The organism is Roseivirga echinicomitans, from assembly GCF_001592935.1.
In the GTDB taxonomy this organism is placed as follows: domain Bacteria; phylum Bacteroidota; class Bacteroidia; order Cytophagales; family Cyclobacteriaceae; genus Roseivirga; species Roseivirga echinicomitans.
Window position 1 is genome coordinate 346,030 of sequence record NZ_LRDB01000012.1, and the last position, 46,132, is coordinate 392,161.

Annotated in this window: 41 protein-coding genes (1 of these 41 cut by a window edge); 19 read left to right on the forward strand and 22 right to left on the reverse strand. The window is 40.0% G+C overall.

Annotated elements, in window-relative coordinates:
- Nucleotides 1-410, reverse strand: the 5' end (the start) of a protein-coding gene (gene ald / locus AWN68_RS10470) for an alanine dehydrogenase (RefSeq protein ID WP_068415081.1). The gene continues 706 nt to the left of window position 1, outside the view; only the first 410 of its 1,116 coding nucleotides appear in the window; it begins with the start codon at nt 408-410; the stop codon falls past the left edge of the window.
- Nucleotides 411-745: 335 nt separating this feature from the next.
- On the opposite strand from ald, the gene AWN68_RS10475 reads away from it, so the two are divergent.
- Nucleotides 746-3,151: an alpha-ketoacid dehydrogenase subunit alpha/beta gene (locus AWN68_RS10475; protein ID WP_068415082.1), complete on the forward strand. Its 2,406-nt coding sequence runs from the start codon at nt 746-748 to the stop codon at nt 3,149-3,151.
- A gap of 101 nt (nt 3,152-3,252) precedes the next feature.
- On the opposite strand, the gene AWN68_RS10480 is transcribed toward AWN68_RS10475, so the two are convergent.
- From AWN68_RS10480 to mtaB, 3 genes are all read right to left on the reverse strand, one after another.
- Nucleotides 3,253-3,732, reverse strand: a complete 480-nt coding sequence (locus AWN68_RS10480) for a heme-binding domain-containing protein (RefSeq protein WP_068415085.1) — start codon at nt 3,730-3,732, stop codon at nt 3,253-3,255.
- 129 nt (nt 3,733-3,861) lie between these two features.
- Complete coding sequence (locus tag AWN68_RS10485; protein WP_068415087.1) at nt 3,862-4,158, reverse strand: hypothetical protein; 297 nt, start codon at nt 4,156-4,158, stop codon at nt 3,862-3,864.
- A 181-nt stretch (nt 4,159-4,339) separates the two neighbouring features.
- Nucleotides 4,340-5,659: a tRNA (N(6)-L-threonylcarbamoyladenosine(37)-C(2))-methylthiotransferase MtaB gene (gene mtaB / locus AWN68_RS10490; RefSeq protein ID WP_068415089.1), complete on the reverse strand. Its 1,320-nt coding sequence runs from the start codon at nt 5,657-5,659 to the stop codon at nt 4,340-4,342.
- Between the two features lie 233 nt (nt 5,660-5,892).
- Here mtaB and AWN68_RS10495 point away from each other — a divergent pair, with 233 nt between their 5' ends.
- From AWN68_RS10495 to AWN68_RS10505, 3 genes are all read left to right on the forward strand, one after another.
- Nucleotides 5,893-8,055: a glutamine synthetase III family protein gene (locus AWN68_RS10495; RefSeq protein ID WP_068415090.1), complete on the forward strand. Its 2,163-nt coding sequence runs from the start codon at nt 5,893-5,895 to the stop codon at nt 8,053-8,055.
- Between the two features lie 73 nt (nt 8,056-8,128).
- Nucleotides 8,129-9,019, forward strand: coding sequence for an alpha/beta fold hydrolase (locus tag AWN68_RS10500; protein ID WP_157716162.1), 891 nt, complete (start codon nt 8,129-8,131; stop codon nt 9,017-9,019).
- 273 nt (nt 9,020-9,292) lie between these two features.
- Nucleotides 9,293-9,961, forward strand: coding sequence for an outer membrane beta-barrel protein (locus AWN68_RS10505; protein ID WP_068415095.1), 669 nt, complete (start codon nt 9,293-9,295; stop codon nt 9,959-9,961).
- Nucleotides 9,962-10,084: 123 nt separating this feature from the next.
- Here AWN68_RS10505 and leuS read toward each other — a convergent pair whose 3' ends face one another.
- The gene (leuS, locus tag AWN68_RS10510) at nt 10,085-12,871 is read right to left on the reverse strand and encodes a leucine--tRNA ligase (protein WP_068415097.1); all 2,787 of its coding nucleotides are present in this window, start codon (nt 12,869-12,871) and stop codon (nt 10,085-10,087) included.
- 129 nt (nt 12,872-13,000) lie between these two features.
- Here leuS and AWN68_RS10515 point away from each other — a divergent pair, with 129 nt between their 5' ends.
- Nucleotides 13,001-13,246, forward strand: a complete 246-nt coding sequence (locus AWN68_RS10515) for a hypothetical protein (protein ID WP_068415103.1) — start codon at nt 13,001-13,003, stop codon at nt 13,244-13,246.
- Between the two features lie 188 nt (nt 13,247-13,434).
- On the opposite strand, the gene AWN68_RS10520 is transcribed toward AWN68_RS10515, so the two are convergent.
- Nucleotides 13,435-14,049, reverse strand: coding sequence for a hypothetical protein (locus AWN68_RS10520; RefSeq protein WP_157716163.1), 615 nt, complete (start codon nt 14,047-14,049; stop codon nt 13,435-13,437).
- A 449-nt stretch (nt 14,050-14,498) separates the two neighbouring features.
- On the opposite strand from AWN68_RS10520, the gene AWN68_RS10525 reads away from it, so the two are divergent.
- A complete protein-coding gene (locus AWN68_RS10525; protein WP_068415107.1) occupies nt 14,499-16,892 on the forward strand; it encodes an ABC transporter permease in 2,394 nt (797 codons plus the stop codon).
- 148 nt (nt 16,893-17,040) lie between these two features.
- Here the strand turns inward: AWN68_RS10525 and AWN68_RS10530 are convergent, their stop codons facing one another.
- Complete coding sequence (locus tag AWN68_RS10530; RefSeq protein ID WP_068415110.1) at nt 17,041-19,164, reverse strand: hypothetical protein; 2,124 nt, start codon at nt 19,162-19,164, stop codon at nt 17,041-17,043.
- 293 nt (nt 19,165-19,457) lie between these two features.
- Here AWN68_RS10530 and rapA point away from each other — a divergent pair, with 293 nt between their 5' ends.
- Nucleotides 19,458-22,289, forward strand: coding sequence for an RNA polymerase-associated protein RapA (gene rapA, locus AWN68_RS10535; protein WP_068415112.1), 2,832 nt, complete (start codon nt 19,458-19,460; stop codon nt 22,287-22,289).
- Nucleotides 22,290-22,295: 6 nt separating this feature from the next.
- On the opposite strand, the gene AWN68_RS10540 is transcribed toward rapA, so the two are convergent.
- The 6 genes from AWN68_RS10540 to AWN68_RS10565 form a co-directional block, all read right to left on the reverse strand.
- Nucleotides 22,296-22,589, reverse strand: coding sequence for a chaperone modulator CbpM (locus AWN68_RS10540; protein ID WP_068415115.1), 294 nt, complete (start codon nt 22,587-22,589; stop codon nt 22,296-22,298).
- Nucleotides 22,586-23,476: a DnaJ C-terminal domain-containing protein gene (locus AWN68_RS10545; protein WP_068415117.1), complete on the reverse strand. Its 891-nt coding sequence runs from the start codon at nt 23,474-23,476 to the stop codon at nt 22,586-22,588. Before AWN68_RS10545 ends, AWN68_RS10540 begins: the two co-directional genes overlap by 4 nt.
- A gap of 215 nt (nt 23,477-23,691) precedes the next feature.
- Nucleotides 23,692-24,069 carry a nuclear transport factor 2 family protein gene (locus AWN68_RS10550; RefSeq protein WP_068415118.1) on the reverse strand — a complete coding sequence of 126 codons (378 nt, stop codon included), beginning with the start codon at nt 24,067-24,069 and terminating at the stop codon, nt 23,692-23,694.
- A gap of 2 nt (nt 24,070-24,071) precedes the next feature.
- Nucleotides 24,072-24,692 (reverse strand): class I SAM-dependent methyltransferase, encoded by a 621-nt coding sequence (locus tag AWN68_RS10555; protein ID WP_068415121.1) that lies wholly within the window; start codon nt 24,690-24,692, stop codon nt 24,072-24,074.
- 97 nt (nt 24,693-24,789) lie between these two features.
- Entirely contained in the window at nt 24,790-25,134 is a 345-nt protein-coding gene (locus AWN68_RS10560; protein WP_068415123.1) for an RNA methyltransferase, read from the reverse strand.
- A gap of 19 nt (nt 25,135-25,153) precedes the next feature.
- A complete protein-coding gene (locus AWN68_RS10565) occupies nt 25,154-25,393 on the reverse strand; it encodes a hypothetical protein (RefSeq protein ID WP_068415126.1) in 240 nt (79 codons plus the stop codon).
- 256 nt (nt 25,394-25,649) lie between these two features.
- Between AWN68_RS10565 and AWN68_RS10570 the strand changes: the two genes are divergently transcribed.
- Nucleotides 25,650-26,357: a DUF4197 domain-containing protein gene (locus AWN68_RS10570; protein ID WP_068415131.1), complete on the forward strand. Its 708-nt coding sequence runs from the start codon at nt 25,650-25,652 to the stop codon at nt 26,355-26,357.
- A 103-nt stretch (nt 26,358-26,460) separates the two neighbouring features.
- Here the strand turns inward: AWN68_RS10570 and AWN68_RS10575 are convergent, their stop codons facing one another.
- The 3 genes from AWN68_RS10575 to AWN68_RS10585 form a co-directional block, all read right to left on the reverse strand.
- Entirely contained in the window at nt 26,461-27,096 is a 636-nt protein-coding gene (locus AWN68_RS10575; protein WP_068415134.1) for a peroxiredoxin, read from the reverse strand.
- A 136-nt stretch (nt 27,097-27,232) separates the two neighbouring features.
- Nucleotides 27,233-27,772, reverse strand: a complete 540-nt coding sequence (locus AWN68_RS10580) for a hypothetical protein (RefSeq protein WP_068415136.1) — start codon at nt 27,770-27,772, stop codon at nt 27,233-27,235.
- A 17-nt stretch (nt 27,773-27,789) separates the two neighbouring features.
- Nucleotides 27,790-28,179 (reverse strand): GtrA family protein, encoded by a 390-nt coding sequence (locus AWN68_RS10585; protein ID WP_068415140.1) that lies wholly within the window; start codon nt 28,177-28,179, stop codon nt 27,790-27,792.
- 82 nt (nt 28,180-28,261) lie between these two features.
- Here AWN68_RS10585 and AWN68_RS10590 point away from each other — a divergent pair, with 82 nt between their 5' ends.
- Complete coding sequence (locus AWN68_RS10590) at nt 28,262-29,995, forward strand: ArnT family glycosyltransferase (RefSeq protein WP_157716164.1); 1,734 nt, start codon at nt 28,262-28,264, stop codon at nt 29,993-29,995.
- Between the two features lie 12 nt (nt 29,996-30,007).
- Here AWN68_RS10590 and AWN68_RS10595 read toward each other — a convergent pair whose 3' ends face one another.
- From AWN68_RS10595 to AWN68_RS10605, 5 genes are all read right to left on the reverse strand, one after another.
- The gene (locus AWN68_RS10595) at nt 30,008-30,388 is read right to left on the reverse strand and encodes an SdpI family protein (RefSeq protein ID WP_068415144.1); all 381 of its coding nucleotides are present in this window, start codon (nt 30,386-30,388) and stop codon (nt 30,008-30,010) included.
- On the reverse strand, nt 30,388-30,558 hold the full coding sequence (locus AWN68_RS18835) for an Arc family DNA binding domain-containing protein (RefSeq protein WP_084362830.1): 171 nt from the start codon (nt 30,556-30,558) through the stop codon (nt 30,388-30,390). The genes AWN68_RS10595 and AWN68_RS18835 overlap by 1 nt, the downstream gene beginning before the upstream one ends.
- Before the next feature lie 5 nt (nt 30,559-30,563).
- Nucleotides 30,564-30,710 (reverse strand): hypothetical protein, encoded by a 147-nt coding sequence (locus tag AWN68_RS18990; protein ID WP_157716165.1) that lies wholly within the window; start codon nt 30,708-30,710, stop codon nt 30,564-30,566.
- A 52-nt stretch (nt 30,711-30,762) separates the two neighbouring features.
- Nucleotides 30,763-31,614 carry an SPFH domain-containing protein gene (locus AWN68_RS10600; protein ID WP_068415147.1) on the reverse strand — a complete coding sequence of 284 codons (852 nt, stop codon included), beginning with the start codon at nt 31,612-31,614 and terminating at the stop codon, nt 30,763-30,765.
- A gap of 191 nt (nt 31,615-31,805) precedes the next feature.
- On the reverse strand, nt 31,806-32,660 hold the full coding sequence (locus AWN68_RS10605) for a DUF4349 domain-containing protein (RefSeq protein ID WP_157716166.1): 855 nt from the start codon (nt 32,658-32,660) through the stop codon (nt 31,806-31,808).
- Here AWN68_RS10605 and AWN68_RS10610 point away from each other — a divergent pair.
- The 7 genes from AWN68_RS10610 (at nt 32,659) to AWN68_RS10635 (ending at nt 41,562) form a co-directional block, all read left to right on the forward strand.
- Nucleotides 32,659-33,804 carry an alanine racemase gene (locus tag AWN68_RS10610; protein WP_172796059.1) on the forward strand — a complete coding sequence of 382 codons (1,146 nt, stop codon included), beginning with the start codon at nt 32,659-32,661 and terminating at the stop codon, nt 33,802-33,804. The genes AWN68_RS10605 and AWN68_RS10610 overlap by 2 nt on opposite strands.
- A 90-nt stretch (nt 33,805-33,894) precedes the next feature.
- Nucleotides 33,895-36,309, forward strand: a complete 2,415-nt coding sequence (locus AWN68_RS10615) for an ABC transporter permease (protein WP_068415164.1) — start codon at nt 33,895-33,897, stop codon at nt 36,307-36,309.
- Between the two features lie 110 nt (nt 36,310-36,419).
- Nucleotides 36,420-37,415 (forward strand): endonuclease/exonuclease/phosphatase family protein, encoded by a 996-nt coding sequence (locus tag AWN68_RS10620; RefSeq protein ID WP_068415167.1) that lies wholly within the window; start codon nt 36,420-36,422, stop codon nt 37,413-37,415.
- A 23-nt stretch (nt 37,416-37,438) separates the two neighbouring features.
- The gene (locus AWN68_RS18840; RefSeq protein ID WP_084362832.1) at nt 37,439-37,627 is read left to right on the forward strand and encodes a PspC domain-containing protein; all 189 of its coding nucleotides are present in this window, start codon (nt 37,439-37,441) and stop codon (nt 37,625-37,627) included.
- A 27-nt stretch (nt 37,628-37,654) separates the two neighbouring features.
- Nucleotides 37,655-39,283, forward strand: a complete 1,629-nt coding sequence (locus tag AWN68_RS10625) for a hypothetical protein (RefSeq protein ID WP_068415171.1) — start codon at nt 37,655-37,657, stop codon at nt 39,281-39,283.
- An 8-nt stretch (nt 39,284-39,291) separates the two neighbouring features.
- Nucleotides 39,292-40,656: a DUF5723 family protein gene (locus tag AWN68_RS10630; RefSeq protein ID WP_157716167.1), complete on the forward strand. Its 1,365-nt coding sequence runs from the start codon at nt 39,292-39,294 to the stop codon at nt 40,654-40,656.
- A 111-nt stretch (nt 40,657-40,767) separates the two neighbouring features.
- On the forward strand, nt 40,768-41,562 hold the full coding sequence (locus AWN68_RS10635) for a thymidylate synthase (protein WP_068415177.1): 795 nt from the start codon (nt 40,768-40,770) through the stop codon (nt 41,560-41,562).
- On the opposite strand, the gene AWN68_RS10640 is transcribed toward AWN68_RS10635, so the two are convergent.
- Nucleotides 41,540-42,346 (reverse strand): aminotransferase class IV, encoded by an 807-nt coding sequence (locus AWN68_RS10640; protein WP_068415180.1) that lies wholly within the window; start codon nt 42,344-42,346, stop codon nt 41,540-41,542. The genes AWN68_RS10635 and AWN68_RS10640 overlap by 23 nt on opposite strands.
- Before the next feature lie 82 nt (nt 42,347-42,428).
- Here AWN68_RS10640 and sdaAB point away from each other — a divergent pair, with 82 nt between their 5' ends.
- Genes sdaAB through AWN68_RS10655 form a run of 3 tightly spaced genes read left to right on the forward strand, consistent with a single transcriptional unit; the run spans nt 42,429 to nt 45,937 of the window.
- Nucleotides 42,429-43,106 carry an L-serine ammonia-lyase, iron-sulfur-dependent subunit beta gene (gene sdaAB, locus AWN68_RS10645; RefSeq protein WP_068415235.1) on the forward strand — a complete coding sequence of 226 codons (678 nt, stop codon included), beginning with the start codon at nt 42,429-42,431 and terminating at the stop codon, nt 43,104-43,106.
- Nucleotides 43,107-43,119: 13 nt separating this feature from the next.
- A complete protein-coding gene (locus tag AWN68_RS10650; protein ID WP_068415182.1) occupies nt 43,120-44,568 on the forward strand; it encodes a TolC family protein in 1,449 nt (482 codons plus the stop codon).
- Between the two features lies 1 nt (nt 44,569).
- Entirely contained in the window at nt 44,570-45,937 is a 1,368-nt protein-coding gene (locus AWN68_RS10655; RefSeq protein WP_068415184.1) for an efflux RND transporter periplasmic adaptor subunit, read from the forward strand.
- The last annotated feature ends 195 nt before the right edge of the window (nt 45,938-46,132 follow it).

Sequence of the window (46,132 nt, forward strand, 5' to 3'; positions counted from 1 at the left end):
GCTACTTCCGACATAGGAATCAAAAGAGGTAATGAGCGGTCAGCTTTTTCAACTGTCTCATAAGCCAAGCAAACTGAACGATTTTCAATCATCGCTTTAGTCAATGGCTCGTAAGAAGCAAAGTGGAAATAAGTGAATAGCAACTGACCTTCTTTGATCAATTTATACTCGCTTTCGATCGGTTCTTTAACCTTCATGATCATTTCCGCAATGTCATATACAGCTTCGATAGTAGGCAATATTTTAGCCCCTATACTCTCGTATAAGTCATTTGGGAAACCACTATTGAAGCCCGCATTATCCTGAACATAAACCGTGTGACCACGCTTAATAAGTTCTAAGGCACCACCGGGGGTTAAAGCAACCCTGTTTTCATTGTTTTTAATTTCGATTGGTACACCAATGATCATGATATCTGAATTTTAATGTTACTGGGCAAATATAGTAAGCTAGACTTCAAACGATTGCAAAGATTAGAGAAAAAAGCTCCTGTTGATAAAAAAGGTTTCTGCTCTCTACACAATAGGCATCTTAGATGAAAGTTTTTAACTTAAACATAAAGAGAAATAAAATTTCGGCTTACTGATTTGTTTGAAATAATATTCTGTTTAACTAAAAATTAGTTTATTTTATTCTGTGTTCCCGTTCATAACATAGGCTCAGCCAAATTTGATTCGTATCAGTAAAGTTGTATTTTTGTTAACCTTTGAGTTAGAGGTGCATTGAAAATTTAACGTTTAGGATATTGGGAGCGACTAAGACAGATAGAAAACTGAGTATAGGAGTAGAGGAGATATTGAACGATTATCGTTTGGCATGCGAAAGCAGAGAAGCGAGTTTGATGGGGCGAAAGGAAGTTTTCATGGGTAAAGCCAAGTTTGGCATTTTTGGAGACGGTAAAGAGGTCGCTCAAATTGCAATGGCAAAAGCCTTTAAAAACGGTGATTTCCGCTCTGGCTATTACCGTGACCAAACTTTTATGTTTGCAATTGGTCAGCTTAGTGTTCAGGAATATTTTGCCCAATTGTATGCTCATACAGATGTCAAAGCAGAACCTGCAAGTGGAGGGCGCTCCATGAATGGCCACTTCGGTACTCGACTTTTAGACGAAAACGGAGCGTGGAAGAAGCAAACGGAAATGAAAAATTCCAGCGCTGATATTTCCCCAACTGCTGGCCAAATGCCAAGACTTTTAGGTTTGGCTTATGCCTCAAAACTTTACCGCCAGAATAAAGACTTACATCAATTCTCTGATTTCTCAATAACCGGAAACGAAGTTGCCTTTGGTACTATTGGTAATGCCTCAACTTCTGAAGGCCCGTTTTTCGAATCGATTAATGCTGCTGGCGTTTTGCAAGTGCCTATGGTGATGTCGGTTTGGGATGATGAATATGGGATTTCCGTTCCTAAAGAATTCCATACTACTAAGGGAAGTATTTCTGAGTTCTTGGCTGGAATACAGCGCACAAAGGATAAAGCAGGCTTTGAGGTATTTGTTGTAAAAGGTTGGGATTACATGGCTTTGGTTGAAACCTTTGAAAAGGCAGCAAGAATTGCGAGAGAAGAACATGTGCCTACCTTGATTCATGTTATAGAAATGACACAGCCTCAAGGGCACTCTACTTCTGGATCTCATGAAAGGTATAAGTCGAAAGATAGACTTCAGTGGGAGGCTGATTTTGATTGCCTAAAGAAAATGAGGGAATGGATTTTGGAGAACGAGCTGGCCCAAGAAGCTGATTTAGAACTCATAGAAAAAGAAGCCAAAGAAGGGGCCAAGTTAGCGAAAACTGCTGCTTGGAATGCCTTCATGGAAGATATAAAGAACGAACAATCCGAAGCCATTGCTGTCATTGAGAGATGTGCAGAAGACAGCAATTTTATTGGTGAAATACATCAAGCAGCCTCTGACTTGAAAAAAACAATGAATCCAATCCGTTTGGATTCCATCAAGGCGGTCAAAAAAGTACTGAGGCTTACGCGTTCGGAAAATACCGAAGCAAGAGCAGAATTAGTCACATGGTTGAATAATGCCTTAGCGAAGAATAAAGAAAGATTTAGTTCTCACTTACTGAGTGAATCTGCGCAATCGGCTTTAAAAGTTGAAGAGGTGAAACCGGATTTTTCGGATGAATCTCCTTTGGTTGATGGCCGAGAAGTGCTTCAAGCTTGTTTTGATGCAGCCTTAGCGCGTGACCCAAGAGTTTTTGCCATTGGCGAAGATGTTGGTAAGATCGGAGATGTAAACCAGGCATTCGCTGGCTTGCAAGATAAGTTTGGATCACTAAGAGTTACCGATACCGGTATTCGTGAGGCCACCATTATTGGGCAAGGAATTGGTGCGGCACTGAGGGGATTAAGACCAATTACTGAAATTCAGTATTTAGATTACTTACTTTATGCCATTCAGATCCTTTCAGACGATTTAGCTTCATTACAATATAGAACAGCTGGAGGGCAGAAAGCACCATTGATTATTAGAACAAGAGGTCATAGACTTGAAGGTGTATGGCATTCAGGTTCGCCAATGGGAATGATTTTGAGCAGTCTTCGTGGAATTCACGTATTGGTGCCACGAAACATGACGCAGGCGGCTGGGTTCTATAACACCATGCTAAAAGCCGATGAGCCTGCTTTGATTATCGAATGTTTGAATGGCTATCGTTTGAAAGAACGAATCCCAAATAATGTTGGTGAGTTCACTTTACCTTTGGGTGTGCCTGAAGTACTGAAAGAAGGCACGGACATGACTGTAGTGACTTATGGTTCTATGTGTAGAATTGTAATGCAAGCAGCTGAAGAATTGGAAGAGATTGGCATTTCTGTCGAAGTGATCGATGTTCAAACCTTACTTCCTTTTGATGTTCATCATTCAATTGTGGATTCGATTAAGAAGACCAACAGGGTAATCTTTGCTGATGAAGATGTGCCAGGAGGCGCTTCTGCTTATATGATGCAGAAAGTAGTGGAGGAGCAAGGTGCTTACTTCCATTTAGATTCTCAGCCAGTAACGATTGCAGCAAAAGAACACAGACCAGCATATGCTTCTGATGGAGATTATTTCTCTAAACCAAGTGTAGAAACTGTTTTCGATACCGCTTATGCGCTAATGAGCGAAGTAAATCCAACGAAATTCCCAGAGTTGTATTAATTACTTGAGTGATATTAGAAACCTGAAATGGGTTCATAAGAAATAAAAAGGGCTTCAACCAATATTGGTTGAAGCCCTTTCTTTTGATCATCAGTTCTTGATTAATTTTCTGTTTCTGTCTCTGCTGCAATATTTGCTCTTTCCGCGTTGGCCCATTTCCTTAATTTTTCAATCTGCTCATCAGAAAGCTTGGCCTCTTTGTGCATTGGAAGGTAATTAGGAAGCGGCATTTCACGCTTTTCTACCATTTCTACCATTTCTTCTAGCTTGTGGTCTCTTCTGCGGGCGGTAAAAGTACCCCAAAGTGAGAAGTTTAATTCATCTCTGCCATGCTCAATATGGTCGCCAATCCACCAGTTTAATGGAGCTACATTGGCGTACCAAGGGTAACGTGGTTGATTGGAATGACAATCGTAGCAAGAAGCTTTTAGCATTGCGGCTATTTCTTTATCTACATTGAGTAGACCAATAATGTCATTGTCAGTAACAGGCTCATTAATTTTTTCAGGCCTTTTGATGAATTGGATAACAACAAATGCAAAGAAAACGAAGAGAAGAATGTAACGAAGTATTTTTTTCATGATTAAGAATTAGCAGTGAAAAAATCGGTGCTATTCCAAATATGAAAAATAAATCTGTATAAAATTAGACGCTGGTGTAAAAAATAAGAAAGTCGCAGACTCTTAAGGCTGCGACTGTTGTGTGTATTCTTAGAAGATGAAGTTCAGGAATTCGAAAGCTCCCCAGAAGAGTAAAAGAGAGACCGCTGTGCTGGCCGTAATCAAAAGGAGTGTTTTCTTTCTTTCTTCTAATTGCTCTTGTTGAATCTGTGTTCTGATCTTTTTTGAACCTAAGGCACTGAGTGTTTTAAAAGTGTATTTGCGCCCAGACGGTTGAATGAATTTGTTTGCTGATTTAATGTTAAAAGATCCTCCTCTGTTTAATAGAGCCCTATTGTTTAACATTGTGTTGTTCGCATCTAATATAAAACCTATTCCGCTTGCCATGATTTTTTTAAGTTTAGTGACATGTAGGTTTTCGTGAAAAAGCACCTTAGGGTTCCTCGCTGAGGGTAAGTGGTAGGAGACTTGGGTAAAGGGTTGGAGTCACTGGGTAAAGTCACATTTTCAACTCTGAAAGCCTGATTGGAGCAAACAGACCTTTTGATTTTTTAGTGAAGTTATGGGCCTAGTGTTTTTCGAAAACCATTTCTGGTTCTTCAACAGCTACTGTGCCGTTCTCGTTGATGGACTTCAGTGTTACCGTTTTTAGCTCATTGATGAGCATCGGGTCATATTTAGCAGCAACACGTACATAGTTTTCCGTGAAACCGTGCATCATACCGTTCTCAATATCATTCTCAAAGAGTACAGTAGCAGTAGAACCTAGGTTCTCTCTATAGAACTGTTGTTTCTTTTTCTCTGAAAGAATACGGAGCATCTTTGATCGCTCTTTTCTTTCCTTTAAAGGAACTCGCCCTTCCATTTCTGGGGCGGCAGTATTTGCTCTTTCAGAATAAGTGAAAACGTGGAGGTAAGAGATATTTAACTCGTTTAAGAAGTTATAAGTATCTAAAAAGTCTTCGTGTGTTTCGCCCGGAAAACCAACAATGACATCTACGCCAATACAGCAATTGGGCATCAACTGTTTGATTTTGTTAATCCTATCCTCGTACAATTCCCTCAAATAACGCCTGCGCATTCTTCTGAGCGTTTTGTTGTTTCCAGATTGCAATGGAATATGGAAGTGAGGAACGAAACGTTTAGAGCTTGAAGTGAATTCAATGATTTCGTTGGTGAGCAAATTGGGCTCGATAGAAGAAATTCGAATACGATCAATGCCTTCTACTTCATCAATAGCTTTTACCAAGTCTACAAAGCGCTCAGTCCTTTTGCCATCTTGAATCCCGAAATCGCCAATGTTAACGCCTGTCAGTACAACCTCCTTTACTTCAGTCGCAGCAATTTCTCGTGCCGAACTCAAAATGTTCTCCACACTGTCGCTTCTGCTTTTGCCTCGCGCCAGTGGGATTGTACAAAACGCACAATGGTAATTACAGCCGTCTTGTACTTTTAAGAAAGTACGTGTTCTGTCATTAATAGAGTATGCATTATTAAAAGCGGTTGCTTCTTTAATTTCGGAAGCTAGCACTTGCGTAGTTTCTGGTTTTACAAAACCATCCAGTAATTCAATGAGCCTGAATTTTTCGGCAGCGCCTAAAACCGCATCAACTCCGGGTATTTCAGAAATTTCCTTGGGTTTTAACTGTGCATAGCAACCAATAATGGCTACATAGCCGTCAGGGTTTATACTCTGGGCTTCGCGAACAATCTTTGCACACTTTTTATCAGCATTATCAGTCACCGAGCAGGTATTGATAATGAAAATGTCTGGCGTTTCAGAGAATTCCACCTTTTGATAACCCTTTTCAGCGAACTGACGGGAAATGGTGGAGGTTTCTGAAAAATTCAGTTTACAACCTAGTGTATAAAATGCTACTTTTCTCATTTCGGGCTGCAAATCTAAGCATTTAACTTCTGATTCAGAAGCTTTAGCCTCGTAGTGACCCTGTTTGAGATGAATGGGTGTTTTCTTTGGGTTGAAAATTGTCGATTGAACCTGTTTTTTGGGTGTTTTCTGTTTTTTTCTAAAAAACTGGTTAAAAAAACACCCTGTTTCTAAATTAATGTCTGTAATTCATTTACTTTTGGGTGTAAATTTTAACCAACCTGTTCTAACGTATGTCAAATCAACGTCAGCGAGCGCTCAATATCGTTCAAACCAGAACTACGGAGCGTGTTTTCGCCCCAGCAGACAAAATTTCAGATTTCTTTGCCGATGATGTCTTCACACTTGAGAAAATGAGGTCGACCTTGACCCCTGAAACTTTCAAGAAAGTAGAGGCTGTTATTAAAAAAGGAAGAAAAATCGACCTAGAAACTGCCAGCGAGGTGGCTTCAGCAGTTAAAACGTGGGCCCTTTCTAAAGGTACTACTCATTACACACACTGGTTCCAGCCATTAACAGGATCAACTGCTGAAAAGCATGATTCTTTCTTTGATGCCCAAAAGGGGATTGAAGTGCTGAAGGGTAGTGCGTTGATTCAACAAGAGCCAGATGCTTCTTCTTTCCCGAATGGAGGAATCAGAAGTACTTTTGAGGCGCGTGGTTATACCGCTTGGGATCCTACTTCTCCAATATTTATTTGGGGTAGAACCTTATGTATTCCGACCATCTTTGTTTCCTACACAGGTGAAGCACTTGATCATAAAGTACCTTTATTGAAGGCGGTTGAGGCAGTTGATAAAGCAGCAACTAAGGTTTGTCAGCTTTTCGATAGAAACGTAACAGGTGTTAGTGTTTCATTGGGTGTTGAACAAGAATACTTTGTGATCGACAAAGCGTTATTCAATGCACGTCCAGACTTAGTAATGAGTGGAAGAACCATTTTCGGTCATCACCCAGCAAGAGGACAACAGTTGGATGATCATTACTTTGGTGCTATTCCAAGCCGTGTTTATAACTTCATGAAGGACTTCGAAATTGAGTCTTTGAAATTGGGAATTCCTGTAATGACCCGTCACAACGAAGTGGCTCCAGCTCAGTTTGAAGTGGCTCCTTTGTACGAAGACATTAACATTGCCACTGACCACAATTCATTGATGATGGATGTGATGGATCGTGTTGCTGAAAGACACGACTTGAAAGTGCTTTTCCACGAAAAGCCATTTGCGGGACTTAACGGTTCAGGAAAACATAACAACTGGTCGATAATTACTACAACTGGAGTGAATGTATTCCAGCCTAGTTCCAGCGCAAGAGAAAATTTGCAATTCCTTACTTTCTTAGTGACCACCATCAAGGCCATTCACGAACATCCTGGAATGTTAAGAGCGAGTATTGCTTCTGCTGGTAACGACCACAGGTTGGGTGCTAATGAGGCACCTCCAGCAATTATGTCGGTGTTTGTGGGTTCTGAGCTTACTTCGGTTTTAGATGAATTAGCAAACAACGGAAACCTTAAAGTAGATAAAGGTGACAACATGTACATGAAGTTGGGGATTGATAAGATACCTCAGATCATACTAGACAATACGGATAGGAACAGAACTTCTCCATTTGCCTTTACAGGAAACAAGTTTGAGTTCAGGGCTGTTGGTTCTGATCAGAATGTGGCCGAGCCAATGACTGTACTTAACCTAATTGTAGCGAACCAACTAAAGGAGTTCTACAATGAGGTAAGTGCACTGATTAGCAAGGGTGATGATAAGAAAATGGCCATTGTTAATGTATTGAGAAAGTACATTAAAGACTCTAAGTCGGTGCTGTTTGAAGGAGACGGATATTCTGAAGAATGGGCAGATGAGGCCAAGAAAAGAGGACTTCCGAATGTTAAAGATACGGCTAGGGCGCTTGATGCGTATGTGACTAAGGATTCCATCAAAATGTTTGAGGAATTTAAGGTAATGAACGCTGTTGAGCTTGAGGCAAGGAACGAAATTCAGCTTGAAAACTACATTCTGAAATTGCAGATCGAAGCTAGGTTAATGGGTGAAATTGCAATGAATATGATTCTTCCTGCTGCTGTTGATTACCAAAGTAGGCTCATGGACAATGCCAGTAAACTAGCAGGCTTAGGGCTTGATAATACTCACGTAATGGCTGTTGTTAATAAGGTTAATAACCATATTAAGACTATCCAGACGAAAGTAGAAGCGATGAACGATGAGAGGGGCGAGGTTAACCACATTGAAGAGTCTAGAGATAGAGCAATTGCTTATTGCGATAGAATTAAAGGGAAATACTTTAATGAAATCCGTAATGCCGTGGATAAACTTGAGTTACTTGTTGACGATGAGGATTGGCCTTTATTGAAATATAGAGAGATGCTTTTCTTGAGATAAGGAAAACGATTTTATAAATTTTGAAACCACTTCTGGAAGGGAGTGGTTTTTTTATGGTATGTTTCTAATGGCTATGAAGAAGAGATCGAAGTGGTTTAAAAGAATTAGAATTGGTTGCCTTTCCAGTTTGGTACTTATTATCGTGTTATCTCAAATAGTAAGCGGCTGTATAAGCTTTTCTAAAAGCGACAAAGAGGTGGCCGAATTTTTTCAAGGTCAGCCTGTAAAACCAGTGAGCGAGCCTTATGTGGTTGACGGCTATAAAATGCACTACGAAGTGCTGGACTTAAATCAGCCTGCCACCTTTGTGTTTGTACACGGCACGCCTGGTTCTTGGGATGCCTTTATCGACTATTTTGTAGACAGTACGTTTTATAATAAAGCAGTAATAATATCACCTGATCGGCCAGGTTTTGGGAAGTCGAGCCAAGGGAAACCAGTGGCTTCACTTGAAACACAAGCCAAATATTTGGCGCCTATTTTAGAGAAATACCCAGCGCCAAGAATCCTGATCGGACATTCATTGGGAGGCCCAATTGTAGCCAGAATGGCCATGGATTTCCCAGAACTGGTAGACGGAATTATCATGTTAGCCCCAGCACTTTCTGCCGAGTTAGAACCGCATGAAGATTGGTTCAGGGTGCCGATGCGTTGGCCAGTCATCGAAGGTGTTTTCCCTAAAATCTTTAGAGTGTCTAATGAAGAGCTTATTTTCTTACGAGAAGAACTTGAATTGATGATGCCGCTTTGGAAGAATATCACTGTGCCCAGCGTGGTTATTCAAGGTGAGGAAGATAATCTAGTTCACCCCGGAAATGGGCCTTTTGCAGATAGTGTTTTGGTCAATGCCCCACATAAAATCATCATGCTTCCCAAGCAAAACCACTTTTTGCCTTGGAACGAATCTGAGCTCATTAAAAAAACAATTTTGGAGATGCTGGAAGGGATAAAGAGTGGGAGTTAGGTTTTTTCTTTTCTATCGCTGCCCTCGCTATGTTTTTTGTCCACCCCCAAGCCCCCGCCATGCTTGCGCTAAAGCTTTAGCATACGCGCAGCGGGGGATAAAAGCAGCAGAGCTCATGTTTACTTCTGAAGTTTCTGTACATCTGCCGCTGTCCTCCCTTCTTGCCTTCGCGAAGCTTCAGCAAAGCAAGGGGGGAGGTGGCCATGGTCGGAGGGGGATTTGATTCACACTTTAACTTCCAACCAATCAAGATGAGGGTGTGTCTATTGGGGTATGAAAACCATTCGATTTTTTATTGTTTCTTTCATGCTTGGGGCTGCGAGTCCAGCTTTGCAGGCACAAATAACTGTAGGTCTTAAAACTGGTTATACTCAGGCTTGGGAAGATTATGGTGATGTCAACTTACCTGACGATGCGGTAATCCATGTGAATAGATTCAATGTTACAGCCATGGGCTATTATCGTTTGACACCACATTTCAGTCTAGGGATTGAGCCAGGGTTTGTGAAACGGGGCGCAGCTTGCGTACCGGGTTGGTGGGGAGGTACTCCGGGGTTTTCAGGAGATACTCAATTGACTTTGAATTATGTAGAAATGCCACTTATGTTAGCGGCTAATCTACCTTTCTGGAGTCCGAAACTTGAATTCAAGGCGAAACTGGGTTATGGTTTGGCTTATATGGTAAGTGCCAACGAGAAAATAGTCGACTTAGAAACCAATGAAGAGCTATTTAAGCAGAAGGTTGATTTTGATAGAAGAAACCTGAATCGTTGGGACAATGGTGTTTATCTAGGTATTGGTTTTGGTTACCAGATTGGGAAGGGAAGTTTATTATTGGAGAGTACCTACTTCAGGTCGCCAAAGAATGCCGATGAAAGCAACGCCTCTAAAAACAGAAGCTTGAATATCAATTTAGGCTATTCATTTTTATTGAGTAGATAAAACCAAAAAAAGCCCAATTCTTTCGAATCAGGCTCTTCTATATTTCCTTTGCACTAAGCACTAAGCACTAAGCACTAAGCACTAAGCACTAAGCACTAAGCACTAAACACTAAACACTAAACACTAAATAACGATATTCACAATCTTCTTCGGTACTACGATTACCTTTTTAGGAGTTTTGCCTTCGAGCCATTTTTGAACGTCTTTGCTGGCGAGTACTTCCGCTTGAATTTCAGCATTAGGTTTGTCTACAGCGAAACTCATTTTCACCCTCATTTTACCATTGAAGGCAATTGGGTATTCATGCTCGTCTTCTTGCAGAAACTCTTCATTCAGCACTGGATAAGGCGTATTTACAATACTTTCCTTATTGCCCAATAAACTCCAAAGCTCTTCAGTAATGTGTGGCGCATAAGGCGAAATCAACACCACTAAATCAGCCAACACCTGACGGTTATTGCAGTTCAATGCGGTAAGCTCATTCACGCAAATCATAAAGCTACTGACAGAAGTATTGAATGAATAACGCTCAATGTCTTCTTCCGCTTTTTTTATGGTTTTGTGAAGCACTTTCAACTCTGCTTTGTTTGGAGCTTCATCGCTTACAGCAAACTCACCTTCTTGGTTATGGAAGAGTCTCCAAAGCTTTTTAAGGAATTTAGAAACGCCATCAATGCCATTGGTATTCCATGGTTTGAATTGCTCCAAAGGCCCAAGGAACATTTCGTATAAACGAAGGGTGTCGGCACCGTAACGCTCAATAATATCGTCTGGGTTGACCACATTGTACTTCGATTTGGACATTTTTTCTACTTCCCAGCCGCAAACATATTTGCCGTTTTCTTCAGTAATAAACTCTGCATTAGCCAAATCAGGTCGCCATTTACGGAAAGCTTCCATGTTGAGTTCATCATTGTAAACAATGTTGACGTCCACATGCATATCGATAGTGTCGTAATCATCTTTCAGACCCTTCGATACAAACTTGTTTTCACCCTTGATGCGATAAACAAAATTCGATCTCCCCTGAATCATGCCTTGGTTGATCAATTTCTTGAAAGGCTCTTGTTGGTTCACAATGCCTAAATCATACATGATTTTATTCCAGAAACGAGAATACAGCAAGTGACCTGTGGCGTGTTCAGAACCACCAATGTACAAGTCCACATTTCCCCAATATTCTTGAATGTCTTTGTCTACAAAAGCCGTATCGTTCTTCGCGTCCATATAACGGTACCAATACCAGCTTGAGCCTGCCCAACCCGGCATGGTGCTCATTTCTAGCGGATAAGCTTCTGTTTCGCCTTTTGGCGTATAATTAAAGTTTTCGGCCCTGGCCAATGGCGGATCGCCATCTTCCGTAGGTAAATATTTATCAATTTCGGGTAGAATAATCGGCAGGTCGGCCTCGTCTACCAAATAAGGCAGGTCGTTTTTGAAATAAACAGGCACCGGTTCACCCCAATACCTTTGGCGCGCAAAAATGGCGTCTCTAATTCTGAAGTTGATTTTGCCTTTTCCAACTCCTTTTTCCTCCGCAAATTCAATGGCTTTGGCTATTGCGTCTTTACAACTCATCCCATTTAAAAAGCCAGAATTCATCATGACGCCTTCTTTTGTAGGGTCGGATTTTTCACTGATGTCTGCGTCTTCAATGACTGGAACAATCGGTAAATCGAAGTGCTTCGCAAAGTCGTAATCGCGTTGGTCGCCACAAGGCACGGCCATTACTGCGCCAGTACCGTAACCCGCCAAAACGTAATCCGCTATCCAGATAGGTATTTGAGTTCCATTGAACGGATTGGTGGCATAACTGCCCGTAAACACACCTGAGATGGTTTTTACATCACTCATTCTGTCGCGTTCAGAACGGTTTTTGGCCGTTTCTACATAAGCAGCAACCGCTTCTTTTTGGTCTTCTGTGGTCAATTCGGCCACCATTTCGCTTTCTGGCGCTAAAGACAAGAATGTCACTCCGAAAATCGTATCGATACGCGTGGTGAACACATTGATTTTTAAATCATGACCGATTACAGGGAAGGCCAGTTCGGCACCAATGGATTTGCCAATCCAGTTACGCTGCATTTCTTTCAATGGTTCTGACCAATCTAGGTTGTCCAAACTTTCGAGCAATCTTTGGGCATAGGCAGTGATGCGCATGCTCCATTGCTTCATTTTTTTCTTTACTACAGGGTGGCCACCGCGTTCCGAAAAACCATCTTTTACTTCATCATTAGACAATACGGTTTTTAGTTCGGGACACCAGTTTACCGAAGTTTCGGAAAGGTAAGTGAGTCTGTATTTGAGCAACATGCGCTGCTGCTCTTCTTCCGACCAAGCATTCCACTCGTCTGCTGAAAAAGACGGGGTGTCTTCATCGCAAGCGGCACTTACATTGGCATTGCCCGATTGAGCAAAGGTGGCTACCAATTGGTCGATAGTTTCGGCCTTTTCGGTGGCTTTGTTGTACCAGCTGTTAAAAATTCTAAGGAAAATCCACTGTGTCCATTTGTAGTACGCAGGGTCGCAGGTTTGAATTTCTTTGTCCCAATCAAAGGAAAAGCCGATGTTCTTCAACTGCTCTTTGTAGCGGTCGATGTTTTCTTTGGTGGTAATGGCAGGGTGCTGCCCCGTTTGAATGGCATATTGCTCGGCAGGTAAACCGAAGGCATCGAAGCCCATAGGGTGCAATACATTAAAGCCCTTGTTTCTTTTGAACCTAGAAACGATATCGGAAGCGATATAGCCCAGCGGATGACCCACATGAAGCCCAGCGCCCGAAGGGTAGGGGAACATGTCGAGTGAGTAAAACTTGGGTTTGCTCTTGTCTACTGTAGCTTTGAATGTCTGGTTTTCGTTCCAGAATGCCTGCCATTTAGGTTCTATATGCTTGTGATTATAATCTGCCATTGCCGCTTAACCGTTTCTAATATCTAAAGTGCGCAAAAATAGTGTTTTTCGCCCTTGAATAAATCATTTTCGTGATTATTCGTGCCTTTTGGGCAAGAGCCATTATATTTAATCATTGAATAGAAATCTATGTTCGGTTTATTTAAAAAGAAGCCCAAAGAAAAGCAGGCGCCAAAACTGCTTGATCTGAATAGCAATCCCATAAACGAGGGCGATGTAGTGACCTCGCTACGCTATGATTTAGGCGATTGTAAAGTAGTACTGGAAGAACTGGTATTTTTTTACGAGTCGGTTGAAACGGGAGAACGCGTAAGTTATGTGCGTATGGTGGATGCGATTACCGAAAATCAGAAAGTGGTTTTGAAGAAGGATTGAGTTCAAGTTTCTGTTAAGCCTTCACTAGTCCAAGCGTCTCGCTTGGACTTTTGTCTTACGATGGTCTCAGCGAGACGCTAAGACCAGTGGGGGGATTGAGTTGTAAACTCTCGCACTTCACTAGTTCAAGCGTCTCGCTTGGACTTTTTGTTGGTGTCAGCGAGATGCTAAGACCAGTGGGATGTACATTATTTGCACAAGCCTTCCCTCAACTCGATCTCATCTAATTTCATCCAGGCATTATGTTCGAACTCTTTGGGTGAAAACTTAAATAGAATGATGGTTTTATTGGTTTGTTCACAGTAATGCTGTTCTACCGTAACTTGTAATGTCATCGGTTTTTTGGTATAGCGGCTCTCGAAAATATCGAGATGTCCTGTAAATCTGGAAGTGCTTTTGTTGGCTTCTTTTTCACCCAGTAGCGCCTTGGTATTCTGGATAGTCGCATCACTTTTTTTCCAAATGTCTATACTCAATAAGCCATCAAAATAGAGTTGTAAACTGCTTTCGAGAACAGTCTTTGTCACTTGCTTATCGGTATCTACTTCCCATACAAAGGCATATGACCAGAACTCAGGACTTTGCTCATTAGACCAACCTTTTGGGAAAAGTGCCACTTCTGCGCCTTGAAAATTGATTTCTTGCGCAAAACTTATGGGGAACTGAAAAAGCTCTTTGCCCCAAGTACTGTCTGCTTCTAAAAGTCTTTCGGCTAGTTTCTCCGCTTCCTGCTCTTGGCCAAAGCTCAACATTGAGTTGAGGAGTAGGACTAAGGTCAGAAGGATGTTTCTTGTTGTTTTCATAGGCTTGTTAATGACTAACATATTGACAAATGCAATTGCATCTGTTGCTGTTATATCTGGGTCAATCTACTGAAATTATACATGTGATCACCTCTTTCCTCCTCTTTGGCGAAGGAGGTTGCCTGTCGGTCTCAGACTGGGGAGGATTGGGATTAAATACCTACAGTTCAAGCGTCTCGCTTGGACTTTCATCTTACTGTGGTCTCAGCGAGACGTTAAGACCAGAAAGGGAGAAATGGACAGTGCTAGCCTCTATTCTTTACTTTTTAATTCCCCTGTAAACCTTGTGGCTTTTCTGTACGTCCTTAACATGTGTCTGCCGTCTTCTTTCATGTTATTCACACTTTATAAACTACTATTGTTCAATGCGTAACACGTTACATATTTTTGTTACATTTATAACGGTCAATTTTTTTTAATCAGATTCTCAAATCTAAAAAACAACACACATGCTTAAAAATTACATCAAGGTTGCTTTCCGTAGCCTGCTAAGACAACCGGGCTACACGGCCCTCAATATTATTGGACTCACAGTTGGTATTGCCTCTAGTTTAATAATTCTATTGTACATCTTTCATGAAACGAGCTTCGATAAACAGCACTCTAAAGGTGATCGGATCTATCGTCTTTCAACAGAAATTACTGAACCGGACAATTCATTTAGGTGGGCAAGTATGACAAACCCTGCCGCATTTACGATTAAAAATGAAAACCCAGAGGTAGTACAGGCCACTCGATTGTCAGGCATAAGTGGTCAGGGAGGCAGGCGATTCGACTATAATCAAGTGGACTATTATCAAGAGAATGTCTACGCGGCAGACTCAACGATTTTTGAAGTATTTGATTTTGAATTTGTAGCGGGCAACCCTAAAACTGCACTGGAGGCTCCAAATTCAATTGTCATCAATCAGTCGATGGCAAAAAAAATATTTAAAAATGAAGACCCCATTGGTCAAACAATTAGAAGCGATGGGAATAGGGAGATTTCCTTACAAGTTACTGGGGTGTACAAAGACATGCCTCAAACTTCTCATCTCATTGCTGATGCACTGATTTCTTGGAAGACGATCTTCCCAGATGGAGATCGCGGCTGGGGAGGCTGGGGTGTTTTTTCCTATGTTTTAGTGAATGACGGTGTGACGCAAGAGGCCTTACAAGTCAAACTTGACGCAACTGTTACTAAATATATTGCTCCAATTTTTGACCCGCTGAATATCAAGGTTAAAATGATACCAGTCCCACTAAAAGATATCCATCTGACATCAGACTTTGAAGGAGAGCCTGTGGCAGTAGGCAATAATGAGTATGTAGAAATTTTCACGGCAATAGCAATTTTCCTTATCATTATTGCCAGTATCAACTACATGAACTTAGCCACAGCACGGTCTACTAAAAGATCGATGGAAGTTGGTTTAAGAAAAGTAATGGGGGCTCAAAGAGGTGGTTTAATAGGTCAGTTTTTAACTGAATCAATTCTTATCACACTAATATCTTTAATCTTGAGCATCCTGGTAATGATGGCTGTGGTTCCAGCAATAAACAGTATTGTGGGTACTAATTTATCTCTGATGGCATTGCTTGATACTAATGTGATATTGGCGGTCATCGGCATTGTGTTTATTACAGGGTTTTTGGGAGGTTGTTATCCCGCATTCTTTCTGTCTTCTTTTCAGCCAGCGGCTGTGCTTAAAGGAGGTGGAGGGAAATCTGGCAATAAATTTCTAAGGAAGTTTTTGGTGACGCTTCAGTTCTCCATTTCCATCTTCATGTTGATTGGTACTTTGGTCATTTATCGTCAGATGCAATTTCTTAGAGACAAAGACTTAGGTTTTGACAAAGAGCAGATGATGCAAATCGATTTTAGAAGTAGGGCCGATGTGGAGAAATGGAATGTGCTTAAAAATGAATTGGTTCAAAATGCCAATATAGGAGGAATCGCATCTGCGAGCACGACTCCCGGAAATGGCTATGCTAAAAACGTAATGTCAATTGAAACTGAAGAAGGGCCGATGGATAACCGTGGATTAGACCACTATCAGGTGGATTATGAGTTTTTTCCTACCCTGGGTATTGAGGTAGTTGAAGGCAGAAACTTTTCACTGGACTTTCCTTCAGACTCCTCACAAGCGGTAATGGTAAATGAGGCTATGGTGCGAAGAATGAACTGGACCGACCCAATTGGTAAAAAAGTAGATATTCAAGGAGATGAGTCTATGCCTCCCGCTGTGGTGGTTGGTGTGGTCAAAGATTTCCATCAACAATCACTTTACGATCCAATTTCGGCTTTAATGTTTACCCCAAGCCGTCTCAATCCTTCCGCAATTGTTAAAATCACAGGAGATGTAGTGCCTACAGTTGCCTTGATCAAGGAGGCATGGGAAAGAACATATCCTAATACAGCATTTGAGTATGTATTTATTGATGAGCAATTCATGGCGAGTTATGAGGCTGATCAAATTCGTGGTCAATTATTCTTGGGCTTTTCTGGCATGACCATCTTGATTGCTTGTTTGGGCTTATTGGGCTTGGCTTCCTACACTGCGGAACAACGTTCTAAGGAAATTAGCATCAGAAAAGTGCTTGGCGCTAATACACAAGGGCTAATTAATCTTCTCATTAAAGATTTTGTGATCCTTATCGTGATTGCCGCAATTATAGCCTCTCCAATTGGTTATTATAAAATGAGCCAGTGGCTGGAGGATTTTGAATTCCATACTACTATCGGTGTTTCCATTTACGCAACTGTATTGATTGGGACTATTGTAGTCACCGTGCTTACCACGGGTTATCATGCCCGTAAAGCAGCCACCGCTAATCCTGCGGAAAAGTTGAGGAGTGAATAAGGAGTAAAGTTATTGAAAGCTAAAAAAGGCTCATTCGGTCAATGGAATGGGCCTTTTTTTTATTGGATGCTTACGAGCAATTGCATCGGGATGTTAAGGTTAGTGGCTAGTGGGGGCCTAGGCGAGTCAATCAATGTTCACATTAAAATCACATCGTATCAAACATGTTTTCTAAATCACTGATAAAGGATTTTTTATCTTTTTCAAAATCATGTACAATTCTACGGTGATTATTCAATTGATAGGATTCGTACTGATAATGGCAGGTAAATGTAAAGCGAATATATTCTAAAATCCATAAGTCCCACCAAGGCCTCATTTTAGTTGTGCCAAGCTTAGAAGAAGAGTTAGTGTCAAATAATACGAGTTGATTTTTATGAAAATAATTCACCATTAAATGGGGGGTAGCTTCCTCTAATGGTTGTCTAATGGTTGTTTTGCCCCTTAGAATTGTTAAGTCACCTTTGATTGACAAAAAATCCACTTCGTTATTTCCGCTAGGAACTCCAAAGTAGAGCGTATCTCTGGTATAGTTGATAATTGTGGTATTGTTGAATATCTGATTACCAACGGTTTGATTTGGAGTTTGCATTCCATTGACACGGGTGTCTGGCTCTCTTTTAACGAAAGTGCTGTTGTTGAAGGTGATAAGACTTGCGATGTTCTTTTTTCTGTTCAGTATTTGGTCTTTTATATCTAATTCGTAGGTGTCGACCAAATTTTTATCACTTTGAAAAGATACCGCCCAATCAACCCCTACATCTTCGAAGATGCAGTTGTTGAAGTTGATTTTACCGAGATAGCAGTTACTCAAATCTGTGAGGTATTTCGATTTACTTTTTTCTGTATACACATATGAATCATCTATTTCTTCCAATAAATCAGACTGTTTATCTCCAGGTAATAAAAAATCAATCATCAAAGGAGGGCAATCACTGTGAATAATATCATTCACCTCAATTGAGCCAATTAAAAATGCATGCTTTGTAAGCTGAGTTAGAATCATCTGTCTTTCATAATTTTCAAAAAGGCAGTTGCTGATTTTGAGCTTATTGACATATCTAATTTGAAAGGCAGATAAACATTTCAAATACATGAACCTGAATTGATCACCAAATTCAGTGATGTATGGATTTCCAGTCAAGTATGGATTTGGGTCAGTGTCATAGTCAAGGAAATTCAATCTTTGACCATCAAATACTGAATCGGAAATATCAATGTTACCCGGCTCGTGTTGACTGTTGGCAAGTTGGGTGTCTAACTCTATGTCTTGATAGATATCTGGGTCATGATTGCCGCGGGCAAAATGGCATCTTTTTATTGTTAAATTACCTATAGAATTCCATACGATACCCTGCTTGGCAATATCATATGATTTACCAAAATAGCAATCTGTGATATCGGCATTAATGTTTCCGAAAGGAGTCTCAGTGATTTTATTACTACCCATAATCAAGCCATCTAGAAACTGCCCAGAGAAATGCACTTTATCCAGACTAATATTTAAAGCTTTACTCTCATTGGTACTCGTGAAAATAAAGTAACTAAGGCCTTCCTGAACGAAACCGTTCTTGATAATGACTTCTCCATGCCCTTTAAATGTTGGGGCTTCTCCTCCCCATATACATCCATTAGAAACATAGGCATTCCGTGGGATAATTGGATGACCTTCATAACGATCGTCTTTAAACTTGAACCCAGTTAACTTATTGCCAGTTGGCGCATTTTCCAAGAAACAGTAATTGGTGGCGGCTGTACTGTTAGTACTAGGGAAACTGGAACATATATTGTCACCTATTTTAAAGAAACGGGCATTATCTAGTTCAAGTTCGGCATCTGGTTCACTCAGGTTGCACCAGTTTTGTGCCTGCGCTACTTGAAGGCCACAGTCAATTGTACCTCCTTCCAAATCAATAGTCAAAGAGCCACCTAATAGTTCAAACCCAAAGAATTTATCTGGAAACTTCAGCATGTTGCCTCGAAGCTTAATCACGACCTTTTTGTCACCTATTTGAAGCCATTTTCTAGCCTCAGATTCTTCGGTCGCACCTGGGGCTTTTATTTCTGCACAACTACGTCTTGTAGTCAGCCCCTCTAAATGATATTCTTCTGGCTGCGAACTGTTAGGGAATTCGATGGTGATGCTATTGTCTCTAACTCCAAGAGCTGTCTCAAATGAACTGAATTTTAAGCGTTTAACCTTTGTATCTCTGTTGGCTCTGCTTTGCACTGTTTTGTTTACAAAATCATTGAGCCCTAGTTTCTTTATCATCTTGGCTGAATTAGAGTAAAAAATAGAACAAGGGGTTCTTCTGTAAGTTAGTCAATCTAGTGGTCTTTACGAATTGTCCCAAAATGGGCGAGGTAGACTTTCACTGCAACATCTTAGAGGAATTATTTTCCATGTAACACCAATCAAACTGTTTCGTGAGTTTTTGCAAACATTTTAAGTCAATATTGAATTTGTTCGTCAACTTTGCTGAGCAGGAAGAGAGCGCTGCAACTCAATGGTAAATCCGGTTCGGCCTGACTCAATTTCAACATTAACCAAATAAGAATTATTCTATGGGAAACTTCTTTCCAGAGCAAAGATGGACAAGTGAGGGAGAGCCTGAACTAGGTGTGGGAATCGTTACAGGAATCAGTAAAGGGAGGGTTATTATTCATTTTCCTCTACCAGATGAAACGCGACAGTATGCCATGGAAAATGCTCCCTTGCGTAGGGTGATTTTCAAGCCTGGAGATACCATCGTGGATAAAAGTCAAAAGCCATTATTGGTGGATAGGGTAGATGAGAAGGGTGATTTATTCATTTATATAGGGAAAGATAGAAGCCTATCGGAAGCTGAGCTTGGCGATGTATCCGTAACGCATGGTGTGGATGATCGCCTTTTTACGGGGGATGTTGAAACGCCACAGTTATTTGCGCTACGCAGAAAGACACTAGAATACGACCATCATAGAAGAATTTCGCCCATCAATGGATTTGTGGGTGGTCGAATCGACCTGATTCCCCATCAGTTATATATCGCTCATGAGGTGAGTTCGCGCTATGCACCTCGCGTGCTGCTTTCCGATCAAGTGGGGCTTGGTAAAACCATTGAGGCCTGTTTGATCTTGCATCGTCTATTGTTGAGCGGACGGATTTCTAGGGTGTTAATCCTTGTTCCGGACTCATTGGTGCACCAATGGTTTGTAGAACTGCTCAGACGATTTAACCTGTGGTTTCATATTTATGATGAAGAGCGCTGTGCTTCACTCGATAAAAGTGCGCCAGAAGGGAATCCGTTCTTAGATGACCAGTTGATTATTTGCAGCACTTCTTTTGTGGCAGGTTCACAAACCCGTGCTCGGCAGGCGCTAACCGCCAGCTGGGATATACTCGTAGTGGATGAAGCCCATCATTTGGAATGGTCTGTTGATAAAGTAAGCCATGAGTATGCCATTGTGGAGATGCTGAGTAAAGTGGCAAAAGGCTTGTTGTTATTGACCGCGACCCCTGAGCAGTTGGGCGTAGAGAGTCATTTTGCTAGACTTCGATTACTCGACCCAGAACGGTACGCAGATTATAACACCTTCAAGAATGAATCACAGGACCATACAGCCGTTGCCAATATTGTAGAAAAATTGTCATCGGGCAAGGCATTAGAGGCGGCTGATACCCAATTATTGGAATCGATAATTGGGAAGGAAAGAATGGAAGCCTTTGCCAAAGGAAGCGAAGCTGCCAAGAACTACCTTATTGAAGATTTGCTCGACCAACATGGTCCTGGGCGGGTAGTGTTTAGAAACACACGATCTGCAATGAGTGGTTTTCCAAAACGAAAAGTTCACCTTATTCCTCTCCAAGCAGGAGAAGAGCATGAACGGTGGGTAACACGTTTATCGCAGGAGTATGCCATCGATATGGAGCCATCAGGTTCCGTTTCGACTAAGCAAAAATTCTGGTTTAATGAAGACCCAAGAGTGAGCTGGTTGGTAAAACTGATGAAGCAACTAAAACCGTCAAAAGCGGTGCTGATTTGCAGAAGTAAAGAAAAAGTACTGGCCTTGGAGGCCACTTTAAAAAAGCTGAGTAGCATAAAAGTGGCCGTTTTTCACGAAGACCTTACCATTGTGCAAAGGGATAGGAATGCGGCTTGGTTTGCTGAACCTGATGGTGCTCGTTTACTCCTTTGTTCTGAAATAGGCAGTGAGGGAAGGAATTTTCAATTTGCACATCACCTTATTCTCTTCGATTTGCCGGTTCATCCTGAATTATTGGAACAGAGAATCGGGCGCTTGGACCGGATTGGACAATTGGAAGATATCCAAATTCATGTGCCTTACCTTCAGGGAAGTCCGCAAGAAGTGCTTGTTCGGTGGTTTCACGAAGGGTTAAATGCTTTTGAAGAAAACTTGGAGGGTGGAAATCAACTGGTGCAATTGTTTTACCATCGCTTGAAGGAAGCCACCTTGTCTGTTTTATCAGCTACAGTTGGCGATCAACTTGAATCGCTGATTGCCAATACAGCAGCTTATCATCAAAAGCTAAAGGAAATGCTGGCCAATGGTCGAGATCGATTGCTCGAAATGAATTCCTTCCGACCTAGAGTTGCTGGGAAATTGGTAGAGCAGATCAAAGCAGCAGACTCGGATATGGGCCTGGAGAAGTACATGACTCAGGTTTTTGAGCAATTCGGAGTTGACATGGAAGATTTGGCACCAAGGACTTATTTATTACATCCGCAACAAGCCAATGCAGTTCAATTCCCCTCTATTCCAGATCAAGGGATTTCTATCACTTTTGATCGAAAGCGTGCCTTGAGTAGGGAAGATATCAGTTTTGTGAGTTGGGATCACCCGATGGCCACAGGTGCAATAGATATGGTGCTGAGCTCAGGAACGGGAGGCGCCAGTTACGGAGTGCTTCGCGGAACAGGCAATTCAATGATTCTTTTGGAAGTGCTTTTTGTGCTCGAAACATCTGGTGGCAAGAATATTAATGTGGATCGTTTTCTTCCTAATACGCCTTTGAGGATTGTCGTAGATCATAGCGGTGAGGAGGTTACGGAAGAGTATCCGGTTGAACTGTTTGATCAGCAATTAAGGCCAGGGCAAGTGAATGATTTGCTAGAAAATGAATATTTGGTGGACACTATTCTTCCTCATATGATCAAGTGCGCCACTGAATTGGTAGAAGGACTTAGAGAGAAAGAAGTCATAAAAGGGCTGAAACAGGTGAGCCTTACCATGAACCATGAAATTGGTAGACTTGCTTCACTTCATGAGAAAAACAAAAGCATTAGGCCAGAAGAAATCCAGATTGCCCTTAATGAAGAAGCCATGCTTTCGAGGTTGATCAGAAGCTCCCGTGTTAGAATGGATGCGCTTCAGCTGATTAAAGAAGGAGCTTGAGGCTGTTTAGTCTTCGTACAATCGTAGCCTGTTTTTGGTAGCGGTTAACTCCGCTTGCAGGTCATGGATTTTCTCTAATAGGTTAAACACGGTGTCAATTCCTTCAAAGTTGATATCGAGTTCAACGTGTAGTCGGATCATTTTTTCAACATCAGTTATTTTATCCTGATGAATGTAGGGTGATTCTTCTATCGTTTCGATTTCGATCAAACCAAACTCATTCAAATGAGTGAAGAATGACATTTCAACTTTATAGTGCGTACACAATTGATTTAGCGGAATGAAATTTTCTAAGCTCATGCTGATCGTAATTTAGCTAGTTCATTAAATAATTCTTTTTCCTTGTCGGTAAGGTTGGTGGGTAACGTCACATTATAGGTGATGTATAAGTCTCCAAACTTGCCTTCTTTTTTATAAACAGGGAAGCCTTTGCCTTTGAGTTTTACCTTTGTTCCGTTTTGAGTTTCGGGCTGTATTTTTAGTTTCACCTTTCCATCAAAAGTATCCACGATAAGATCTCCTCCTAGAAGAGCGAGGTATAAGTCAAGGTCTACGCTTGTGTATAAATCATCATTATCAAGTTTGAATTTGGAATGGTTTTCAACTGAAAATTTGATGTATAAATCTCCATTTGGCCCCTTGTTTATGCCTGGGCTACCATGTCCTTTGATTTTTATAACCTGGCCATTTTTAACCCCTGCCGGGATGGTAAGGCGAATATTTTTACCGTTGACGGTTAATGTGCGTTTATGGGTAGTGTAGACATCATTCAGGTCTAGCCGTAGTTCGGCATTGTAATCTTGTCCTTTGTATTGAATATTGCTTGCTCTACTGCCTCTGCCACCAAACATAGATTCGAAAAAATCTGAATAATCACTTTCCGAAAAACCTCCTGGGCCTTGTTGTTGCTGATAGCCTCGTTGCGATTGTTGTTGCTGTTGTGCTTTCTCAAACTCTTCAGCATGCTTCCAATCCTTTCCATACTTATCGTATTTCTTCCGGTTTTCTGTATTACTCAGCACCTCGTTGGCTTCATTAATCTCTTTGAACTTCTTCTCTGCTTCTTTATCGTCAGGGTTTAGATCGGGGTGGTATTTACGAGCTAATTTCCGGTAGGCTTTTTTGATATCGCTTTCGGTTGATTTCTTATCAATACCGAGTATTTTGTAATAGTCTATAAACTCCATTTACGTTCTGTTGTACTGGTAATTTAATTCAGTTTGTTCAATAGTATTCAACGTAACAGATATACAAAACGGTCATAATTTCACTGCCAAATGCCATTAATTTAGTCCTGCTATGTTTATTTTCAATTTAATGAAATTTCTAGAGTTCTTCTCCTCACTGGTTCTTATCAAGAGTGATTTCCTAGGGAAAGAAAAAGGAGGTGCCTTAATGCCACTTAATACATGGTGTTGGGGTTCTTCGAAACGCTTGGAATTTCCTGAATGGCATCCCAGTGCTCGCAGATTTTTCCATTTTCATCAAAGCGAAAAAAATCCATGGTTACGTATTGGTCATTCCCTGGCCAAGTTTGGTGTGTGTGTAGTGCTACTAAATCTCCTTCGGCAATGTAACGCACAAACTCAATTGACTTATCTGGATATTCGGTCTGCATCCGCTCAAAATAGCTGATAAACCCTTCGGTTCCATTTTCAACATCTGGGTTATGCTGAATATACTCTTGGCCAACGTAGTCTTTAATTGCCTTTTGAGGGTTTCCCTCGTAGGCAGTTTTATAGAAGGCAATAGCGTTTTGTTTATTCTTTTCTAAATCCATGCTCATGCTTTTTTAAAGCTGCAAAAAGTGAAATTCTGAAGGGTTTCGAAAGGTGTTTTATGATCGATTGTAAGGCAATCTATTTTCTCGAAAAATGGTTTGAAAGTTTCCTCCATTGAATTTTCGGAATACTGCTTAATATCTATACCGCTACATTTTTCAGGGCCTTTGTCTGAAAATGTACCGATGACCATAATACCGTTGGTGTTAATGTTTTTACGAGCCGTGTCGATATAGGCTGAAACTTGATTGTCCTCTGTTAGGAAGTGGAAAGCAGCCCTGTCGTGCCAGAAATCATATTTTTCTTCTGGTTTGAATGATGACGCATCTGCGACAATCCATTTTACGTTTTCGCCTCGCTTGCCAAGTCGCTGTTTTGCTCTGTTGACTGCAGCTTCAGAAATGTCTAAGACAGAAATATCAGTATACCCTAAGTCGAGCAAGTGGTCAACCAAAAAGCTGTCACCACTACCAATATCTATGATTTTTGCCGTAAGAGGGACTTTGAATTCTTTAAAAAAGCTGAGGGAAGTTTCGGGTGTAGATTGAAACCAGCTTAGGTCTTTAAGTGCCTTCGTTTGGTAGATGTTATTCCAATGTTTCTCTTGGTCAAAAAAACCCATGCTGTGTAAACTGATTTCAGTTTATATAGTTTCCTAATTATTATAGACGGATAGAGGTAGAGGGTTTAAGTAGAGTTGTTAGGGCTGGATATTTGTGTTACTTATCACCTAGGTTAAAAGCTAAAGCTTTATCCACCCAGTATTCTAAATCTTCGTCTATATCGAATCCATCTGGTGTGATATAGATGAAATTCAGCGAGGGTCTGCCTGAAAAGTCCATGGGTAGACAAACCTCTTTTTTAATCTCTGTTTCATAGGCCACAGCTCCAATTTTAGCCATTATAAGGCTGTCACCGTATTTTTTGTTGATATGTATTCCGATACACATTTTTTCATTCACCATGAAAATTAATGCACCCATCATTTTTTTCTCAGTAAAAAGTACGTTTCTCGATTTTATGATTTGACTTATTCTTTCTCCTAGATAAATGTCGTAGGCCATACTTTTTAACTGACTAAGGTTATTGGTTTTCTGGTAAATTTTCGAATTCTTTTTTCTTGTTATCGAACCATACTTTCATCTCTTGAGGCGACTTCATTATTTCTTGCATTTCTCTCATCGCTTTAAGGTGATCTTCATCTTTTTTCTGAAACATTTCCATTCCATGTTGCTGTGCCATTTCTGCCATTTCTTCAAAAGTGTTGGCATGAAACTCTTGTTCACAAGCCCCTCCCAATTGATTACAGTTCATAGTTTTCATAATTTCAATTTTCGTAATTAATGTATATTTCTATTTTATTCTCCACACATCGATCTTCAATCTAGTAAATCTTCAGCTTAATTTAAGCATCAATGTTTTACAGCATTAGGGGTTATCTGTAAAAGAGGAGTGCTTATGGGTTAAGAGATAAACTGGAATATTAAGCTTTATACATTTCTACTTTATGAAAATTTAACCTGTTTTGGTGTGCATTTTGCTAAACCATTCGTTAAGTTCAAAACAAAGAATCATCATTATGAAAAAACTAACATTACTACTTTCATTTTTTCTTGTTTTCAGTTGTGCTGCTGAGGCCCAAATTTTCAAAAAGGCTAAAGATTTATTAGGTGGAGGAGCTGTATTTTCCAAAGAAGAAGCTGCTAATGCCCTGAAAGAAGCTTTGGAGCAAGGAACCTCCAAGGGGGTTGACTTGCTTTCAAAAGCAGATGGCTATTATAAAAACCCTGAGATTAAAATCCCTTTTCCTCAAGAAGCAGAGGCGGTTGAAAGCAAATTGAGGGCTCTTGGTTTGGGTAATCAGGTAGACCAGGCGGTAGAATCCTTGAACCGTGCGGCTGAGGATGCAGCATATGAAGCAAAGGATATTTTTATTGCAGCCATTAAATCACTTACAATTACTGATGCTATTAATATTGTAAAGGGAGATAAGGATGCCGCTACCCAATTCTTGGAGAGAGAAACAACCACTTCTCTTGAAGGCAAATTTAATCCAATTATTGAGGCTTCATTGCAAAAGGTAAATGCTACTAAGTATTGGTCAGATGTTATGGGGACTTATAATAAAGTGCCATTTGTGAAGAAAGTGGAGACAGATTTAACTGCTTATGTTACGGCAAAAGCGATTGATGGTCTGTTTCTGATGATCGCTAAAGAAGAACTTAATATTAGGGATAATGCTGGAGCACGTACCTCTGAACTATTGAAAAAGGTTTTCGGTAAATAACCTGCCAATTGTCTTGAGCTTGCTTTAGGAATCGTCTGTTGGAACAAAGAATTGAATGTAAAAGGACTTCGAAATGAAGTCCTTTTACTATTTAGGCTAAGCTTTATTTATTCGGCTGTGGTGTATACCTTAAATAAGGTTTCACTACGCGATGACCTTTCGGGAATTTCGCAGGAATATCTTTAGTAGCAATGGAAGGGGAAACCACAGTGTCTTCTCCATCTTTCCAGTCGGCTGGAGTGGCAACACTATAATTGGCCGTTAATTGAAGTGAATCAATCACCCTTAAAAGTTCATGGAAGTTTCTGCCCGTTGAAGCTGGGTAAGTTAAAGTCAATTTTACCTTTTTGTCTGGACCAATAATGAATACAGAACGAACAGTTAGCGTATCATTTGCATTTGGATGGATCATGTCATAGAGGTTTGACACAGTTTTATCTTCATCTGCAATGATTGGGAAATTTACTGTTGTGTTTTGTGTCTCCTCAATGTCTTTAATCCAACCTTTGTGTGATTCTAATCCATCGACTGAAACAGCTAGTACTTTTACGTTACGTTTCTCGAACTCTGATTTTAATTGAGCTGTGCGGCCTAATTCAGTGGTGCAAACCGGTGTGTAATCCGCTGGGTGTGAAAACAGCATTCCCCAGCTGTTGCCTAACCACTCATGAAAATTAATGGTGCCCTCAGTAGTTTCTGCTTTAAAATCTGGGGCAATGTCTCCTAATCTAATGCTCATGTTTAATGATGTTTTATTGTGAACTAATTGATACGCAAAGCTAGTCATTTTGATTTATAAATATAAAGCCTATCGAAATAGTAGGGTAATTAATTTTAGAACAATTCAGAAAATCAGGTAGAGTCGAATTTTTCGTTTAAAGTTTGCGTGAAAGAGAGAACCCGACTAGAGAGATTCCCCCTTGGCCGACATCCTCACCAGAAGAGATTACATTGATTTCGTAGCCAAATTCAGCATACAGTCCAAAGGATACCTTGGAACTCAGGTTGAAGTCATAACCCGCTATTGCTGTGGGTTGGAAAACCGTGATGGAAGTGGAGCCAGTCCTAATCGGTTTATTGTCTCTCCAGTCAATATTCATAAACCAAATACTGGATTTGAGTTCGTAATATAAGCCACTGGAGGCTGGTTTGAGATAGTGTTTGAAACCTATATTCAAGCCAAGACCGCCTCCTTCTTCATTATCATGCTCTCCGAAATCTTGTCTTCTGGCCATGTTGTAACCAATTCGGGTATTTAAAACATTGTGCTCATTTAAATTGAAAGCAGTTTTGGCCATAAACATCATTCCTGCTGGATACGCCTGAATATCTACTCCATACGACTCCATACTTTGAGCTTTGGCTGCTGAAAAGCAACAGCACATTCCAAATAATAAAGCCAATCTTATTTTCATGCTTTTGATTAAAAAAGTCAGGAGGACGTGAAGGTGAAGTTATAGTTGGCGATAAAATTCCAGATTACCACAATTCCTATGGCCACTAATTTAGCCCAATAAAAGGTCATCTTCTTCTTATTATTAACCAGTAAGTAGATGATTAAGTTGTTGATGATAAGGCCAATGAGGGCAATTAGAATATATTTTGAAAATTGAGTGACTGCATCTGGGTTGGTGTCTTGAAAAGTCCAGGTTTTGTTAAGTAAATAGTTGGATGTGGCGGCAAATACAAAGCCTAAGCTGTTGGCAAAGTATTTATTTAGGCGCAATTTCTCCTTAGCCAAAAAAGTGATGCAGAAGTCGATGGCGAGACCCGAAAGGCCTACTGCGCTGAATTTTAAAAATTTAAGGCCTAATTCAAACATTAAGAACGATGAGGTCTGATATTTTGGTTTATGTCAAATACAAATATGCTGAACAATTTTCATAACGCGAAAACTTGTACTTTTGAACTTCGACTTAAACTTGATTATTGGAATGACTTCACTGGGTACGCAACAGAACAGTAAGCATGAACGCTTCTTTTTCTATTTTTTAATCCTTTGGACAATTGCTGGCCTAATACAGAACTACTTTACTGAAGTAAGTGGGGAAGAGGCCTATTATTGGCTGTTTTCTCAATTTTTGGATTGGAGTTATCTAGATCATCCGCCTATGGTAGGGGTTGTTACAGCGCCTGGTTATTGGCTTATCTCCAATGATATGGGCTTGAGAATGGGAATGTTGATCACCAATATTCTTACCATTATTGTGCTGCGCAGAACGCTAGAAATCAAGGATGATAAGCTTTTTGTATGGATGATGCTTGGTTTGTTACCTGTTCATTTGGGTGGGTTATTGGTGAAAACTGATGTGCCTCTTTTGTTTTTTACTGCCACCTTCTTCTATTTCTACAAACAATATTTGAAAGAAGATAATTGGAAAACAGTAGTGCTACTTGGTTTGAACATCGCTTTGGTGATGATGAGCAAATATCATGGGGTTTTGGTTGTGTTCTTTACGGTGCTTTCCAATCTAGGGCTTTTTAAGAAGAAATCGTTTTGGGCCATTGTCGGTTTAACGGTAATGTTTATGTTGCCGCATACCTATTGGCAGTATACGCATGACTTCGCCAGTATTAAATTCCACCTTTACAATCGGATAGATCTAGGTTTTAGCTTCGGTACAATCCTTTATTATATCAGTATTCAGCCGCTTGTATTTGGGCCTTTAATTGGTGTATTACTATTTGCTGCTGCTTATAAACATAAAACGGAATCTGCTTTTCATAGGGCATTAAAGTTCAACATTGTCGGAGTTTTAATCTTCTTCTTGATTTCGGCTTTTAGGGTAGAAGTACACAAGCACTGGACCAGTGTAATTATGGTTCCACTTATTCTTTTGGGGCATGAATATATTACTAGCCAAGAAAATTGGAGAAAGTGGATGATGAAACTCTGCGTGATTTCATTGGTACTTTTTATCCCTGCACGAATTTATTTGATGCATGATTTTCTTCCTTCAAAATGGACTGAAGGCTGGGATGTACTCCATAACTGGGACAGTTGGGCAGACGAAGTAGAAGATTTATCTGCTGGGCTCCCAATCGTATTTATCAACCATTATGAGCGTGCGTCACGCTATAGTTACCTAAAAGACGAGATAGTGCATTGCTACAATACTTTTGATTACAGGGAAACACAGCATGATTTATGGCCTTTGGAAGAGAACCTTCAAGGCAAAACAATCTTCCTAATTGATAGGCACAACAGAAAGGGCGAATATGAAACCTTCACCACGACTATTGGTAAGGGAATTCACTACAGAATAGTTGAAGATTTTAGATCATTCCGTAATGTAAATGTTGAAGTAGAAGGGCTTGATGAGAATGAATTTGCTCCTGGAGAAGAAGTGATAGTGAACATCACGATGAAAAACAACTATGATTATGCTGTTGATTTTTCAGATGTGAATGGAAGGGAAGTGTATCTTAATGCGCATATTCTGAAAGGACTCAACCCTGTGCAAACCGTTGTACTTGAAACTTTAGCCATGAGCCTTGCGCCAGGCGAAGAATTAACAAAAACTGTCAAAGTGAAAATGCCTGATATTGAAGGTAAGTTCGACTTACGTTTTTCTATTCAGGTAGATGGAATTGAAGCACCGATTAATGGGAGAAAACAGCGGGTGATTGTTAAATAATTACCCCTGCTTTTAGTTCCCTCTAATAATAGTGCTTGATTTTGGTTTGCCCCTTTTGTCGAAGCGCTTTTTAAGTCCGCTTTCTGTCATTATTATCACCATGGCAATACCTACAACCATTACGCCTGATGTAATGAGTATTGAAGCTTCATCAGGCAGCATAAAATAGGTCACCACTTGGGTGAGTAATGTTATCCCTGATGACCAGAGCATAAGGTTAGTACTATAGGGTTGTGCAAAGTCCCAGGCTTCTTTGCTGCGTAACGAGGCCGGAGTTCTGTACCCCACAAAGGTATTTGGGTATTCTGACACCACCAGTTTCATCAGCACTGCAGGGAGGATGACAGTAAAGGCTACCACCAGGTGGATTATGAGCAGTTCATTTCCTTCCATTACTCTTCGTTCTTAGGTTTGTTTTTAAGTCTACCAGCGTCTTTCAAAGCCTTGTTGATTAACCATTCGAGTTGTCCATTTGTACTACGAAATTCATCCGCAGCCCACTTTTCAACAGCACCCAGTAATTCAGGGTCTAGTCGTAGTACAAATGGCTTTTTCTTTGACATAAGCTTTAGTGTTTAGATCGTCCCAAGATGAGGTATGCACCTCCACTATAGGATGTGATAATACGCCAGCCTGAAGTGGCCATGACATTGAGCTTCTTTTCAAAGCTTTCCATTTTCTCGAACGCTCCTTTATATATGATTTTATATTCCATAGAATTAATATGTTATTGAATTAATGAAAAAATAAGTTTTGGTATCAATGAATTAATGATTTAGTGTCCCTGTGTTTACCACTGGTGTTACTGCCCTATCAGAGCAAAGCACTACCATTAAATTGGATACCATTGCTGCTTTCTTATCATCATCCAGTTCCACGATACTTTTCGCATTGAGTTCGTCCAGTGCCATTTCTACCATTCCAACAGCGCCTTCAACAATCTTTTGTCTGGCCGCAACTATCGCAGTGGCTTGCTGACGTTGCAACATGGCACTTGCGATTTCTTCGGCATAAGCCAAGTAACCAATTCTGGCTTCAATTACACTAATTCCAGCCATGGCCAATCGTTCACGAAGTTCTTCTTCAAGGTCGTGATTTACTTCGTTCATACCACTTCTCAATGTGATTTCGCCATCATTGTCGAAGTTATCATAAGCGTAACTTCCACCCAACTTACGTACTGCGGCATCGGACTGAACACGAACGAAGTGTTCGTAATCATTGACTTCAAACATGGCTTTGTAAGTGTTTTTTACTTGCCAAACCAAGATCACCGAAATCATAATAGGGTTTCCGAGTTTGTCATTCACTTTTAGTCTTTCGCTATCAAAATTGTAAGCCCTTAACGATACTTTCTTTTTTGAATAAAAGGGGTTGGCCCAGAAAAAACCATTTTTCTTAACTGTTCCGCGGTAGTCGCCAAAGAATACCATCACTCGAGATGAATTTGGATTGATGATGAAAAAGCCAAAAAGCATGATGAAAAATACGAGAAATAATAATGCGAAAATCGGCATCTGTGTAACTATTAACGCGGCTATAGTTCCGAATAAAATGAGGAAGGCCAAAAGGAGTATTGGAAAACCCGACCGTGGTTCAAATGTTTTTTCTTCTTTCATGGTGTATGTGTTTGAGTTGATTTAAAGTGATATCAATATAATATCAAAGTAACTCATTTTACGGAAGATTAATAAAATAGGTTCGAATTATTTTTGAGAATAAGAGTGAAACTGCCCTGGCTTTAATTTCTGGATATAAAAAAAGTGGCAAAGGCCACTTTTTACTGTTTCATATTTTACAAATCTGTTGGTTAGGCTTTTCTCTTTTTAACCACCAATATTATTAGTCCAATAACTAAAATCAATGGCCACAGACCTATGATCCACATCACTCCATTGATTAGGCCAGCCCAGCCATTGGCCAAGGATTTCAAAATGCGTTGGCCAAAATTGTCTTGGTTTTCTGGCTCATATACATAAGGTTTTACTTCATAAGCGTTCAACTGAATGGTGCTCATGTCCACTTGGTCGTTGAGGTATTTCAACCTTCCTTCTTGAGATTCAATTTCAGAACGCACTTGGTTCAACTGCCTCTCGATGTTCAGCATGTCATTTACATTGTCGGCTTTTTTCAAAAGCTCTAAATAGCGTTCTTCCAAGGCCTTTCTATTTTTCAATCTAGTTTCAACATCGATAAACTGCTCAGTAACATCTTGCTGATTAAGCGACTGATGCTCTATCTTTTTTGCGAATGGTTTTAAGTCGTCAAACAGATTGTTAAACTGATCTTGAGGAACACGGATGGTGAAGTAAGCATCCAACCTTCTGTCTGAATCGTTTCGGCTTTGGTTGGTTACATTGGCTTTGTACTTACTCAAAAGCTCGCTTAAGCTGGCTTCGAACTTCTCTAAACTGACGACTTCGATGTTTAAGTTGGCAGTGGTTATGATTTTTGAAGTTTGGTCTTGCTCTGCGAAATTAGAAGTGGTCATTGCTCTTCCGGAATAACTATCGGCAGAAAGCTTCATGTTCTCGCTCCGAGGCGCTTGTTCTGTCATTGGAGCTTCTAAATTATCGATTGCTTGTTCATTGTAGCCGTTCGTGTTTGTAGGGCCACAACTACTTAAAATAAGTATGGACATCAGGATAAAAAGTGGTTTCTTCATGGCTATATTCATGTTAAATGTTTCTAATCGTTCGAACCCAATGATTACAATTACCAGACCAACCTTATTGCTCAACGAAAAACAGTGCAAAATTAATATTCAGCGAATGGTGGATAAAGCCAACCGTTTGAATGTGCAACTGGTTCCTCACTTTAAAACACATCAGTCTTCTGAGATTGGCGAATGGTTTAGGGCTTTTGGTATTGGCAGTATTACGGTTTCTTCCGTAAAGATGGCTGAATTTTTCGCTCGTTCTGGTTGGTCCAATATTACCGTTGCTTTTCCTTTTAACATGCATGAAATTCCAGCGGTGAATAAAATGTTAGAGCAGCACGTTAACCTCACCCTTTTTGTAGTCAATACTGAGGTGGTTCAGAGGCTAAATGAAGAATTGACAGCACCAGTAAATCTATTTATCGAAATGGATGCGGGTTATGGCAGGTCAGGTGTTGCTACAGAAGACATCGCTAAAGTAAAGGAATTGGTAGCGTTGATAGAGGCAGGAAGTATGACTAATCTTTATGGTCTGTATTGTCATCCAGGAAATACTTATCACACCAATTCGGTAGAAGAGATTAAAGGCATTTGGGCGGGAGTAATAAAAAAGATGCTGGCAGTGAAAACTGCATTGGGCGTTGCGGGAGAATCATTGAAAATCAGAGTTGGGGACACACCCGGTTGTGCCTTGGTAGAAGAAATGGAGGGGGTGGACGAAATCGGTCCTGGCAATTTCGTTTTCTACGATTTGGTGATGAACTATCTGGATGTATGCGCTGAAAGCGATATCGCTGTGGTCATGGCCTGCCCTGTGGTAGCCAAAAATGAAAATCGAAATGAAATTATCATTCACGGAGGGGCGGTTCACTTTTCAAAAGATCATCTATTTGCTGCTAATGAAGAGAAGTTTTTTGGCGAGGTAGTCGTATTGGAAGAAGAGGGCTGGTCTCCCATTGTGGAGGGAATAAAGTTAGTGTCTCTTTCTCAGGAGCACGGAGTACTTAGGGCTTCTGCTGAAGTTTTTGAAGCCATTGAAATAGGTGATGTTTTGGGAATCCTTCCTATCCATTCATGCCTTACAGCCAATTTAATGAAGTCATACACCACACTTAATGGTCAGGAAATAAAACATTTAGAAAGTTTTTAGGTTGGTGCAACCAATCAACTATTGGTGTCGTCTTGTTTTTGAACCTGTTGGATAGCGGGTTCAGGTCAAACAACTCAAAACAACAACCACATGCTTAAAAATTACCTCAAAATTGCATTCCGCAGTCTTCTGCGTGATAAATTCTTCTCATTTCTTAACATCACCGGACTAGCCATTGGTATTTCCTGCGTGCTGTTGATCATGACTTATGTAAACTACGAGCAGAGTTTCGATAGGCATTTCGAAAACCAAGAACAGATTTACAGGGTGATTATTAATGGTCGCTTTAATGGTCGTGATTTCACAGGTTCTCAGAACCCATCTCCAGCTGGCCCGACATTTAAAGAGCAAATTCCAGAAGTCGAAGAGCGCCTTCGATTTAGAAGTACGGGAGACTGGGTGGTGCAATATGGTGATAAGGTTTTCAATGAAGATGACTTAGTTTTTGCAGATGAAACCTTCTTCAAAGTGTTTTCAGTAAACCTTATTCAAGGTAATCCCGAGGAAGCACTTTCACGCCCAAACCATTTGGTGCTCAATCAAACTCAAGCCAAAAAGTACTTTGGAGAGGAGGACCCAATGGGCAAAGTGCTGAAGCTGGATAATGATGAAGAATGGATTGTGAGCGGGGTGTATGAGGATATTCCAGACAACAGTCACTTCCATTTTAACTTCATTCTCTCTTTTATTACGAGGGAGGGGGATTACAACAATCAAGAATGGCTAAGTCAAAATTTTGACACCTATTTGGTGATTAATAAGAATGCAAATCTTGCTGCAGTTCAGGATAAGATTAACGAAATAGCCATCCAGAAAATGGGGCTAGAGCTCCAGCAATACCTGAATATGAGCTTCGAGCAGTTTAAGGCCGGAGGCAATAACTTTGAATACTTCTTACAGCCTTTGACCGATATTCACTTGAAATCTGATAATTATGGAGGGTTTGAGCCAGAAGGTGATATTACTTATGTCTATATCTTTACGGCAATTGCCATTTTCATATTAGCGATTGCTTGTATCAACTTCATGAATTTGTCTACTGCCCGTTCGGCAAATAGAGCTAAAGAAGTAGGGGTAAGGAAAGTGCTAGGGTCATTTAGGTCTCAGTTGATTGGTCAGTTTATTGCAGAATCCGTCCTTATCACTTTTATCGCGGGTCTTTTGGGGCTTACGTTGGCGATTGTGGTCATTCCATTTTTTAATGATTTCACGGATCGACAAATGGTTTTGGAGTTTCTTCCTAACCTACCGATTGTGGCTTTAGGCTCAGTTTTAGTAGGGTTTTTATCAGGGCTTTATCCAGCTTTTTTTCTCTCGGCCTTTAGTCCGGCTAAAGTGTTAAAAGGAGATGTAAGCACTGGTGGTAAATCTGGTGGCTTGAGAAAGGCCTTGGTGAGCTTTCAGTTTTTTGTTTCCATACTTCTCATCATCGCTACTTTCAGTATTCTTAACCAATTGAATTTTATCCAGAATAAGAAGTTAGGATTTGAAAGAGATAGAGTTTTGGTGATCCATAACGCCTATATGTTGGGTGATAATTCTGACGCTTTCAGAAATATGGTCTTACAAAGCCCAGAAGTGGAACAGGCATCATTTTCAAGTTACTTGCCAACATCGAGCAGTCGTTCATCAACGGTGTTTTTTCCTGATGCGGTGATTGATAAGGACAGAGGTATAGTTTCTCAGAATTGGCGTGTAGATGAAAGCTACCTCAATGTATTTGGTATGAAGATGAAGCAAGGGCGATTCTTTTCTAAAGAATTTGCCACAGACTCTACCGCCATGGTAATTAATGAAACCTTAGCGAGGGATTTTGGAATTGAAGAAATTGATGGTCAAGTGGTGGGTACTTTTGGCGATAGTGGAGAAGTGCTAGATCGATACAATGTGATTGGTATTATTGAAGACTTTAATTTTGAATCTTTGAAAAGCGAAATTGAACCTATGGTTATACGTCTAGGTAAAACCACAGGCTATCTGAGCATTAAATTGAATACGGAGAATTTCAAGAAACAGGTAAGTGATGTAGAAGCAAAATGGGATGAAATGGCTCCTGGTCAGCCATTTGAGTATTCATTTTTGGATGATCGCTTTACCAATATGTATACAGCCGAAAGTAAATTGGGGGAAATATTCACTGTTTTTGCAGCATTAGCCATTGTAATTGCATGCTTAGGCTTGTTTGGATTGGCGGCTTTCACTGCCCAAAAGAAAACCAAGGAAGTAGGAATTAGAAAAGTGTTGGGAGCATCCGTAATCCAATTGGTTTATTTAATGTCCAAAGAGATTTCAATTTTAGTGTTTATATCTTTTGTGTTGGCATCAGCTCTTGGGTATTGGGGGGTAAACTGGTGGATGCAAGATTTCACATACCGTCCACCAATTAACTTGTTGGCTTTTGTATTGGCTGGGGTATCGGCTTTTGCAATTGCTCTATTAACAATGAGCTATCAGTCTATTAAAGTAGCAAGAGCGAATCCCGTGAAATCACTTCGAAGTGAATAAAAACTATCTAATTGATTATAAAGCAGTTCGTATATGGACTGCTTTTTTTATGCTCTTAATACAAGAAATTCGCTTGAAAATGGTTAGAATAGTGGCCGATAGCCTATCCAATGAAAAGCATTTTAAAACTCCCCATTATCATTTGGTGTTTCGTAACCTTGATTGTTTACGGAAGCGTATGGGTGTCTCCTGAGACTTTTAAGTACTCTGCCTTATTATCATTGGGCATTCCTTTTCTCTTGATTCTTAATTTGATTTTTTTCCTTGTTATGATTTTCACAAGGTCAAAAAAGGCAATCGTTCCAGCTTTACTACTCATTATTGGATTATCGTTTATCCAATCAACCTTTTCTATAAGTAAAACGCAGGAGTCTTCTTCATCTTTTCAGGTATTGAGTTACAATATGATGAGGATGAATAAAGGGAATGAAAAGGCAATGCTTAAATGGATTACATCAAATAGCTCTGATATTAAATTTTTCCAAGAGTTTCTGGGTAGGGCGAGTGTGATCAATACAATAGCTGAAAATGGGAAATACAATAGTTTTGTAGGAGGTCATGCGAATAGCTATGCCATATTCTCGAAATACCCTATTATAAATCGAGGGGTGTTTTATGAAAAGCAGACAACCAATAACATACTTTTTGCGGATTTAAAAATTGGTAAGGATACGTTGCGCGTATACAATGTCCATCTACAGTCAATGGGAATCGATGTTGATCAGGAAGTAATTGATCAAGGGGAGTTTGAGAAAAAATATGAAACAGTAAGAAGGAAATTTCAGGATGGCTCAGTAAAAAGGGCTGCTCAAATCAATGATTTGTTGGAACACGCAAAACAATGCCGTTATCCAATTTTGATTGCTGGAGATTTTAATGACATACCTTACGGCTATAATTACTTTAAGGTTTCAAGAAAATTCAATAATGCCTTTGAGGACGCTGGTAATGGCTTTGGATTTACTTATAACGGTAAATTACCCTTTCTTAGAATAGATAATCAGTTCTATAATAGTCGGTTAAAGGTGCTTGATTTTACCACGCTTAATAAGATAGACTACTCAGATCACTTCCCCGTAATAGGTATTTACTCAATAAGTTATTAATTTAGTAGCTTTTAAGTCAAAGTATGTCGTCAAATAGGGTTTTTAAAAGGTCTTCTGATAAAGTAGTAGCTGGAGTTTGTGGAGGTCTTGCGGCATGGCTGGGCTGGGACGTGAGTCTCGTCAGAGTCTTATACGTTTTAGCCACAATTTTTACAGCATTTTCAGGACTTTTAGTCTATATAATATTGTGGGTTGTTTTGCCACAAGAATAACAAGAGTGTGTACTTAACAATATTTCTATGTCAATAAAAAGAATAAGGAGCTTTCTGCTAGCAGTAAGTGCTACAGCCCTTCTAGTTGGTTGTAATTTTGAATATTTCGCAGATGCCGAGCTCAATGATTTCGTATGGACGCCTTCCTTGGCGATTCCTATAGGTGAACTATCCTACACTGTAGAAGATTTGTTTGGTGAGTTAAGTGGTGCAGGGGTCGATATTGGGCAAAACTCGGATGACGTAGTTATGCTTACGTATGAGGCGCAACTACAATCTCAGACAGCAACAGGCTTCCTTACTCTAGCGGATCAGACCTTTGCTCAGGAAGTAGATGCAGGACTCAATGTCAATACTCAAGGTTTTAGTGCACAGTTCGACTATAATGAAGTATTTGAGTTTGATTTAGCGGCTACCCAAAATGAGGCGTTTGATAGTGTGAGGTTTAGTGGAGGTAGTATCGATATAATGATGAACTCTGAAATTGATGCTGAAGTAAACTATACACTTACATTAAGTTCATTAATTGATATTGATACTCGTTTACCCTTGGTAGTATCAGGAACACTTACACCCGCAAACGCAAATGTAAACTTAAGTGATGCATTAAGTAAGTACGTGGGCGATTTTTCGAAGGATAAGAACGGTAATGTAGTTAGAAATAAAATTGTTGTTAAGCTGGATTACCAGGTAAGGGCTTCAGGTAATTCCGTTATTCAGGCGACAGATGGGGTCAGTTTTTCCATGTCATTGATTAGTCCAAAATTTGACTTGGTGTATGGCTTTATTGGATCACGTAGTCTTGATATAAATTTTGAACTGTTGAACCTTGATTTCTTTGACTCCTTTAAAGAAGGATCAATCAGTTTCGCAGAGCCAAGCTTCAACTTTGTTTTTGATAATAGCTTTGGGTTCCCTCTTGGCGTTAATTTCAACCAGATTGCAGCAATTACCCAAAAGGGTCAGATTATCCCCCTAACAGGGAGTGCGGCCACAACACCAGGGATTGTTAATGGGCCACTAGTAGGAGCGATTGGCACAAGTGTAAATACAGTGCTCAAGTTGAATTCGACAAATTCCAACATTCCTGAGTTGATCAGTTCAATGCCGAAAAAGGTAATTATAGAAGTGAACACTGAAACTAACCCTGCTAGTGCACCAGCCCAGTATAATTTTATTGGAGCTAGTAATGAATTAAGTATTGGAGTGCTGCTAGAAATGCCAATGATTGTCAATATCAACGGTTTAGTTTCTCGTCAGAATGTTGCTTTTGACATTGCGGGGGACTTAGAACAAGCTAAGAAATTGACTTTAAGATTGATTGCTGAAAATGAGTTGCCACTAGGAGGTGAGATTGAGTTGGTTTTTAAAGATGTAAATGGCGATGCTGTGTTTACGGTTAGTCAAAGAGCTTTGTTTGAAGGCGCCCCAGTAGGGAGTGACGGAAGAACAACTGGTCCAACGACTAATGTTGTAGATATTAATTTTTTAGATGCTGATATTCGACTTTTAGAAAATGCAACAAGTATTGATGTGGTAACACGACTCACCACAACAGACGCGTCTTCTAATCAGGCCGTGAAATTCTTCTCGGACTATAGCCTAAAAATAAAATTAGCTGCTCAGGCGGATATTGAATTAAACACTAAGAACTGATGAAAGCCATGAAAAAACTTCTACTAACCACAGCTCTTTTAGTATTCGCCATTCAGTTTTCTTACTCACAGGCATACTTTTCGTATTTTCAGTTGAGAGAATTGGTTCCCCAAACGCAAAGCTTACAACCAGCTTTTATCCCTAAGGGAACTTTTACATTTGGATTACCTACTGCGGGTTTTTTAGCACAATCTGATTTCAAGTTGAGAGATTTGATTTCTAAACAAAGTGGAGACGTCAATTTTGAAGTTAACTTTGATGTGATGCTAGCGGCTTCTGCGGAAATCAATACGATAAGTACAGATGTAACCGCCAATCTTTTTCATGTAGGATATAAAACAAAGAATGGAGCATATAGCCTTTTTGCTAATGCTAGAGCTTCTATAGATTTAAGATATGGTAAGGATCTAATGGAGTTCTTAGCTAATGGTAACTCTAATCGCATTGGTGCTGAAATTAACCTTTCGGACACCAGAATATTTGCAAATACGTATCATGAGATTGGTATAGGACATGCACATAAGTTCTTAGAAGATAGATTAACTGTGGGCGCAAGGGTCAAGATGATCACTGGCTTGTTTCATGCATCAACTGCTGAGGGCGCAAGCGGAACTTTGTATACTAACGAGATAGATAATAGTTGGCGTGTATCCCTCCAAAACGCAACAATAAATACTGCGGGGTTAGACTTATTGATGAATAGCGATGACTACGAGAGTAATGCTACATCAAGTTATGCCATGAGTAATCAGAACAAAACGGTTGCCTTCGATTTGGGTGCCAAGTTCAAGGTGTTGGATTGGCTTACTGTTGAGGCGGCAATGAATGATATTGGTACTATTAATTGGAAAGAGCAGGTAAGGAACTATAATACTGCCGACACAACCGTCACCATCAGTGGTATACAATTAAGAGGGCTTGAGAACTCTTCAGATTCGTTTAAAGATAGTATTCAGAATAAGTTTAGGTCTAACGAAACCCAGAAAGAGTTTAGTACCAGCTTACCAATGAAAACTTATTTGGCAGCATCGCTTTTTCTAACATCGAGAGATAAGTTTACCGTGATAGCTTTCAATAATCATGTGTTTAAAGAGATAGATCCATCTTTTGCAGTTGCATATAACCATACCGTAAATAAATTCACTTTTGGAGTTTTGGGAAGTTATAGAGGACCTCAAAATGAAGTTAACCTCGGGCTGAATCTTGCTACTGATATTGGGCCAATGCAGCTTTATCTGGCGACAGACAATATGTTGATTTCTAACAAGCCAGAGCAGTATTCTAAAATGGATTTTCGTTTTGGGCTGAATCTTATGTTTGGTTATAAAAAGTGGAGTTCTAAATCGGATGCTGTTGATTTAGACTCTCTCTAATTCTTCATAAGTCAGGCGAGTAGGGATCAAAAACCTTAGGTCAAACTTCGAATTGATCTTTAAAAGAGCTTATTTTGAGGATCAATTCTTCATTCGAAAAATGGCATATTTATGAAGCAGTACCACGACCTAATGAAACACATTCTGGAAAATGGAGTGGACAAAGGGGATAGAACAGGAACGGGTACGCGCAGTGTTTTTGGCTATCAAATGCGCTTTGATTTATCAGAGGGTTTTCCTGTGGTAACCACCAAGAAACTTCACCTGAGGTCGATCATTCATGAATTGCTTTGGTTCCTCCAAGGCGATACCAACATTAAATACCTGAAAGACAATGGTGTTTCTATTTGGGATGATTGGGCAGATGAAGATGGAGGCCTGGGGCCAGTTTATGGTTATCAGTGGAGGAATTGGCCTGCTAGAGATGGAGGAACAATCGATCAAATCACCAAACTGATCGATCAAATCAAGAAAAATCCCAACTCTAGACGTTTAATGGTGAGTGCATGGAATGTAGCTGATGTAGATCATATGGCACTTCCCCCTTGCCATGCATTGTTCCAATTCTATGTAGCGAACGGAAAACTCTCCTGTCAGCTTTATCAGCGTAGTGCCGATGTGTTTTTGGGGGTTCCGTTTAACATTGCATCGTATGCGTTATTGGTATTGATGGTGGCTCAGGTTTGTGATTTAAAGCCTGGGGAGTTCATTCATACTTTTGGTGATGCTCATCTATATAACAATCACTTAGAGCAAACAGAGCTTCAGCTATCTAGGGATTTTCGTCCTTTACCAACAATGAAGATTAACCCTGATGTGAAAAATATTTTTGACTTTAAGTTTGAAGATTTTGAGTTGGTTGGGTATGACCCTCACCCACATATTAAAGGGGCTGTAGCAGTTTAAGTAATTTCTTGAGCTTTTCTTCCGGGTTCGAATATTTCTTGTTTTCGAACGAATTGAAATAACGAATTCCACTGGCATTAGAACAGAATACAGAGTCTGCCTGTATGAGTCTTTCTGGCTTGCTCATAACTTCAGCTACTTCCAGTTTTTCTAAAATGAATCTTCTCATTATACCTTGAATGCAACCAGTTTTAAGAGATGGTGTAAATATCTCATCACCTTCAATCCAAAACAGATTTGAACTGTGGGTCTCAGCTAAATTCCCCTGATCATCCAATAAAATAATTTCGTCTAACTTTTTTTGTTGCATCTCTATGCCTGCCAATACATAAGGTAAAGCACTCATGGTCTTAGCAAATGAGATGGCAGTCTGACTAACTTTTGATGTAGTAGAAATGCCAATTGATCCACCTTCAGCAAAAGCTGGTTTGGTAGTTATTGCCACCTGTAAGAGAAAAGAAGAGACAGATTGTTGTGGGCCGTAAAGTCCTCCTTCTTCCCTCCAAACTTGGAGTCGGGTTCTTAAGTCTCCATTAAGTTGGTTTATATCAGCTAGTTGGGAGATCATGTTATTTAGTTCTTGATTTGAAAATGGAGGAGAATCAAGGTCTAAGACTTTACAGGCCCGTATTAATCTTTCAAAGTGAAAATCAGTCAAATTAATTCGGTTGGGGCCTGTAACAATTGTTTCGAACAGGCCGTCTCCATAGCAGAACGCTCGGTTTTTAGTATCGAGCATTAGGCTGTCAATTTCTATGAGTCGGGAATTAAATATCGCTTTCATGTATTCTATAAACCACTTAAACAGATTGCGAATTCAAGTAGGGGATTATTCTCTAATATTGAAAGTAGAATAAATTATGGTTATGGCTGAGCAAAGTAGTGTATTCGATATGATAGGTCCTGTAATGATAGGTCCTTCTAGCTCGCATACTGCTGGAGTAGTTAGAATTGGGCGAGTAGCGAGGAAGATTTTGGGCTGTCAGCCTGAAACTGCTGAGATTACTTTTTACAATTCATTTGCCAGAACTTATGAGGGGCATGGAAGTGATAGGGCAATTGTAGCCGGGCTTCTAGACTTTAAAACGGATGATGCTAGAATCAAAACGGCATTTGATGAGGCAGAGAAAGTAGGGTTTACCTATGGCTTTAGATCAGTGGGTAACTCGCTTACAATGCATCCGAATACTGTGAAGATCAAAGCAACCGCTAAAGAAGAAACAATTGAGGTAGTTGGTGAAAGTCGAGGTGGTGGAGTAATCAAAATAGTAAGTGTGAATGGATTTTCAACAGGCTTTAATGCCAATTTGCACACTTTGATTATTACAGCAGATGATAGAAGAGGGGTAATAGCGTTTATAGCGAACATCTTAGCTAATTCTGAATGCAACATTGCAAATATGTCGGTTAACCGGAAAGGAAAATCGGATATGGCATGTCACTGTATTGAAGCAGATTCAGGACTAGATAAAATTACAATTGAATATTTAAACCATTTAAGTTGGGTCAAAAAGGTCATTTATATACCCGATATAGATTTTTAAAAAGCAATCAAACATGATTTGGAAAAGAAAAATTTACCTGAGCCTTACAGGGCTCTTTATGCTCTTTGCGTCCTATGGTCAGCAAAATAACTGGACGCTAGAGGAGTGTATTAATTACGCATGGCAAAACAACTTGACAGTTCGTTCTAGTGAACTGAATAAGTTGAACAGTGAAATTTCGCTGAAAGAATCGAAATTTGCCCTCCTACCCAGCTTAAGTGCTGGAGGAAATGTAGGGAAGTCTTTTGGTAGAACAATTGACCCCGTAACCAACGGCTTTATTAGTACCAGCTTTGTTAGTAGTGGGGTGTCTGCTAGCACATCGGTGACATTGTTTAATGGAGGAGCGTTAAGAAACTCTATTAAAAGAAATGAGCTTAATCTTGATGCAAGTGAGTTCGATCTTCAGAAAGCTAAGAATGATATTGGTGTAACAGTAGCAACCAACTTTCTAAATGTTTTATTGGGCAGAGAGCAGTTGAAGAATGCTCAGTTTCAATTGGAGTCTTCTCAAGCGCAATTGGAAAGAACAAAAAAATTAGTGAACGCAGGATCACTTCCTATGACGAGCCAATTAGATTTGGAGTCTCAGGTTGCAACAAATGAGGTTTCAGTAGTGAACGCTGAAAACAGCTTACGTGCAGCCTCGCTTAACTTAAAGCAAGCCATGCAAATGCCTGCTGATGAGTCTTTGGAAGTTGTTGCTCCAGAAGTTTCTGTAGATCAGCTCGGTTTTATTTCTCAAAGCCCAAGTGAGATTTATAATATTGCAATGGGTGTGCAGCCAGAAATACAAAGTGCTGAGCTAGGAGTGAAAACTAGTGAAATAGGAGTGGATATTGCTAAAAGTGCTTTTCTTCCAAGTTTGAGTTTGAGAGGTAGTGTTTCCACTAACCATTCTGGAAGGGCTAGGCAGTTGATTGGAACGCAAGATGTTACTGTTCCTGCAAAGAACATTGGTTTTGTAGAAGGAACTAATCAATCTGTTTTTTCAAATCCAAGTCAACAGACTATACCTGTTTACGCAGAGAACTATGGTGTATTCAATCAGTATGATGACAACCTCGGTCAGTCAGTTTCAATAAATTTGAGCGTACCAATTTTCAGTAAGTACTCTAACAGTGCGAATCTACAAAGGGCTCAAATCACTAAGCAGCGTGCCGAGATAACGTCAATGAACACGAGAAATCAACTGAGGCAAAGTATAGAGTCAGCTTATAACAGTGCTTTAGCAGCATTAAATACATATAATGCGACACTTAAGCGTGTAACGGCATTAGAAGAGTCGTTCAGAGCTACTGAACAACGGTTCAATGTAGGTGACGTAAACAACCTTGATTACCAAATTGCGAGCAATAACTTGTTTTCAGCGAGAGCGGATTTAATTCGAAACAAATACGAGTACATTTTTAGAACAAAGATTTTAGATTTCTATTTAGGGAACCCAATTACATTACAATAACATGGCTAAGAAAAAGAAAGGATCAAATAAACTAATCTATATACTGTTAGTAGCAGTAGTGCTGATTTTAGTAGTTGCCGTGGTTGGCAAACAAGCGGGCTTTATAGGCCAGGCTAAAACGTTAAAAGTTCAGATGGCATCTGCCAAAAAAGCTACTATTATAGAGAAGGTAACTGCCTCTGGTGTAGTTCAGCCTGTAACGGAAATCAAACTTAGCCCAGATGTGGCAGGAGAGATTATTGAATTGAATGTTGAAGAAGGAGATTTTGTAACCGAAGGAATGATTTTGGTTAAAATTAGACCTGACAACTTGCAATCTGCATTGGAAAGAGCGAGAGCAAACCTGAATCAGCAGAAAGCCAACTTGGCGTCTAGCATTGCTCAAGTAGCAAGAAACGAAGCACAATTACTTCAGTCTAAACAAGCTTTTGAACGTTCTGAGCAATTAAGAAAAGAGAATGTAATCTCTGAATCTGATTTCGAAACGGCTAAGGCTAATTATGAAGTAGCTAAAAAGAATTTGGATGCTGCTAAAGAAAGCGTTAACGCTTCTGAGTATGTAATTAAGTCAAGTCAAGCTACGGTAGAGGAGGCAGAAGAAAACGTAAGACTTACTGTGGTAAGAGCACCATCTTCTGGAACTGTATCGAAACTAGATGTTGAAAAAGGAGAGCGTGTGGTTGGAACTCAGCAAATGGCGGGTACTGAAATGATGCGTATTGCAGACTTGACAATGATGGAAGTGAGAGTTGATGTAAACGAAAACGATATCATCAGAGTAACTCAAGGTGACACGGCTATCATTGATGTTGATTCATATAGCTCAATGGATAAAGAATTCAGAGGAATAGTAACTTCAATCGCTAATACGGCAAATGCTAAATCATCTGCAGATGCAGTAACAGAATTCGAAGTGAAAATCAGAATCCTGAATGAGTCATTTGCAGACTTACTTTCTGAGATTAAAAGTGCTTCTCCATTCAGGCCAGGAATGACTGCCAGTGTTGAAATCATTACCAACACAAAATCGGGAGTTCTTTCTGTTCCATTGTCGGCTGTAACTACGAGAAACCCAAATGCAAAAGTAACAGAGGGTCAGACCACAGGAACCAATGCTGTTGTGACTACAAATGCCTCATCAAAGGATGAAACCAAAGAAGTGGTGTTTATTGATGAAGGTGGAAAAGCCAAAATGGTTGTAGTGAAAACCGGTATCAGTGATTACGACAATATTGAAGTATTGGAAGGTTTGAAAGAAGGAGATGTTGTAGTTTCTGGTCCATTCTTAGTAGTGTCTAAAACTATCAAAGAAGGTGATTTGATTGAGAAAACTGCGGCTAAAAACTTTGGTGCCACATCTAATAATTAAGATCAAGAGAGGCCTTTAAAGGCCGTCTGAAAGTATATTTATCCCTGTAAGTGATTTTGCGTACAGGGATTTTTTTTGACTTGAATTATTGGCAATCTCGTTTATGACAAACAACAAGCTCTTTTGTCATCTTATGATTTGAAAACCAAGGAGCAACTGTTATAGATTCCTAACCTGATTTCTCAAAGGCTTTTG

Bases quoted from the DNA above. Each gene is read 5' to 3' on its own strand.
- AWN68_RS10480 (WP_068415085.1), bottom strand. From the start codon at position 3,732: ATGAAAAAAATACTTCGTTACATTCTTCTCTTCGTTTTCTTTGCATTT.
- AWN68_RS10485 (WP_068415087.1), bottom strand. From the start codon at position 4,158: ATGGCAAGCGGAATAGGTTTTATATTAGATGCGAACAACACAATGTTA.
- mtaB (WP_068415089.1), bottom strand. From the start codon at position 5,659: ATGAGAAAAGTAGCATTTTATACACTAGGTTGTAAACTGAATTTTTCA.
- AWN68_RS10495 (WP_068415090.1), top strand. From the start codon at position 5,893: ATGTCAAATCAACGTCAGCGAGCGCTCAATATCGTTCAAACCAGAACT.
- AWN68_RS10500 (WP_157716162.1), top strand. From the start codon at position 8,129: ATGAAGAAGAGATCGAAGTGGTTTAAAAGAATTAGAATTGGTTGCCTT.
- AWN68_RS10505 (WP_068415095.1), top strand. From the start codon at position 9,293: ATGAAAACCATTCGATTTTTTATTGTTTCTTTCATGCTTGGGGCTGCG.
- leuS (WP_068415097.1), bottom strand. From the start codon at position 12,871: ATGGCAGATTATAATCACAAGCATATAGAACCTAAATGGCAGGCATTC.
- AWN68_RS10515 (WP_068415103.1), top strand. From the start codon at position 13,001: ATGTTCGGTTTATTTAAAAAGAAGCCCAAAGAAAAGCAGGCGCCAAAA.
- AWN68_RS10520 (WP_157716163.1), bottom strand. From the start codon at position 14,049: ATGAAAACAACAAGAAACATCCTTCTGACCTTAGTCCTACTCCTCAAC.
- AWN68_RS10525 (WP_068415107.1), top strand. From the start codon at position 14,499: ATGCTTAAAAATTACATCAAGGTTGCTTTCCGTAGCCTGCTAAGACAA.
- AWN68_RS10530 (WP_068415110.1), bottom strand. From the start codon at position 19,164: ATGATAAAGAAACTAGGGCTCAATGATTTTGTAAACAAAACAGTGCAA.
- rapA (WP_068415112.1), top strand. From the start codon at position 19,458: ATGGGAAACTTCTTTCCAGAGCAAAGATGGACAAGTGAGGGAGAGCCT.
- AWN68_RS10540 (WP_068415115.1), bottom strand. From the start codon at position 22,589: ATGAGCTTAGAAAATTTCATTCCGCTAAATCAATTGTGTACGCACTAT.
- AWN68_RS10545 (WP_068415117.1), bottom strand. From the start codon at position 23,476: ATGGAGTTTATAGACTATTACAAAATACTCGGTATTGATAAGAAATCA.
- AWN68_RS10550 (WP_068415118.1), bottom strand. From the start codon at position 24,069: ATGGATTTAGAAAAGAATAAACAAAACGCTATTGCCTTCTATAAAACT.
- AWN68_RS10555 (WP_068415121.1), bottom strand. From the start codon at position 24,692: ATGGGTTTTTTTGACCAAGAGAAACATTGGAATAACATCTACCAAACG.
- AWN68_RS10560 (WP_068415123.1), bottom strand. From the start codon at position 25,134: ATGGCCTACGACATTTATCTAGGAGAAAGAATAAGTCAAATCATAAAA.
- AWN68_RS10565 (WP_068415126.1), bottom strand. From the start codon at position 25,393: ATGAAAACTATGAACTGTAATCAATTGGGAGGGGCTTGTGAACAAGAG.
- AWN68_RS10570 (WP_068415131.1), top strand. From the start codon at position 25,650: ATGAAAAAACTAACATTACTACTTTCATTTTTTCTTGTTTTCAGTTGT.
- AWN68_RS10575 (WP_068415134.1), bottom strand. From the start codon at position 27,096: ATGAGCATTAGATTAGGAGACATTGCCCCAGATTTTAAAGCAGAAACT.
- AWN68_RS10580 (WP_068415136.1), bottom strand. From the start codon at position 27,772: ATGAAAATAAGATTGGCTTTATTATTTGGAATGTGCTGTTGCTTTTCA.
- AWN68_RS10585 (WP_068415140.1), bottom strand. From the start codon at position 28,179: ATGTTTGAATTAGGCCTTAAATTTTTAAAATTCAGCGCAGTAGGCCTT.
- AWN68_RS10595 (WP_068415144.1), bottom strand. From the start codon at position 30,388: ATGGAAGGAAATGAACTGCTCATAATCCACCTGGTGGTAGCCTTTACT.
- AWN68_RS18835 (WP_084362830.1), bottom strand. From the start codon at position 30,558: ATGTCAAAGAAAAAGCCATTTGTACTACGACTAGACCCTGAATTACTG.
- AWN68_RS18990 (WP_157716165.1), bottom strand. From the start codon at position 30,710: ATGGAATATAAAATCATATATAAAGGAGCGTTCGAGAAAATGGAAAGC.
- AWN68_RS10600 (WP_068415147.1), bottom strand. From the start codon at position 31,614: ATGAAAGAAGAAAAAACATTTGAACCACGGTCGGGTTTTCCAATACTC.
- AWN68_RS10610 (WP_172796059.1), top strand. From the start codon at position 32,659: ATGGCTATATTCATGTTAAATGTTTCTAATCGTTCGAACCCAATGATT.
- AWN68_RS10605 (WP_157716166.1), bottom strand. From the start codon at position 32,660: ATGAAGAAACCACTTTTTATCCTGATGTCCATACTTATTTTAAGTAGT.
- AWN68_RS10615 (WP_068415164.1), top strand. From the start codon at position 33,895: ATGCTTAAAAATTACCTCAAAATTGCATTCCGCAGTCTTCTGCGTGAT.
- AWN68_RS10620 (WP_068415167.1), top strand. From the start codon at position 36,420: ATGAAAAGCATTTTAAAACTCCCCATTATCATTTGGTGTTTCGTAACC.
- AWN68_RS18840 (WP_084362832.1), top strand. From the start codon at position 37,439: ATGTCGTCAAATAGGGTTTTTAAAAGGTCTTCTGATAAAGTAGTAGCT.
- AWN68_RS10625 (WP_068415171.1), top strand. From the start codon at position 37,655: ATGTCAATAAAAAGAATAAGGAGCTTTCTGCTAGCAGTAAGTGCTACA.
- AWN68_RS10630 (WP_157716167.1), top strand. From the start codon at position 39,292: ATGAAAAAACTTCTACTAACCACAGCTCTTTTAGTATTCGCCATTCAG.
- AWN68_RS10635 (WP_068415177.1), top strand. From the start codon at position 40,768: ATGAAGCAGTACCACGACCTAATGAAACACATTCTGGAAAATGGAGTG.
- AWN68_RS10640 (WP_068415180.1), bottom strand. From the start codon at position 42,346: ATGAAAGCGATATTTAATTCCCGACTCATAGAAATTGACAGCCTAATG.
- sdaAB (WP_068415235.1), top strand. From the start codon at position 42,429: ATGGCTGAGCAAAGTAGTGTATTCGATATGATAGGTCCTGTAATGATA.
- AWN68_RS10650 (WP_068415182.1), top strand. From the start codon at position 43,120: ATGATTTGGAAAAGAAAAATTTACCTGAGCCTTACAGGGCTCTTTATG.
- AWN68_RS10655 (WP_068415184.1), top strand. From the start codon at position 44,570: ATGGCTAAGAAAAAGAAAGGATCAAATAAACTAATCTATATACTGTTA.